At 37.1% G+C, this 57,671-nt stretch carries 47 protein-coding genes (2 of these 47 cut by a window edge); 23 read left to right on the forward strand and 24 right to left on the reverse strand.

Going from position 1 to position 57,671, the window contains the following annotated elements:
• The 5 genes in view from R7Q39_RS11080 to R7Q39_RS11100 are tightly spaced (at most 44 nt apart) and all read right to left on the reverse strand, a layout consistent with a single transcriptional unit that may run on beyond the window.
• Positions 1-1,385: the 5' portion of a DotA/TraY family protein gene (locus R7Q39_RS11080; RefSeq protein WP_318076206.1), read on the reverse strand. The gene continues 1,237 nt to the left of window position 1, outside the view; only the first 1,385 of its 2,622 coding nucleotides appear in the window; its start codon is at positions 1,383-1,385; its stop codon lies off the left edge, out of view.
• 23 nt (positions 1,386-1,408) lie between these two features.
• Positions 1,409-1,861, reverse strand: coding sequence for a hypothetical protein (locus R7Q39_RS11085; RefSeq protein WP_318076209.1), 453 nt, complete (start codon positions 1,859-1,861; stop codon positions 1,409-1,411).
• Between the two features lie 10 nt (positions 1,862-1,871).
• Positions 1,872-2,504 (reverse strand): hypothetical protein, encoded by a 633-nt coding sequence (locus R7Q39_RS11090; RefSeq protein ID WP_318076211.1) that lies wholly within the window; start codon positions 2,502-2,504, stop codon positions 1,872-1,874.
• Between the two features lie 44 nt (positions 2,505-2,548).
• Positions 2,549-3,652 carry a hypothetical protein gene (locus R7Q39_RS11095; RefSeq protein ID WP_318076213.1) on the reverse strand — a complete coding sequence of 368 codons (1,104 nt, stop codon included), beginning with the start codon at positions 3,650-3,652 and terminating at the stop codon, positions 2,549-2,551.
• On the reverse strand, positions 3,636-3,845 hold the full coding sequence (locus R7Q39_RS11100) for a hypothetical protein (RefSeq protein ID WP_045592669.1): 210 nt from the start codon (positions 3,843-3,845) through the stop codon (positions 3,636-3,638). The genes R7Q39_RS11095 and R7Q39_RS11100 overlap by 17 nt, the downstream gene beginning before the upstream one ends.
• Before the next feature lie 137 nt (positions 3,846-3,982).
• On the opposite strand from R7Q39_RS11100, the gene R7Q39_RS11105 reads away from it, so the two are divergent.
• From R7Q39_RS11105 to R7Q39_RS11125, 5 genes are all read left to right on the forward strand, one after another.
• Complete coding sequence (locus tag R7Q39_RS11105) at positions 3,983-4,465, forward strand: hypothetical protein (RefSeq protein WP_038129310.1); 483 nt, start codon at positions 3,983-3,985, stop codon at positions 4,463-4,465.
• Positions 4,462-4,953: a hypothetical protein gene (locus R7Q39_RS11110; protein WP_318076217.1), complete on the forward strand. Its 492-nt coding sequence runs from the start codon at positions 4,462-4,464 to the stop codon at positions 4,951-4,953. The genes R7Q39_RS11105 and R7Q39_RS11110 overlap by 4 nt, the downstream gene beginning before the upstream one ends.
• A 43-nt stretch (positions 4,954-4,996) precedes the next feature.
• Positions 4,997-6,649 carry a DNA topoisomerase gene (locus R7Q39_RS11115; RefSeq protein WP_318076218.1) on the forward strand — a complete coding sequence of 551 codons (1,653 nt, stop codon included), beginning with the start codon at positions 4,997-4,999 and terminating at the stop codon, positions 6,647-6,649.
• A 131-nt stretch (positions 6,650-6,780) separates the two neighbouring features.
• Positions 6,781-7,080 (forward strand): hypothetical protein, encoded by a 300-nt coding sequence (locus R7Q39_RS11120; protein WP_318076219.1) that lies wholly within the window; start codon positions 6,781-6,783, stop codon positions 7,078-7,080.
• Between the two features lie 89 nt (positions 7,081-7,169).
• A complete protein-coding gene (locus tag R7Q39_RS11125; protein ID WP_318076220.1) occupies positions 7,170-8,852 on the forward strand; it encodes a hypothetical protein in 1,683 nt (560 codons plus the stop codon).
• Positions 8,853-9,306: 454 nt separating this feature from the next.
• Here R7Q39_RS11125 and clpX read toward each other — a convergent pair whose 3' ends face one another.
• The 4 genes from clpX to R7Q39_RS11145 all read right to left on the reverse strand — a co-directional run bounded on the left by clpX (position 9,307) and on the right by R7Q39_RS11145 (position 14,266).
• A complete protein-coding gene (gene clpX / locus R7Q39_RS11130) occupies positions 9,307-10,527 on the reverse strand; it encodes an ATP-dependent Clp protease ATP-binding subunit ClpX (protein WP_318076221.1) in 1,221 nt (406 codons plus the stop codon).
• A 69-nt stretch (positions 10,528-10,596) separates the two neighbouring features.
• Positions 10,597-13,101 carry a DNA polymerase gene (locus R7Q39_RS11135; protein ID WP_318076222.1) on the reverse strand — a complete coding sequence of 835 codons (2,505 nt, stop codon included), beginning with the start codon at positions 13,099-13,101 and terminating at the stop codon, positions 10,597-10,599.
• An 88-nt stretch (positions 13,102-13,189) separates the two neighbouring features.
• Positions 13,190-13,651 carry a hypothetical protein gene (locus R7Q39_RS11140; RefSeq protein WP_318076223.1) on the reverse strand — a complete coding sequence of 154 codons (462 nt, stop codon included), beginning with the start codon at positions 13,649-13,651 and terminating at the stop codon, positions 13,190-13,192.
• A 120-nt stretch (positions 13,652-13,771) separates the two neighbouring features.
• Complete coding sequence (locus tag R7Q39_RS11145) at positions 13,772-14,266, reverse strand: hypothetical protein (protein WP_318076224.1); 495 nt, start codon at positions 14,264-14,266, stop codon at positions 13,772-13,774.
• Positions 14,267-14,294: 28 nt separating this feature from the next.
• Here R7Q39_RS11145 and R7Q39_RS11150 point away from each other — a divergent pair, with 28 nt between their 5' ends.
• From R7Q39_RS11150 to R7Q39_RS11165, 4 genes are read left to right on the forward strand one after another with little or no spacing between them, the layout of a single operon-like run.
• Entirely contained in the window at positions 14,295-14,954 is a 660-nt protein-coding gene (locus R7Q39_RS11150) for a hypothetical protein (protein WP_318076225.1), read from the forward strand.
• Between the two features lie 9 nt (positions 14,955-14,963).
• Positions 14,964-16,271 (forward strand): hypothetical protein, encoded by a 1,308-nt coding sequence (locus tag R7Q39_RS11155; RefSeq protein WP_318076226.1) that lies wholly within the window; start codon positions 14,964-14,966, stop codon positions 16,269-16,271.
• Entirely contained in the window at positions 16,243-17,373 is a 1,131-nt protein-coding gene (locus R7Q39_RS11160) for a hypothetical protein (protein WP_318076227.1), read from the forward strand. The genes R7Q39_RS11155 and R7Q39_RS11160 overlap by 29 nt, the downstream gene beginning before the upstream one ends.
• 4 nt (positions 17,374-17,377) lie before the next feature.
• A complete protein-coding gene (locus tag R7Q39_RS11165) occupies positions 17,378-18,769 on the forward strand; it encodes a hypothetical protein (RefSeq protein WP_318076228.1) in 1,392 nt (463 codons plus the stop codon).
• A 28-nt stretch (positions 18,770-18,797) separates the two neighbouring features.
• Here R7Q39_RS11165 and R7Q39_RS11170 read toward each other — a convergent pair whose 3' ends face one another.
• Genes R7Q39_RS11170 through R7Q39_RS11185 form a run of 4 tightly spaced genes read right to left on the reverse strand, consistent with a single transcriptional unit; the run spans position 18,798 to position 24,276 of the window.
• Positions 18,798-19,670 (reverse strand): hypothetical protein, encoded by an 873-nt coding sequence (locus R7Q39_RS11170; protein ID WP_318076229.1) that lies wholly within the window; start codon positions 19,668-19,670, stop codon positions 18,798-18,800.
• An 11-nt stretch (positions 19,671-19,681) separates the two neighbouring features.
• On the reverse strand, positions 19,682-21,673 hold the full coding sequence (locus R7Q39_RS11175; RefSeq protein WP_318076230.1) for an AAA family ATPase: 1,992 nt from the start codon (positions 21,671-21,673) through the stop codon (positions 19,682-19,684).
• An 11-nt stretch (positions 21,674-21,684) separates the two neighbouring features.
• Positions 21,685-22,089 (reverse strand): hypothetical protein, encoded by a 405-nt coding sequence (locus tag R7Q39_RS11180; RefSeq protein ID WP_318076231.1) that lies wholly within the window; start codon positions 22,087-22,089, stop codon positions 21,685-21,687.
• 57 nt (positions 22,090-22,146) lie between these two features.
• A complete protein-coding gene (locus tag R7Q39_RS11185) occupies positions 22,147-24,276 on the reverse strand; it encodes an ATP-dependent helicase (RefSeq protein WP_318076233.1) in 2,130 nt (709 codons plus the stop codon).
• Positions 24,277-24,449: 173 nt separating this feature from the next.
• On the opposite strand from R7Q39_RS11185, the gene R7Q39_RS11190 reads away from it, so the two are divergent.
• On the forward strand, positions 24,450-24,896 hold the full coding sequence (locus R7Q39_RS11190) for a lytic transglycosylase domain-containing protein (protein WP_318076234.1): 447 nt from the start codon (positions 24,450-24,452) through the stop codon (positions 24,894-24,896).
• Positions 24,893-27,658 (forward strand): DNA topoisomerase, encoded by a 2,766-nt coding sequence (locus R7Q39_RS11195; RefSeq protein ID WP_318076235.1) that lies wholly within the window; start codon positions 24,893-24,895, stop codon positions 27,656-27,658. Before R7Q39_RS11190 ends, R7Q39_RS11195 begins: the two co-directional genes overlap by 4 nt.
• Positions 27,659-27,685: 27 nt before the next feature.
• Here the strand turns inward: R7Q39_RS11195 and R7Q39_RS11200 are convergent, their stop codons facing one another.
• A complete protein-coding gene (locus R7Q39_RS11200) occupies positions 27,686-28,399 on the reverse strand; it encodes an EAL domain-containing protein (protein ID WP_094133748.1) in 714 nt (237 codons plus the stop codon).
• Positions 28,400-28,505: 106 nt separating this feature from the next.
• Here R7Q39_RS11200 and R7Q39_RS11205 point away from each other — a divergent pair, with 106 nt between their 5' ends.
• Both R7Q39_RS11205 and R7Q39_RS11210 read left to right on the forward strand, forming a co-directional pair.
• Positions 28,506-29,228 carry a hypothetical protein gene (locus R7Q39_RS11205; RefSeq protein ID WP_318076237.1) on the forward strand — a complete coding sequence of 241 codons (723 nt, stop codon included), beginning with the start codon at positions 28,506-28,508 and terminating at the stop codon, positions 29,226-29,228.
• Entirely contained in the window at positions 29,222-29,641 is a 420-nt protein-coding gene (locus R7Q39_RS11210) for a hypothetical protein (protein ID WP_038129295.1), read from the forward strand. Before R7Q39_RS11205 ends, R7Q39_RS11210 begins: the two co-directional genes overlap by 7 nt.
• A gap of 28 nt (positions 29,642-29,669) precedes the next feature.
• On the opposite strand, the gene R7Q39_RS11215 is transcribed toward R7Q39_RS11210, so the two are convergent.
• Positions 29,670-30,767, reverse strand: coding sequence for a hypothetical protein (locus R7Q39_RS11215; RefSeq protein ID WP_318076238.1), 1,098 nt, complete (start codon positions 30,765-30,767; stop codon positions 29,670-29,672).
• A 113-nt stretch (positions 30,768-30,880) separates the two neighbouring features.
• Positions 30,881-33,040 (reverse strand): DEAD/DEAH box helicase, encoded by a 2,160-nt coding sequence (locus tag R7Q39_RS11220; protein ID WP_318076239.1) that lies wholly within the window; start codon positions 33,038-33,040, stop codon positions 30,881-30,883.
• Positions 33,041-33,156: 116 nt separating this feature from the next.
• On the opposite strand from R7Q39_RS11220, the gene R7Q39_RS11225 reads away from it, so the two are divergent.
• Positions 33,157-33,513, forward strand: coding sequence for an iron-sulfur cluster assembly accessory protein (locus tag R7Q39_RS11225; RefSeq protein ID WP_318076240.1), 357 nt, complete (start codon positions 33,157-33,159; stop codon positions 33,511-33,513).
• A 39-nt stretch (positions 33,514-33,552) separates the two neighbouring features.
• On the opposite strand, the gene R7Q39_RS11230 is transcribed toward R7Q39_RS11225, so the two are convergent.
• Complete coding sequence (locus R7Q39_RS11230; RefSeq protein WP_318076242.1) at positions 33,553-34,578, reverse strand: hypothetical protein; 1,026 nt, start codon at positions 34,576-34,578, stop codon at positions 33,553-33,555.
• Positions 34,579-34,656: 78 nt separating this feature from the next.
• On the opposite strand from R7Q39_RS11230, the gene R7Q39_RS11235 reads away from it, so the two are divergent.
• The gene (locus R7Q39_RS11235; protein WP_318076243.1) at positions 34,657-35,343 is read left to right on the forward strand and encodes a hypothetical protein; all 687 of its coding nucleotides are present in this window, start codon (positions 34,657-34,659) and stop codon (positions 35,341-35,343) included.
• Between the two features lie 33 nt (positions 35,344-35,376).
• Here the strand turns inward: R7Q39_RS11235 and dnaE are convergent, their stop codons facing one another.
• Positions 35,377-39,030 (reverse strand): DNA polymerase III subunit alpha, encoded by a 3,654-nt coding sequence (gene dnaE / locus R7Q39_RS11240; RefSeq protein WP_318076244.1) that lies wholly within the window; start codon positions 39,028-39,030, stop codon positions 35,377-35,379.
• 149 nt (positions 39,031-39,179) lie between these two features.
• Between dnaE and R7Q39_RS11245 the strand changes: the two genes are divergently transcribed.
• The 3 genes from R7Q39_RS11245 (at position 39,180) to R7Q39_RS11255 (ending at position 42,194) form a co-directional block, all read left to right on the forward strand.
• Positions 39,180-40,604, forward strand: coding sequence for a replicative DNA helicase (locus R7Q39_RS11245; RefSeq protein ID WP_318076245.1), 1,425 nt, complete (start codon positions 39,180-39,182; stop codon positions 40,602-40,604).
• A gap of 53 nt (positions 40,605-40,657) precedes the next feature.
• The gene (gene dnaQ, locus R7Q39_RS11250; RefSeq protein WP_318076246.1) at positions 40,658-41,422 is read left to right on the forward strand and encodes a DNA polymerase III subunit epsilon; all 765 of its coding nucleotides are present in this window, start codon (positions 40,658-40,660) and stop codon (positions 41,420-41,422) included.
• Between the two features lie 307 nt (positions 41,423-41,729).
• Positions 41,730-42,194: a hypothetical protein gene (locus R7Q39_RS11255; protein ID WP_318076247.1), complete on the forward strand. Its 465-nt coding sequence runs from the start codon at positions 41,730-41,732 to the stop codon at positions 42,192-42,194.
• A gap of 86 nt (positions 42,195-42,280) precedes the next feature.
• On the opposite strand, the gene R7Q39_RS11260 is transcribed toward R7Q39_RS11255, so the two are convergent.
• Positions 42,281-43,831, reverse strand: a complete 1,551-nt coding sequence (locus R7Q39_RS11260; RefSeq protein WP_318076248.1) for a hypothetical protein — start codon at positions 43,829-43,831, stop codon at positions 42,281-42,283.
• Between the two features lie 133 nt (positions 43,832-43,964).
• On the opposite strand from R7Q39_RS11260, the gene rseP reads away from it, so the two are divergent.
• Together rseP and R7Q39_RS11270 are read left to right on the forward strand one after the other, a co-directional pair.
• Positions 43,965-45,347: an RIP metalloprotease RseP gene (gene rseP, locus R7Q39_RS11265; protein ID WP_318076249.1), complete on the forward strand. Its 1,383-nt coding sequence runs from the start codon at positions 43,965-43,967 to the stop codon at positions 45,345-45,347.
• A gap of 92 nt (positions 45,348-45,439) precedes the next feature.
• Positions 45,440-46,759, forward strand: coding sequence for a thioredoxin fold domain-containing protein (locus tag R7Q39_RS11270; RefSeq protein WP_052697527.1), 1,320 nt, complete (start codon positions 45,440-45,442; stop codon positions 46,757-46,759).
• 72 nt (positions 46,760-46,831) lie between these two features.
• Here the strand turns inward: R7Q39_RS11270 and R7Q39_RS11275 are convergent, their stop codons facing one another.
• The 4 genes from R7Q39_RS11275 to R7Q39_RS11290 all read right to left on the reverse strand — a co-directional run bounded on the left by R7Q39_RS11275 (position 46,832) and on the right by R7Q39_RS11290 (position 50,823).
• A complete protein-coding gene (locus tag R7Q39_RS11275; RefSeq protein WP_020331500.1) occupies positions 46,832-47,662 on the reverse strand; it encodes a tetratricopeptide repeat protein in 831 nt (276 codons plus the stop codon).
• 13 nt (positions 47,663-47,675) lie between these two features.
• Positions 47,676-48,188, reverse strand: a complete 513-nt coding sequence (locus R7Q39_RS11280; protein ID WP_038129288.1) for an ankyrin repeat domain-containing protein — start codon at positions 48,186-48,188, stop codon at positions 47,676-47,678.
• Between the two features lie 126 nt (positions 48,189-48,314).
• Positions 48,315-50,198: a single-stranded-DNA-specific exonuclease RecJ gene (locus R7Q39_RS11285; protein WP_318076250.1), complete on the reverse strand. Its 1,884-nt coding sequence runs from the start codon at positions 50,196-50,198 to the stop codon at positions 48,315-48,317.
• Positions 50,199-50,205: 7 nt separating this feature from the next.
• Positions 50,206-50,823 carry a hypothetical protein gene (locus R7Q39_RS11290; protein ID WP_038129285.1) on the reverse strand — a complete coding sequence of 206 codons (618 nt, stop codon included), beginning with the start codon at positions 50,821-50,823 and terminating at the stop codon, positions 50,206-50,208.
• Between the two features lie 77 nt (positions 50,824-50,900).
• Here R7Q39_RS11290 and R7Q39_RS11295 point away from each other — a divergent pair, with 77 nt between their 5' ends.
• Entirely contained in the window at positions 50,901-53,138 is a 2,238-nt protein-coding gene (locus R7Q39_RS11295; protein ID WP_187026574.1) for an AAA family ATPase, read from the forward strand.
• A 49-nt stretch (positions 53,139-53,187) separates the two neighbouring features.
• On the opposite strand, the gene R7Q39_RS11300 is transcribed toward R7Q39_RS11295, so the two are convergent.
• A complete protein-coding gene (locus R7Q39_RS11300; RefSeq protein ID WP_318076251.1) occupies positions 53,188-54,552 on the reverse strand; it encodes a hypothetical protein in 1,365 nt (454 codons plus the stop codon).
• A 155-nt stretch (positions 54,553-54,707) separates the two neighbouring features.
• Here R7Q39_RS11300 and R7Q39_RS11305 point away from each other — a divergent pair, with 155 nt between their 5' ends.
• Together R7Q39_RS11305 and tmk are read left to right on the forward strand one after the other, a co-directional pair.
• Entirely contained in the window at positions 54,708-57,119 is a 2,412-nt protein-coding gene (locus tag R7Q39_RS11305; RefSeq protein WP_318076252.1) for a RecQ family ATP-dependent DNA helicase, read from the forward strand.
• Positions 57,119-57,671, forward strand: partial view of a dTMP kinase gene (tmk, locus tag R7Q39_RS11310; protein ID WP_318076253.1) — the 5' portion only. Its footprint extends 62 nt past the window's final position; 553 of the gene's 615 nt are visible here — the first part of the coding sequence; the start codon lies at positions 57,119-57,121; the stop codon falls past the right edge of the window. Before R7Q39_RS11305 ends, tmk begins: the two co-directional genes overlap by 1 nt.

Here is a 57,671-nt window from a genome sequence, read left to right on the forward strand (position 1 = left end):
CCTACTTTTTGTTGCGTAGATCCAACCTCAATGAACCACAAGCCAGCAGCAGCCCAGCCACCCTTAGTGATACGATCAACTTGTTTTTTCTCATTACCTGTTAATTCTCTAAATAAGTAGCTTGGAATGTTATGAGTAACAGCTTCTTGGAATTGACTTCCTGCAATAGCAAAACGTTCCGCATTTGCCTCTATTTGACGCAATATTTGCTCATTAGCTCCCTCAATATTTGGAGACTTAACTTGTTGATATGCTCGTTCAGGGTTTCCTTTATCAAGGTCGCCAATATCTATTGCAATCGAAAATGCAGCATCAATAGCTTTAGGCAACGTGTCTTTTTGGAACATTCCAAATGCAGTTTCAAAATTTTTGATTTCCTCAAGATCCGAGCTAGTTAAAGATTGATTTTCATTGATTATGGCATCACTTTTATCAATAACTGAAATTGAACCACAACCATACTGGAAGTTAACTTTATTAACCTGAATATCAGATTTCAAAATTTGATTTAAACCACCGATATTTGCAATTCTGTATGAATAAGTTTCAGCATCTGTTTTAATCACATCGGCAAAAACTTGTTCTTGTTTGATTTCGTACACCTTTTTAGTTTTGCCATCCACAGTTTTTATCTGCTTAGTTCTACCAGTGTAGTAATCAACAGTAGCAATTTGAGCCTTGTTTGCATCAGATCCTGCTCGTTTATAGCCTGGAATAACGCGTTCTGCTTTTACGTTGTGATCAACACAGGTTAGACTTTGAGCAATATTCAGCAGCGGTTTATTCCCTGGAGATACAGGTGAGTACCCGTAAATTCCATCAGTCGTTAACTTCTCGGCTGTATTGTTCCAAAGGAATGTAGCTGAGTTGGAGCCAAAGATAACAAGCCATATAATACCTACTTGCGACATAGACATTACACCGCCACCAATACCAGGCACAGGCATTACAAGTCCGATACCAAGAACAGATCGAATAGGCATCCAAACAGGAGACCAGTTTCTATTAAGAACCTCACCACTATGAGTAGAGTTTAAGGCACCACCACCAAGGACGTAGACCATCACTACTGTACCAAAGGTAATCGCTAATAAATTAGTAAAACCTACAGCAGAAGCCAAGATTGAGATGTCACCACTATCATTTGTCCAAGGTTCAAATATAAAGCTGCCAAAAATTATTCTTAACCAAACATGAAAATAGTCAACGTTTGAATCTGTAGGATCCAATGACACTGGCATATTTAAAATGTTATTAAAAGCGCTGTTAACAGAATTTTCCCCATAAGAAACATCACTTGCATAGGCGCTTGCACTACCTAAGGCAAGGAAAAATATGAAGAACATTAGAACAACATTTTTAATTGGTATTTTATTAATGTTCATTTTGTTATTTTTCCATTTTATTGTTACTTAAATAATAACTTAATTGGAGCAAATTCTAAAGGTTTTCGTTTGATTACATTGAAATATTGAACGTATGATGTGGTTAAAACCTTGTGACGTTGAGACCAATTCCTTGCAACAATTCTAGCTCTCCATAATTGATATGAATTCGACCAGTAAAGTAGCGATAGACCTGCTACAAATCCAAGGCAAATTATGGTTGACAAAATTGAATTAAAAATCAGGGCTTGCCATAAGCAGAATAGAAATAACGCTATTACGCCGATATTGGTTAATCTCAGTGCTTTGTATCTATTGAAAAACTCTTCTTTAGATATAGAGCTAGAAACAGCAGGGGAAATTTTACCTTCCGCTTTTGCTGTTTCCTTAATGTCTTTAACATATTTTATTGTTACATTGTTTTTTAATTCTTTTGTTGCATCTGATGCAATCATTCCGAATAGTTTTTTTATCATTTATATATACCTAATTAAAACATAAAAATGGCATATTTAGCGTATTGCCTACAAAACAAGCAAAATCAAGGATATTCATTGCAATCATACCCGCGCCAATATGAATAGTTGACTTTTTAAGTGGACTTGAGTCCTGTCCTTGTTGCTTTGGTGCTCCCATGTCTTTCAGTATGTAAATACCTTTCAGAAATGAGTAAACGCCAAACAAGAAAATTATACCTATGAGCATTTCAATGGTTTGTGCGGGTAAGTATTCACCTAACCAGCTATTACTTAAATCGCCAACCTTTCCAAGCATGTCACTTTCATTAATTGATAAAACATCCATGCTGTAGCTAGGCGTACTATTCGATACTGTTCCAGAGAAAATGTGGTATGCAGCACTTGATGATAACAACAGCATACCTGCGAACATCTTACTTACAGCATGTGAAATAGGGTGCTGGTTTTTATTCTCCGCATTTCTTTTAACGTCATACAATCCCGCACCAATAAGGACTAAGCCAAGAAGTATAAAGGCACTTACTATCAAGGAATTGATAGGGAATACTTGCTTGTCTATGAAGTCATTATTGTCGTATCCATTTGCAAATGCTTGTAATGGTAGAGTTGCCGTAACAACGCCCCAAAAAAACCTTTTCATATTCTTTTCCTAAATTTTATTGTTATTTGTTATTTATTTTTAATTTATTTAGTTAAGTTTGAACTGTTTTCAACATCTAGCATTAAAGAAGATGCTTGCAGAGCTTCCATTCTTAACTGCTGTTTGTACTTTATAATATCCAAATGTATTTGGAACGCTTGCATTACAGCCATTCTTCTTTGCAACTCGCTTGGCATTACTGCATCTTTTTGATCGGCTGTTGCTCCAGCTACTTCAACAACCCATTCAGGATTTCCCCATCTTTCATCAGAGAAATCTTGTAAAAGAGATAGTTCCGATGGCGCTTTAAGCTCACTGCTTTCACCAGCAGAACCTCTAACAGAAGCAATATGTTGAAGTGAAGAGACAGAGAGTGACCTTATTGCAAGTTTTCTCATTTCTTTAACCATCATTTCGTCTTTTTCATACGAACCATCTGGTAAAGTTTGGGACATTTTGTGCTCTGGCAAGGGACCTGTTATCAAATCTATGATTGTATCAGCAGCGACTTGCTCACCAGGCTCATACGCATCTTGAGTTTCAGTACCAAGCAAGATCCCGCCGCGTAAACAAAGGCTTGTTGAAAGCTTGTCTGTTCCATCAATATTATCTGCATACTGTAGATTTCGACATAGCTCTAGTAGTTCTTTAGTTTTTTCAACTTTCTTTTCAATCACCTTTACCTGACTATCTGTAAAGTTGTTATTTTCGTGCGAATCCTTATCCAGTTTTGAAACTGTTGTATCAGTAGTAACACAGTCAACAGCATTTGATACCTTTTGGATTGCACAAGTGCGAGGCGCTTGCTTATCTGGCTCTGACATCTCTTTAACCATAAGGTTATGAAGTGATTCTTCGAGTTTTAATTCTTTCTGTAATGAGAATTGTGCAAGAAACGAATCCATTGACATAATGGCTTGCTGGAAATAGGAATCAGCAGCCATCATAGCTGTCATAAGTTGAGATTCTGATACCCATTGAGATGCTGATTGTATGTTGCCAACGATTTCTTCTGTTAGGTTTGCAAAGTCAACGTTAGGAATGGCGTAAGATGGAGCGCTAACTGTCAAACTTGAACCGAGAACTACAGCCAATACGGTTTTCTTTAATTTATTCATTTTATTCAAACCTTTATATTTTATTGCCAAGAACAAATCCGCTATTACTTAAGTCGCGGCTAACTTGTGTCCTATGAGTAAAACCATATTTACCGAAATCTCTTTCTATAAATTTGGTGCTTAGCTGTTTCATTTCCCTAACCTTTTTACTTTCTTTAAATAGGGTTCCGCAACTAATTAGCTCGTCTTTACTTACATATGGGGCAAAATTTTCGAATTTCATATTGTTTTCAATTCCTTAAAAAGAGGTTATTATTCATTATTAAATAGAAAGGAACTTTACACTTTTATTTAGGTTAATTTAATAATAATATATTATCAAAGTCAACTTTGAAATACTAACAGATTAAGAGATATAAAATGAAAAATAACTCGCAAGATATATTCTCGCCTGGTTTTCAAGATTTGTTTTGGGGAACGTTAGAGCCTGATTTTAGAGGCTTCATGAACGATCTGGAAAATAAAGAGGTTTGGACTCATAAATATGAGGAATTTCCAGACATGTTCAAACAACTTGCAGATCTTTTACCTCATTGTGATGAAGTTCGAGCTATGAAAGCGGACAATAAAACAATAAGGGATTTCATTGCAGTGTTATCAGCAATGCCTGCACGACAATCTTTATCAGCCCTTTCATGGTTAGATTCTCAATCATCCTCAGAAACTCGTATAGGATGGGGGGCTAAAATCTTCCTAGAGTGTGCTGACATCTATAAAAATAAACAAGAAGATCCTCTGAAGCTTGAAGCAAAAGCAGTATATAAAAGAGTCCAATCAATTTCTCAAACTAGATTACTTGTAGATCTTTTTGTGAACGAAGCAATATTCGGAGAAAAGAAATGAATAAGATAAAACTAACATTTTTAAGTTTAGCTATTGGCAGCGCCTACATGCTTCCTGTCAACGTGAGTGCTGCTGATGCCGTACCTAAAAGACCAAGTGTTTGCAAAACAGAATCCAAGGCAAAAATCAAAAAGTATATTGAGAAGCAAGAGCAGTCTTGTGAAACTGAGTATGGAATTGATACAAAAAACAAAGCAGAAGATAGTGACTACTGGTCAAATAGTGATGATGCTAACTGTGATTTAGGATTGAAATTCCCAAGCTTGCCAGGGTTTAACTTAGATATCAGCGCTCTGAATGCATGTGAGATTGCGCAGGCAGTAACCGAGAATGTAGTTGGAGAAGTTAACAAAACCACTCAGGACGCTGTTGAGAACATTACAGAGAACGTAACTGGTGATAAGGACGGTTTAGATCTTGATGTTGACCCTAATGATACCGTTGTAAATGAGATGGAACAACGCAATGTAGGTGGAATGGGTAACTGATAGTAAAGCCCCGAATGGGGCTTTTTAGTAGGAAACAATATCTATGAAAAACTTTTTAATGATCATTGAATCTGATTGGAAAGTTTATAAATTAACTCAACTTCTAAATGAGGTTGGATGCACAAACTTCAAAGTCATATCAACAAGAGGCAGGATTCGTGATTTCCCATCCAATAGGATGGGTGTAAATCTTGAAACATACGCCGCAGAAGAAGTGTATTTAGATGAGCATTTAATAAAAAAAATCCGATCTGAAAGCGGAAAATATGGAAAAACACTAATTTGTACAGATGATGACACAGAGGGAGAAAAGATAGCTTTCGATTTGGCTAAGGAAATAATAAACAGCTATCAAAGATCTATAATTAAAGATATGACTACTAATTCAGTTCTTAAAGCAATCGGTAATGGTCGAGATATAGATATGAAGATGGTTAATGAACACATATCTAAAAGAACAGTCAACAGAATTATAGGGTTCAATCTGTCAGTAACTGATATTAGAAATAGATCAGAAGTTGGCAGAGTCATTACTCCAGTGTTATCACACATAGAGAAAAACGCTCAAAAGTCTGGAATCATATATAAAAACCTTCAATCTGACGGAAAAAATGTAAAGCTAATCTTTGATTGCTTCAATATGGATAGAGATACAATAAAGGGTATTACTGAGCAACTTTCAAGCATTACCAAGATTGAATTGATCCAATCTGATGAGAATGAATTGCTTGATAGCAGCACACTTTGGAATGGTAAGCAGGCGATGATTAATATTGCCAGTTCATTGAATATGAAAGTGATAGAAGTTTTCAAACATTTACAGGATTTATACGCAGAAGGTTTAATATCATATTTTAGAACCGACTCATGTTCTGTTTCGGATGATGATGTTAGCACCCTTATCGAATTAGCAAGTGAGTTTGGGATTGTTCCTGATTCAAGAGAAAGCATTATATCTAGAGCTAAAAAAGGGAATAATAAATTATCAAAGATTGAGAGGGTTCAGCATAGTCATGGCGCTTTAATCCCCTTAAATCCACACTTCAATCCATATGCTCCATTATCTTCTCTATCTGATAGAGATAAAGTTTATAGTTTACTAGTGAGACACACTTTGAAAGCTGTAAAAAAACCAGCAATCATAAAAGAAGCACGTTTCAAGCCTGATTTAAGCAGTATTAACAATAAAGAGTTTTTTAACATAATCTCTCAGTACAGAGATATGGTTGATTATAAATTTATTTCAAGAACAATTAAGAGTCACGATAAGCCTGAATTTCCATACTACCCAGAAATTTTACCTAATGGTGTAAACTTAGGCATTGAGAAAAGGAGTAAAGATTGCGGTTATAGGTTAATTCAAAAAGATCTAATGGTTGCATTACTGTTAGTTAGGTATGGATTGTCACGACCAAGTACTTTTGCATATCACTCTGAGAAGATATCAAAAAGATATATAAATGATGAAAACACCTTAAATGTTCATGCGAAAAGCTCATTACTTAAAGCAAGCCAGGTTGCACCTGTACTTTGTGATTTAAAAACATACCATGAACTAGACAATATCTTTGCAAATAATGAAATGACGCTTAATGAAAGGATTGCTTTATCTCTAGAAATCATAACAAAGAAAGATACAGCAGAAGGTCAAACAACAGAAAAAGTCAAATCGAGCGAAATTTCTCCATTTAGATAAAGAAGTAAAAAAATGGTTTGATTATGTCAAACCATAATGATAATCTTCTCCACAAATAATAAGTGCAGCATGACATCGATCACGTTTTGCAAAAAAAATAATATAAAAAAATAAATAAATGGAAAAGAAAAATGGGTATTAAAAAGTATGTGAATCAAATTGGTGCAGGTATTGCGAGTACTAAACAATTAGCAATGCTTACTCCAGCAGTTCAAAAGATTGTTTCAGAATTTTCTCGTGACGAGATCAAGGAAGCTCTTGAAGATGACGCAAAGCTGCAAACTTTTGCGGAAACTGTTTACTCAAAACTGCCTATTGGTATTAAAATTAAGCTATCAAAAGAGTGGTTTATTGAAGAAATGGTTAAGCGCAAAGATCTTCTTATGTCTAAAAAGAGCAACAAAAAGAAATTGCGTAAAAAGAAAAAGTAAAATTTCTTAAATATTTTGCAAAAAATACTTGCCTCGCCTATCTTTATGTATATAATTCAGAATACAAATCGATGAGGCGAGGCAAGAAGATGAACTTATCTACCGAACAATACAAAAGCATTATCGCTAACTCCTTAGCAATAGCACAAAAACAAGGCCGCATCGGTCTTTCACTTTCTGAAATCGCTACTGAAACTAAACAGAAGCGACAATTCCTAAAGCTAGCCAGCTCTGACCTGAAAAAAGATTCAGTTATTGATCACAAATATGATGGTGGTTTGCCAGTACTTACTTTTACTGGTGATGAAGCATACCTAGAAGCTCACCCATTACCAGAAGGCTTTAGCTTTGCTGAAGGCGGTTTCCTTGCGGAAGCATCTAAATCATTGAAAGGTTCAATTGTTCAAGGTGGTTCAAAAGAACCTAAAGTTGAAGCTTCACCAGCAATCAACATTGAGAAGAACACTCAGGCTAACACTATTTCAAATGATGATAGTGATATCCTTGTTGATCTAGCAAAAATTATGATTAGTTACATTTCTAAAAACAGAAATGATGACAACAACTATTTTCATGCTGACCCTTTCTTCAAAGATGCAAACCTTACAGGCTATACAATGGATGACCTGCTGAATGTTTGTGGGGCGTTAGCAAAAGAGGGTTATTTGAAAGAAGATGACCTCTTGAGCGAGTTACAGGATGCAAACCTATACATTGTTGAAGATAACTTTGATAATGCTGAGAAAATGAGTGATGCTGAATTACAGTCACTTATCTCTAACTACGCACCAGAACCGTCCGTGGTTACAAATCCTGTAGCTGTTAACGCTGGAAGTGCATCAGCGCCAGTATCGTCACCTAAACCTCAAACTACTGCCAAATCGACAGAAAGAGAAACTTTGTCGATAGCAAAAGCTGAAACTAAGCAACCTGTGGAAATGAGTGATTACCTCAAACCGCTATACAAACTTGATATTGCTAAAGTATCAGATTTAAATAGAAAGGAGAAACGTCAAGTTTCAGGTGCTATCATACGACAAATGTTAGCTGAGAAAGGCGATAGTATGAATAAAGCCAACCTTTTTGATCTTACTAAGCCTGTACTTAATGTATCAATGCCTACTTTCTCTTCCTGGCTTGAAGAGCTTGTTAATGAAGGTGTTATTCAAACTACAAAAACGAAAGCTCGACTAATGTACCTGGTTGAAGGTGAAACTTCAGATATCGGTCTTCTACAAAAAGTTGAGGATCTGAAATTACCTAAAGAAGAGCGAAAATTTAGCACTGTACTTGATTGGGAGCTTGCAACTACTAAAGAGGTGGCTCAATCAGTATCGACTGCATCAATCACTCAAGAACAACCTGTTCAAACTCAAGAGCATAAAGTAGACCCGTCAGATGCATTTGGAGACGATTTTGTTTTTGAGGCTTTCCCTAGCTCTATGAGTGAAAGCTCTAACGAAAATGAACTTACGGATGTTCAGCCAAGCGGTATTGAGCAAAAGCAAGAGCCTGTGGTTGATTCATCTGCTGTAAACGTACAGCAAGCAACTTCGACTGAGAGTTCAGTCAACATGTCTCAGCAACTAGAAGCGCTTCTTGAAGAGGTTATGGGCAGTATTGATAAGCTGAACGGCAACAATCAAGCTCAGCAAATCGGCTTAGAGGTTTCTCAAAGTATTTCTCGACTAGTGAATTATACAGTTGAGCGTGAAGAGGAATGTAAGAAGTGGCGAGATGCAACTAAGCAGTTTCTTACTCAAATCAAATAAAGCGTAATCATACAGAAGGAGGCATAAGCCTCCTTTTTTAATACCTGTAATCTCAATACAAATCCTTTCTCTAAACACGAACTCATTGAAATTCAGGATGCTACAGCGCTAAAAACGATAATTCTGGTATTCTGATAGGATAATAAGAGTAAGATCATGGATTAATTTTGCTTTGGACACCTGTAACACCAAACGTCACATTAGAATATATGAAAATAATGTCGGTTATACTGTCAAAAGAGCTTTCTTCAATTTATGAATTGGCACTCTTGATGATTTGAGGTAAATGCTACAGCAGTAATTTAGTTTTTTAGTAGGTTAGTGGATTATTGGATTATTGGGTTAGTAGGTAGATAGGTTAGTAGGTTAGTGGGTTACTTATCATCCAGCTAAATATTGGTTAATTTAGTCAATAAAAAAGCCCCTTTCGGGGCTTCAATCATCAAATCTTGTCTTATGCTGCTTCTTTTAACTCAACTTCTTCTTTTGGAAGAGGTTGCAGCTCGAAAACAGTTTCTTCTGAAGATGGTGACGTAAACATAATGTCTTTTAGTCGCTCTTCAAGCATGTTACGAACGCCGCGAGCGCCGATCTTACGCTTTAATGCCATATCAACGAGCTGATCTAGAGTCTCATCGGAGATAACTAACTTATTACCATCCAGCTCAAACAGCTTCATGTATTGCTTTAGAATTGCATTCTTTGGTTCTGTACATACACGAAGAAGCTCTTCTTTAGTAAGTTCGTTCAATACAGCAATTGAAGGTAGGCGACCAACAAATTCAGGGATAAGTCCGAATGAAACTAAGTCTTCATGCTCCAAGTCTGCTAGTGCGTTTTTAGACTCTTCAGCTTTATCAGCATTCTCATCTCTAAAGATGCCAATATTTACAGAATCCGACTTTTTCTTTTCTTTTAAGATTTCTTCAATACCAGCAAATGAACCACCGCATATAAAGAGGATGTTAGATGTATCTACCTGAAGGAACTCTTGCTGTGGATTTTTACGTTTGCCCGTAGGTGGAACAGAAGCAACGGTGCCTTCAATGATCTTTAGTAACGCCTGTTGAACACCTTCACCAGACACATCCCTAGTAATATTTGTAGATTGTGCCTTTTTAGCGATTTTATCAATTTCGTCAATGTAGACAATGCCTTTCTGCGCCTTTTCTACATCGTAATCGCAATTCATAAGAAGGCGCTGAATAATTGTCTCTGTATCGTCACCTACATAGCCAGCCTCAGTCAGGGATGTTGCATCACAAATAGCGAAAGGAACACCAAGCATTTTAGCTAGTGTTTGAGCAAATAGTGTTTTACCAGTACCAGTTGGACCGACAAGTAAAACATTTGACTTGTCAAGCTCGACATCGTCATTTGCTTGAGTTGCATTGATTCGCTTGTAGTGATTATAAACAGCAACAGCAAGTGTCTTTTTAGCTTCATCTTGACCAATAATGTACTGTGACAAGTAGTCAAAGATTTCTACTGGTTTTGGAGTGCTCAACATCACACTTTGAGATTGATCGTTAGCCATGCTTTCTTTTAACAGATCATATGATGTTTTTGAGCATTCACTGCAAATAAATACATTTTTGGTTGCTCCGTTTACTAAGTCACCACGCTTTTCCGAGCAGAATGAACAATGATGTTGCGCCTTTGGTTTATCAGTCATGAACTAAACTCTTTGTTAATTTGTCTTTGTATGTGATGATTTATACCAATCACCACAACAAATGTCAATCTAAACAGTCAATTCATTGGTTTTTCTTTGCTTTTTGCTTGTTTCTGGAGATATTTCTTTAACAGAACCCCAGTTTAGACCCTGCTCAGCATCGACAACCAATGGAACAGAAAGGTTAACAATTTTTTCCATTTTGTTTTTAATTAATAAATAAAAACTTTCGACTTCATCAGGGTGAACATCAAAAACTAGTTCATCATGAACTTGTAGAACAAGTTTGCTCTTCATCTGTTGAGTATCAATTAAATCGGAAACTGAACACATAGCCATCTTGATCAGCTCCGCCGCACTTCCCTGCATTGGCGCGTTAACAGCCTGTCGCAAAGCTTTATCCCTCAGGCGCTCATCATTGGAATCAGCATTTTCAATAAGGATTCTTCTACCACCAATGGTATTAACGTAACCATTTTGAATTGCAAACTCTCTTACACCATTCAAATACTTCTCAACCTGAGGATATCTAGAGAAGTAGAGTTCCATATAACGTTGAGCCTCTTGAACAGTACTGTTCAAGTCTTTGGCTAAACCATACTTTGTCATTCCATATATGAGACCAAAGTTGATAGATTTAGCGGCACGTCTTTGATCGTCCGTAACTTGAGATTCTGGAACGCTAAATACCTCAGCCGCAGTTGCTCTGTGTATGTCCTTGCCATCTTTAAACGCTTGTAACAGTTTAAGGTCTTGCGACAAATGAGCTAAAATTCTCAGTTCGATTTGAGAATAGTCCAGAGATAAGATCCTTCCATCAAAAAACCGTGAAACAAATGCAGTTTTAACGTGCTTAGCGATCAAATCCTTAGATGGCAAGCCCTGTAAGTTAGGTTCTATGGTACTAAGCCTGCCAGTTGCAGTTACATCTTGAGTAAATGTACATTTGATTAATGGCTCGTCTTTACTAACCCTGGTTATTATTGGTGAAACCACATTGTTTTTAATGTAACTATACTTTCTGAAGTCAAGTATTTTTCCAATAACTGTATGTTTGTTTTGCAATTGCCTTAATGCTTCTTCGTTAGTGCTTCTGTTTTTTGGTGCAGGAAGTTTGAGTTTGTCATAAAGAACTTCAGCTAATTTAGCTGGTGAATTAACATCAAACTCAGTATTCGTAATGCTTTTTATTTCAGATTCTAATACAGCAACCTTCTTAGCCAAATTGTTTAGCATAGACTGTAATAAATCATAGTTTACGACAACACCTGTATCCTCCATGCTAGCTAAGGAGAAGGCTGATGGTATTTCTATATTACGGAGGTAGCCATCGTTATTCTCACGCCTCAGCAGTCTGTGAACTTGTCTACAAGCCCTCAATGAAGCATCAGTCTTATCTGCAATGGCAGCGTAAACCTCATGAATGTTTTCACTTTTATTGATTAATCGATCTGGCTTTAAGTTGATTTTAACTAAATCAGAGATTCTTTGACCAAAAGAGGTTTTACTTTGTCTAGAATCTAGGACGTAGTAACCTAAATCAAAGTCTGAAATAATTCTGTTTTTGAACCCATAATCAAGGTTTAGCGCTTTAATTATTTCTTTTGTATTATTCGTTGCAACCACAACATCTTCATTTTTTGAAATGAAATTAAGTAGCTCTTTTAGTTCTGGACTATTAAGTCTGAAAATATATGTTTCTGATTGGTCTGGTGATATAGAAATTACTTCATTGTTTGCGCACAGATTATCTGTATAAATGTAACAAGACTTCTTCTTTCTAATGTGATGAAGCGCAGCTTCTAAATTTTCCTCTCCAACAATTGCTCTAGAGTACAAAGAACCATCAATAGTAAAACCTGACTGTAGACGGTCTGCATCAGGAAGCCAGTAGTACATCTTGTTGTTTTTGTAGCTATCATAAAGCCTTTCTGGATCTATGGCTTTTCTAGAAATTGATGATTGCATAAATGATTGTGATGAATTTCCAGTTAATAATCCAACTCGGTTTTTAAGCTCATCTTTACTAACGGAAATTGAAAAGTTTGAATAAAGCAAATCATAAAATGATTCATTTTTAGATTTTTCATTTATAAACTTTGCAATCAGACTCGGATCACTCATGCATACAGGCTCAAAATCTTGATCCATATCTCCGCAAACAGCGAGAAACTCTGGGATAAGAGCTGGTGTGATGCCTAGAACGTTTCGAATTATTTGCTCATCAATAATTTGATTACTGTTAAGTGAAAATACTAAAGAACCTTCACCTAGAAACTGACAAAACGAGCGGTTATTGGTAGCAAATATGAAACTTTTATCTTTTGTAAGGTTCGCAGCAAGATCAACGGGTTTATCAGTAAAGGTTACGTTGTAACCTAAAGCTGATAAGATTGATTTAGCTTGTTGAACATCTGGACGGTTTTCTTTGCTTTTGTCAAAGAAGCATGATGTGAAGTCTGGCAAGTAATCTTTCAACAAGGTTCTTGCTGTCATTGTCAATACAGGTATGTCAAGCTTTTCACCAACGAAAAGCGAATTCCCATCAATAATTGCAGTGTTCTTAATGCTCATTTTATACTTTCTTAAAAATTAGTTTCCTCCATTATATCAAATCCCTTCTTACGGTGTAAGAGGGGATTTGGAGGTTTGATGAGCACCATTATCTTCCTAAGCAACAAGGCACTAACTTATCAAGGTTTTCCTTATCGCAATAAGGTATTCCAAAGCCAGGATCTTTGTTTAGTGCAAAGACATCTGGGTCGGAACTTGGAAAAGTAAAGTTATCTTGTAGGTTTGCTGTGTAGCAAACATTCAGAGAGCCTGGATCGTTCATATCAAGTGGTTTGTATGCAAAGTTGTTGTCAGCAATCCATCCATCAGGAACCTGCTTTAGATAAGAACCTTCAATTAAATCCTTAAATTTAAAGCCTGATCCTACTGAGTTGCCTTCTGACTTATAGACTTCCATTGCAGCAATTATTTGCGAACGTTCGTTACGCATTCTAGCGGCTTCAGCTTCAACAGTATTGCTGTTAAAGGCATCCCCCCCATAGTAGAGTGCTGCTCCACTTACAATCGTTATTAAAGAAATAGCGATTATAGCAATAATCATATTAAACACTTTAGTATTCCTCTTTATTATTATTTATTTGTTATTAATTTATTTATTATTTTGTTTAATATTACGTCTAGAGGGGTGAATAATCAAGATAAATGTGAGCTTGATCACTAAGCGGTTTGATTAATACTCCCAATCAATGTGTTTTTTTACAGCTATTGGTTTTTCGAAGTAGTTTAGAGCATCAAATCCAAGCGCCTCACCTTTATTGTTTATTCTAACAAATCCCATTCTTTTATATCTACTAACGGCTTCAGTAAGAAGTTTTCTTTTGTAAACGCGAAGGGAAGCAGGATGTTTTTTGGGTGCCACTCCGATTTCAAAAGTTAAGTACAAACTATTCATCCCTTCAAGAATGTTCACCACATACCATCTAATATCCAAAAAAATCTCGAATAATTGATCAGGAACACCCATGATCGGTTTCCCATTATGGATTGTTACAGGAAACATATCTGAAGCGGCAGGGGAGAGAACGTAGGTATGGTCTAATTTTCCTCTAAAACCCCTCCTAAAGTTTTGAAACTCATGACTTAACTTATCAAGAAGTACAAGCTCCTGATTTTCAGAGTATAGTTCGAAAATTTTGTTTTTATTTTCTGTGGTTTTATCAAACATCTTACTTTTCTTTTTGGTTTGTTGTAATATGAAAATAAAATACAATAATAAAGAGGACAATTCAATGGTCGATAAAAACCAAGAAGGTTCAGCAATAGAAGCCCAAAAAATATTTGAAATGATTTTAAAAAGAAAAGGCATTGCTGATTACGGCTATAACGATGAAAGTCTTAAAGATTTTGAACCAGCTATAAAACTATCTTTTTTCAACTCTAACGATGCGTTTTTACCAAGCTGGATGTTAAGATCGGACGAAATCTCAGTAATGATGTCTGGCAAAAGGCTCTGGGATGTTTTGTATAGAGGCAATGCGTCTGCAATGATGGGATACACAACCACCCCAATCAAGGATGGTATGGAAATTCCTGACTCGTATAAGAAGCATGATGTAGCAACATCTGATGATATACCTTTCGCTTTAAAAGTGTTGATGTGTCAATTAGCCCTCCAACAAAGATTGGTTTTAAAAGATAGAAAATTCAATGTTCAGAATGACGTTGGATTTTATCTAGCGGGAAACGGTACTGTTGAAGATGGTGAAACCATAGAATTTCCCGATGTTGACTATTCATTAGCGTATGAATGGAATAAAATATCCTTTGATTTCAATAAGCAATATAAAATAATTAATCCTGAATTGGAAAATAATAAAGAAATTGAAGAGTTTAGTGTAGAGCTAAGCGAATAAGGTTAAAAAATGGAACAAGATTTCGACGCGATATACACTGGAAGAGCACAAACAGTCAACGTGCCGTCAGTAAACCCTTCTGAAATAATAAAGAAAAAGCGTGAAGCTCAACAGAAGGATTCGGATTTCAAAAGCAAATCCGATGTTGTAAAACAAAGAAAATCACTGGAGATTAAGAAGAAATCTGCAAGGATTCGTGATTTTACGAATACTGTTTCGGAAATTTCTCCTTTGATTGATATTTCAGCCTCAAATTGCTCTTCGGATAATGATTTCAAAGAGTCACTATTAACGTATTACTGTTTGCAGCAGAAGATCAAGCAACATGTTTTTGATAACATGGGGATAACTGCGTACACACCTGAGATAAAGTCATCTGGATTTAATCTTGGACACAATATTTCTAAGCTGATTAGCTCTGGTGCCTTAAATAACTTTGAAGAAGAAAAAGTTAATCTAATTATTGATATGATTACTGAACTTAATAAGTCCAGTAATGCAGTTAGAGAACTATATGAACAGAATGTTATTACATCCGATACGCTCGTGAACATAAAATGCTCAATTTTTCCATATGCAATCAAGATAGAAAGCATTTTGGATCAGATGGGATTCTATGGTGATAAGAAACTTGTTCATGTTAAGTGGTTCCACAATATGTCTCTTACTTTAGCAAAAGACATTGCATTCAATTGGGATAAATATAGCGGCTTCCGTGAAAGAGAAGTCTTGTTTGAGAATATGCTCAAATATTGCTGTGAAATATCAATGGATACATGGCTGGAACAAATTCTGGAGTCTCTAGATTCTGATTTCGTACATATAACCGAAACCAACTTGATTGATCATCTTCCTAAATTCAGGGCTGCAACTAGAAAGTTTACAATGGGATATGAGTCCCATCACAAATACAATTTTGAATGGCTTGAAAATGAATTTTCATCGTATGTTTATGCCTTGATTTTTGACAAAAGAATTTCACACTTCAATAATAAACAGAACGGAATTTATATTGGAAAGCTTGTGAAACTGGTAGATGAAACACTTGAAAAGTCTTGGGTTTCATGGTCAGAAGAAATGATTGAAATGGTTCAAAATATGTCTCAACAAGACAGAAAGGAATGGTTTCAGGGAGAGGGTAGTAAGCCTATGAAAACAATTGGAATTAAAGAGGATTTAATTTCATTCATAGATGAGGATATCCATAATCATTTAGAGCTGTTTACTGATCAGTCCGACCTTGAGCAGCGCTCAAAAACTAGACTGGCAATTTTATGGGGTATGAGTAATGCGATTTGTAAGAAAAAAAGTAGCTAGTGTTGCTTTAGCTGTTGGGCTTGTATGTTCAGGGAATGCTTTAGCATTCCCAACAGTCGATTATCCTGAAATTCCTCCTAGCGTTTTAGAGAATATTCGCAAGGTTAAGCAGCATGGTGAGTTGATTGCTACTTATACCACTTGGATTGACCAGAATGTAAATACGTACTTAATGAGGATTGAATCCACATTAGGTATTAGCTTTATGAAAAACAATAAAACATTAAAGCTAAATGAAAGCCTCCATAATCTCAAAGTGCAAGAGCAAAGCCAGCCATTGACAAATGTTTGTGCGATCATCGCTAAAAGACCAACAGCTACAAGTAATACTGGGAACGCTCAGAAAACTGCTAATGAAGCAGATAATTACGCTTATAATTCAGTGGCATCTTACTCTTTGAATACCAAAGATAGAAGTGCTTCAGATCGTAAGGTGAAAATAATTTCATCTGATTCTGAGCGAAATATTAACACCCAGGCTGGAAGGGTAGCGGAGTTTAATAGTAAAATAGTAAATAACTATAAAGAATTAAAGCCTGGATTTTCTGATATAGAGCTTTCAGATTCTGATCGTATTGAATCATTGCAAGCACAAATAGAAGCACCAATGTCTACGCAAGGTGACTATATGATGAATCCAAATGCCTTTTTAAATTATTCACAAAAAGAAGAAGAGGCAATGAAGGATTTCGTTAACTTGGTTATTCCACCTTATGTTAATCCTAACGCGTATGCAAAAGCTGGTGATGATGATGAGTTAATAAAAGACCTTTCTCAACAAGTTAAGCGATCTGCATTGCACTCGGTTCTTTCTAATAATGTTGCAGAAAGAATACCAAACGATGAAGGTGTCTCTAAACTTGCGTTACTAAATGAAACTGATAAGTACTACTGGAAAGGTGAAGATTCATCTGGTGGTGTTGAGGATACATTTGTAACCAGATTGAATACTGAGGTTCTAACCATGACTTCAACACCAATCATGAGAGAGCAGGCTCTGATGATGGCTACAAGAATTCAATATGCTATAGATGAGTATAAGCAAAATCTAGAAAAAGAATACATGCTGGCAAATGAAATTATAGAAAAAACCAACGGGTAATAAAATGAGCAAGAATAAAGGTTCAGATATTGCGAAAATTCTCCACGAAAGAATAAACAAATTCATTTCAGGTGAATTTCGAGAAGAGTTAAGAGAAATAATTTATCAAGAAAATCAATCTGATAAGATGAAAAATCAGATGGAAAATCTTGATAAGGTATATGCCGAAATGGGCATTGAGAAAGAACCTGAAGAGGGTGCGTACACATATGATGATGTAGATAACGACTTATGTAAGCGCATAAAACCTTGGATGGAAGGGTTCGAAAGATGGTTCCCTGAAGATTACATCCAAGCTTTTGACATCTACTTTAATAATACTAACACTTGGGATGCAATCAACACTTATGGCAATAATATTAGTCATACACGTCATGTAAACCAACTAAGAACTGTTGGTAAAGAGTTTAGCCCATTAGAAGCTGAATTTTCAGCAGAAAATTTATTAAAAATTTTCCACGAATATGGTTTTGATATCGCAGAACTAGACCACAAAAACAACGTTATATTGAAAGATTTAATTGATTACAAACTAGAACATGGAATGTTATCGCTAGAAGATTTAAAAGAGGTTGCAGCTATGCCTGAGTATAAAGATAAAGTAGATCCAGAAGAAATCCAAAAATTAGAAGAGCAGCAAGAGGCATTGAAAGCTGATGATACTGATATAGGTTTAGAGTCTGAAGCCAATGATAAGGTTTCTAATAAGCCTGAAGATGAACCTGAATCAGATAATAAAGATGGTAAAATCAATCGCTCAACTAATGATAACCCATACTCGAAGGGGGCTAAAAGCCCAAGGCAGTCTGTTGAGCAAGGTGGCATGTCTACACCTGACAATGACAAAGCTGATGCCATCCCTTCAGGTTTTCAACAGCAAGCGGCACCTCAGCGACAGTCTGGTGGACAACCAATATACGATCCTTTATATGGTGTAACGAAAGGTGTTTCAGGGATTTTTAGAGGCGCTAAAGACATTACGATGAGTGCGTTTGGAGCTTATGCTGCAAGAGGTAAACAAGCCCCAAGCTTAGCTGAAATTGGTCATGAAATGACTTCTATTGCAGGCTCTCTATCTAGCCTTAGTGAGCAGGATCGTCTTAAAGCATATTCTAAGCTCGATGAGAAAACAGCAGCTTTCAATGAGATTGCTAATTATAAAAGCCAAAAAGCCAATAATTCTCATGTTAAGAAAGACCTTGATGAGGGCATGGAGCTATTCAAGCAAACTAAGCAACAGATTGATGACTTTAAGAAATCAAATGAAGGTAGTCTAAGCGATGAAGAAAAGTCTCGTTTAGAAAAAATGCAGGAAAAACTTGCTGAAATCCAGAAAGCGATTTCTGAAATGCTTGAAAAGTTCTGCCAGAAAGTTAGTAGTATGTTAACTCGATAAAAAAGGAGCCGAGAGGCTCCTTTTTAGATTAAGCAACTTCCAAACTTAATTGCTCAATTATTGACTTACTTTTATCGCTAATATCGGAAGAAGCTATATAGGAATCAATAACTTCAGATAGATTGGTTTCGGCAACTTCTGATTGTGATGCAATCATCAAGTTTTTGGCAAATTGATCTTTATTCTCTGCAATATTTGTTACTGGCACAAAGTTTTCTTCGAATACTACTTCCTGGTGTGGAACTTCAATTTTCGTTAAACCATCATCAGGAGTCCAAACTAGAAAGGATGGAGTAGAGTCTTTTGGCGTTTCTCGCACAATGGAATTGCAAACAGATTTTCTTTCGTTTGGGCTGGACACTGAATCCCATGTACCAAAAACTATCGCATCTGCGCTACAAAGCTCCATATCAATCTCATTGTACTTGTTGCTTAGCACAACTGACTTGCCAGAAATTGCAAACGCATCATCTACAGGAATGTTTGTGAATCCGTTCGGAAGTTGATCGTTGTAGTAAATCTTCAAGTTGTGAATATCTTCCTCATCTTCAACCTTAAAATCTTCTATTACAGTGTCGCTCCCAATGATATTGAACAAACCAATCTTTTTCAGCATGGAAATGGAGTTACACTCTGATCCGTTCTTCTGATAAACAATTGGATTGCATTCAGAGAATAAATCTAAGAACATTTCTAAAGCTTCATATTCGAAATTCTTCCTAAATACATTTCCAAATAGAACAATCTTCAACTCATTTTCATTTGCATAATTAATAGCATATGAAAGCTTTTCTTTTAACGTTTGGGTGAAGCTATCATCTAAGCGCCCCTTTGGAGCGCTTTTTTCTGCACATAAGTTGATGTTGCTTAGGAACATTAGACCTTTAAATACACACTGCATAAAATCCCCACTTAGTGCTTATGAATTGTTTGATTACAAAGAGGGCAAAAGCCTGTACTTTCCAAAAGAACTTGTTTTTGTCTTTTAGCGTTGTTCAGGTTAGCTTCTTCAGTTTTTAAGTTTTGACCGTGTGTTCTAATTTCACTTCGAACAGTGTTAATCTCAGAGATTAAAGACATAATATCATTAACGTTCTGAACTTTCGGAGTTAGATTGAACTCTTTAGGAAGTTTAGATAGCAAAGTGATAGTAGACTTACAATCTTCAATGCCGCTAATGATTTCCTGAAGCTCTGAAATTGGCTTCACATCAGGCTTAGGAAGCTCAACACCCTCAATCGACTTCAATGTTCGAATAGTGTGGTTAAGCGTTGTCATTTCATTGATTAAAGATTCAAGCTCAGTAGTTTCTACAACCTCAGGAACAGCAACTTTCATATCTTTCAAATTGCTGATCTCAGTCATTACAGACTGAATCTTTTCCATTTCGAATACAATCTGAGACAATTCGTTTGTGTCATAATATTCCACAGATTCTACTTTCATAGACTGAACTGCTGAAACCGCTTCAATAAAGCTTTGTTCGGCTTCCATCTGTTTGATGAGGTCAGTTAGTCCTTTCTCAGATTCTGAGTTTTTCTTGATAGTGCTAATGGCTTCATCTAGTTCTTCCAGGTCAGCGTGAGATTTTTCCATCTCTCTCAGGACTAGAAGTTTAGAGTCTAGCTTTGCTAGTGACTGTTTACTGCTTAGGTGATTCCTGCGATGCATGTCCACCAATTCATGATGGCGCGAAATCATCTTTTGAATTCTTTTGGAATTATCATCCAAGTTGAGCATTTCTGCTTTTTTATGCTCTGAAACACTCTTGTCGAGAATGAATGAGGCATCATGCTGATCACTAATGTGAATGTTCACATCATTGACTAAAGGCATGAACAAAACTTCATCCAACCATTCAGGAACTTTTTCACCGCTCGTAGAGCGATTAATCTCTTCCGCATTTTCATCAAACAATTGATAAAGGGTTTTCTTTTTACCCTTTAACGAATATTTAAAGCTAAGTGTATAGTCTTCTTCAAGACCCAGTTCAACTTGTAAAAAGTCCATATTATCGCGAACTTGATTGTCGCGACCTTTATTGAGCATTACCGCTTCAATAGCTTGAACAATAGCTGTTTTACCAACATCGTTATCACCAACGATGTAGTTTACAAATGGTGACAGCTCTAAGTGAGTGTTTTCATGCTGCTTGAAGTTGGTCAGGCGTAAATGCTTAATGCCAATGTTTTCGTGCAAAGCACTTTCTTCACTTCCATCAAGACCTTGAACTTTGATATTTTCGTGGTCGATATCTGAAAGCACTTCACTTACAATTTTTCCGCCCTTGCGCTTTAGATGATGAATTTTACCTTTACCCATGAAGCGTTCTGGTTCTTTATGAGTGATGTAGATTACCTGTACACCAAGCATGGTAGAAAGTGAGTAGAGCATCGAAGCGAACGATTCTGCGTATCTTGGGCTAACTGCCGCGTCAGCTTCATCTAAAACCAAGAATCGACGGTTTGTAGTTCGGCACAAGCAAATGAAGCGAAGACCAATAGCAATCAGGTTTTCGATACTACCACCTTTATCAAGGTAAACATCACGAAGCTTGCCTGAAACGGTTTGAACCTCAATTGATAGTGTAGGTCTGCCGCGCTTGTAGCTGTTATTTAATACAACTCGGTCACACTCATCATTGTGAGGCATAATTTCTTTGATTTGAGTTGTAAGAAGATTCTCATACAACTCTTTTGATGTGGCTTGTGTTTGTGAGTAAATGCCAGCCAGTGCTTGTGCTACTTCATCCTTATTTGCAAGGTATTCACTTGCCTCGTCTGAAGCAACCATTAGCTGAGACTTCTCAACGACAAGAGCCTGTTGATATCCTGACAGCTTGACTAAGCTGTTTGAAATATCAGTTCTGTAATTATCTAACTGCTGGACAGATACACTATTCATATTTACACCTATCACTGACCAATTTTTTGTTCAATGTTTCTGATGTTATCTCGAATATTGATTGCCTGTTGGTATGCCTGTGGAATCACTTGCTGATTATGAGCTTGGTTACTCGCAAGAAGCTCTTTCAGCTCTTTTAATGATTGAACGCCATACTTTTCTTTTGCGATTTGAGTAAGCTGTTTCATTCGCTTTTCTGATTCGCTTAGTCGAGTTTGCAGTTCAATTAACTTATTAGAAGAGGCTAATTCAATTTGTTGAATCTCACGAAATTGCTCAAGAAGTTGAGCATCACTTAATGAAGCGCCCTGTTCTTGGTTTACTAGACCGTTATGCTCTTGGTGATGCATATGCCCATTATCTTGTTGACCGATGTTTTGATCATGCTGGGTAAATTGTGATGTTTCAGTCATCATTTAATTCCTATATAAAAAATATTTGTTAAGTAAATAATACATAAAAAATATTAAAAGTCAACTCATGCTTGGAGCGTTATCTTGCGATTTTTTAAGGGCAATTCTATGGATTTTAGCGCCAGCGCCTTTCTCAATCTCTTTAATAAATCTACTTGTATTAGTTTCAATTGTTGAGTTGTCGAAAGTTTTTCTGTATTTCGCATAAGAGATAGTAAGTTTCTTTTTAGCTCTTGTGATTCCAACATAAGCAAGTCTTCGGGCTTCTTCAACATCCTCATAGCTCGGCTCGTCTGTCTTGCCAATCATGCTTTCTTCATCAAATCCGATCATATAAATATTATCAAACTCTAGACCTTTGCTTGCATGTAGAGTCATAAGCTTAATTTTTGAGTCTCTTTCACGATCTAACTCGGGGTTTTTATCAACCATAAAAATTAAATCATCAATAATGTCATCCATAGAGAAACCTTGGTCTAGATTTTTATGGATTCGGTCAATTATAAACTTAACATCTTGTATGTGAGCTTCTAGTTCTGCTGACTCAACCTTTTTCTTATTTTTTCCATCTTTAGGTTTTAAGTAAGCATCCCATACTTTAGCAAGCACATCGGTAATAAATTTTGGTGAATCTTTGTATTTGACAGCTTTTCTTAATTCTTCTGAAATTTCTAGAAGAGGTTGAATTTTTTGAGCATAAACCTTGTATCTAGCGCCACTTTTTGCTGATTTTGAAGTCAGTTTGTCCTGGCTTTTAATTTTTAAAAACTCATGAACGTTAACACCATCAGCAGCCATTGATTTCTTCGCTGCATCAAGTGATACGCCTAGTGTAGATGCGTTAATTAGTCTCATGCCAGCCATGCTATCGTATGGGTGGAATATGAATCGGATAAGGGCAATTGCATCCTTTACATGCTTCTTCTGATAAAAACTAACGTCACCAATGATTTCATATGGAATATCACTAGTAACTAAGAACTTTTCAAGTTCTCTTTTTGTATTCCTATTTCTATAAAGAACAGCAATTTCTTTTCCTTCAATTCCTGCAACCAAGTCTCTCTTAATTGCTCCTGCGATGGACTCTGCTTCATGCGTTTCATTGTAAAACTCTACAATTGAAGACATGTTAGACTTTCTTGCGGCTGCTACTGCTGGCTCTTCAACAACCTGTCTTTTGTTAATCATAATGCCTGAAGACAGTCTCTGATCCATAGCTGTAGCACAAGCATTGGCGAAATTAATAATGCTTGGGTAGGATCGGTAGTTATTATTGATATCAATAGTTACAGTGTCTTTGTAACGCTTTTTGAAACCTAAAATAATGCTAATATCAGCACCACGGAAAGCGTAGATACTTTGTTTTTCATCACCAACAGTACAGATATTGTTGTGGTGTTGAGCGATTGAATCCATGATGTTCTGTTGTACACGGTTTGTATCCTGATACTCATCTAGCATTAAGTACTTGAATTGTTCAGAAAGAGCCTTAGAAATATACTCATCTTCTTGAAGCATCTTATCTGCATGTAGCAAGATATCATCGAAGTCTACACCATTGTGATCGCGACATAGCTCATTGTATTTTTTCCATACGGTAGCAGTGATACGAGCTAATTCTTCATTTTCAGAACCTATCACATTAGTCGCAATATAATCTTTAAGATCTAGCGCATTGGCACGAGCAAGACTCATTTCCTTCTGCATATCTTTCCAAGTCCATTCATTATCTTTAATGAATTCCTTATCAAGATCTGGAAGCTCAGAAATTGCTTGCTTAAGTAGGCTAGCTGCATCAGCATCATCAAGGATAGTTAGTTCTTCCGCATTAATACCAACTCTCTTCAGATAACTGCTTTCAGGAAACTTCGTCAGAATTTCTTTAAAAATGATGCCGTGGAATGTGCCTGCACAGATGTACTCAGCATTGGCTCCAATTTCTGGCATTTCTTCAAGACGCTGTTTGATCTCTTTGGCTGCTTTTGAGGTGAAAGTAACAACCATAATGTTTTTAGGAGATATGCCTTTTACAAGCATGGTTGCACATCTGTGAATCAGAGTCTTAGTTTTTCCCGCTCCAGCACTAGCAATGATCATAACGGGACCCTCAGTGGTAACGGCAGCTAAATACTGCTGTTCATTGAGTTCCCTGTTGATTTTTTTGATGATTTTATCTAGATCATTATCCATTTTAAGTTCATTCATCTTATTAAAAAATTTAGTGATTTTTAAACATTATACAATATCTTAAGGAACTAGGAAACAGTAAGATTTTGCCTTGACTAATTTAAAAGCTAGATAAAAAATATCTTTTGGATTAAAATCCAGAATTAATATGAATTTAAAATAAAAAGACTAGTGAAATGTTTGAGTTACCACCAAACCTTCCGCCTGTAAAGCCAGTTAGTGAAAGTGTTATTGAGCAGTGTGTTTCATACTCATCACAATACTTCAGAATAAATTCAAATGTAATAAAGGCAATAATACTGGTCGAGGGTGGAAAATCAGGAACAATGTCCAGAAATAGTAATGGTACTTACGATATGGGTGTGATGCAGATCAATACCATTCACCTGCCTGACATCCAAAGGAAGTACCCAACTGTCACATGGCGAGATATTGCTTATGACCCATGTGTAAACATAGGAATTGGAGCCTGGATACTAAGCAAGCGATTAAAAGAAACTAATGATTATTGGGTTGGTGTTGGTAATTACCACAGTAAAACCCCTAAGTATAGAAATAGATACTTAAAGAAAATTTATAAAGCCTACAATGGTTTATTAAAAAGAAAAGGCAAATTAAAATGAAAATAATTATTTCTGAAAAATCCAGTGTTACCAAGGAGCTTGGTAAGGCTATGGGTTGGGTTCAGAGTGGTGCCATGATTAAGGGTAAGTTCGAAGGTGAAGATGTTATTGTAATATCTGCGGCTGGACACCTGATGGGACTTAAAGACCCTCAAGAAGTTCACCCTCATATGAGCTGGGATGATCCTGTATCACTTGTCCCACTACCAACTGACTACACCTTAGTACCTATCAAAGACAGACCTGGTTCAAAATCACACTTGCAGCCAAAAGCAAGACTTAAAGTCTTCAAAGATGTTTACGAGAAAAACAAAAGAAACGTCACTGAGATTATTATTGCAACCGACTCGGATAGAGAAGGTGAGGCAATCGGATGGGAAATAATCAGCCATCTGGGTTGGAAAGGTCGGATAAGAAGAGCTTGGTTTGCCGCTGGAGTTGATGAAAAATCACTTAAAGAGGCGATGGAAAACCTAAGAGACCCTGATGTTACAAAATCTTGGTGGAGAGCTTCCGAAGCTCGAAATTGTTCAGACTATGGTTACATTAACTTAACTATGGGTTATACATTCTATGCTGGTTACGGCAAGTTTGGTCGTGAACTTTCTCAGGGTAAAGGCTCAGAAGGTGTGATGTCAGTTGGTCGTGTTCAAACCCCTGCGCTTGGCATGATCGTTAAACGTGAACTTGAAATTAAAAACTTTATTGCTAGAGACCATTTCAAAGTATCTGCGAATTTTGATGCATTAGGCTCTGAGTTGTTCGCTGATTACCTGCCTTACGTTACAGAAGATGTAATTGCCAACAATCAGGATGGTATTTACTGGCAGCCATCAAAAGTCGTACCAAAAGAGGGTGAGGATGCACCACTGGACACACCTCTATTCGTTGATGAAGCGAAAGTTAACGCCTTTATGGGTAGACTTAAACAATTTGCATCACAAGCGATAATTACAGGTTATAAGGAAGGATCATCCAGCCAATCACCAGATAAAACTTATGCTCTATCTGGCGCTCAGAGCGCAATTGTTGGCGCGTGTGGTATTTCTGCACAAACAGCTCAGTCGATTCTTGAAGATTTGTATTTAAAAGGTTATTTGTCTTATGCTCGCACCTCTAAAGCTGAAATACCAATAAACTACCATCATCCTCAGCGTAGAAACGAAATGCTTCAGGCTACAATGCAAATTCCTGAGCTTTCAAAGCAAGCAAAAGAGGTTGCTGATATCCACAATGGCAAACATCCAAATTACAAGCCATTCACACCTAAAACTTACTCCAAAAAAGATATGGAGCACCACGGGATAGTTCCTACTACAAAAGTAATGACTAAAAGCGACTTTGATACGCTTAAGCCTGATGGTAAAGGTTACACAACCGAACATATGCAAAAAGCCTATGTAATTGTTTGTAAGAGATACATCCAAGCACTGTATCCACCTGCACAGTATGCAACTCAAGAGATTGAAGTCACTGTACCTTGCGAAGATCTACTTAAAAGGGATGTTTCAGTATTTAGGGCGCGAGGAAAACGCGTAATCGATCTTGGTTGGAAAGCAGCATTTGGTGGAAGCACTAAAGAGTCTGTACTTCCTAAGCTTGAAAAGGGTGATTCAACACCATTACTTGAGGCATTCAAAAAAGCGGCAACAACTAAGCCACCAGAAAGATACAAAGAAGAGGACTTTCCAGATGCTATGGCTAACCTTGCTAGGTATGAGTCAGACCCAGAGCTTAGAAGGGCATTAGCAAAAAGTGAAGGTATCGGTACTCCTGCTACACGCGCTTCAATTATTGAAATCATCAAAAAGAGAAAATATGTTGAAGTCAAAAAAGGCGTTTTCTATGCCACACAAAAAGGCATGGATTTAATTGAGGCCGTGCCTGAGTTCTTGCGCAACGCTTCATTTACTGCTAAGTGGGAAGACTATTTAATCAAGCTTTGTACACTTCGTGATGATAATAAAGCTGTTCAGATGAGAGATGCGTTCATCAAAAAACAAAGGGACGCTGTTGAGTTTCTGATAAACGACATGATTCAAAAATATCAGAACAACTTAGGTCAAAAAATAGCGAAAGCTCCTAAAGAAGTGTCACCAAACATGATTAAAGCTATTAAGACCATCTGTAAAGTGAAGGGGCTTAATCCACCAGCAAACGCAAGTTCTGATCCTGTTGTGGCTATGACATTTATTACAGAGCATCAAGATGTACTAAGAGTGCCTTCACAAGCACAGCTCAACTTAATAGAGAGAATTAAAGCTGAGATCCCAGAAGCTGTAATTCCTGAGAATTATGTTGAAGACAAAAAAGTGTGTAGTGAAATCATTGAAAAGTACAAAGATCAGTTATTCAGTAAACCTACTCCTGGCATGGTGAAGTACATGAATGACCTTGCTTCTAAATGCACTGTAGAATTCCAAATGCCAGAAAATGCTGAAACTAGCGCTGAAGTTTGTTCTGCAACCATTGAAACATTGAAAAAATTAACTTCTAAACCTGTTACTGAAGGTCAGTTGAAGTTTATCGACCAAATTGCAGAAGTCGCTTCAGAGAAGCAGCAGCCAACAGAAGATGATAGGAAGTATGCGTACTGCGCTTCTCAATATATTGAAAAATACAAAAATCTTCTTAATGCTAAAGGCACCAAATCTGGCTCAGGCTCAAAAGGAAGAGGTCGTGGTAAAGCTGGAACTGGCGGTGCTAAATCTGGTGCAGGAACTGCTAGAAAGGCTCCAAGAGGAAAGAAAACCTCAGCATAAAAAAATCAGGGTGAAAACCCTGATTTTTTATATTGAGTATCCTGAATCACTTGCGTTTTTCATGTTAGGGCTTGGCTCTGCTAAGTAGAACCCTTGAGCATAATCAATGCCTAATCCCTTTACAGCTTCGAGAATTTCCTGTGAGTCAACAAATTCAGCGGTTACAGTTATGTCATTCTGTTTAGCGTAAGAAATAATATTCTTAACTCTTTCAAGATCTTCCTTAGAATTCATCATTCCTTGAACAAGATTTCTGTCTATTTTTATATTGTTAAAAGGTAAGCTCTTTACCACTTTCTCATCCATGAACCCTGATGAAAAATCATCAGCGGAGATTTTTATGCCAGCATCTTGCAGTATCTCAAAATACTCTCTTAACTTAGGGATATCTGGAGAATGACCCGTTTCAGTTAACTCAATTGAAATTAATGATTTATTCTTACACGCTCTCAGCTCATTACACAATGCGGTAAAAAAGTCATCATTCATAAGGCTTGATGAAGAAACGTTCACAGCAATAGGTTTGGAAGTGGAGTTTTTATTTATTTTATTAATAGCAAACGACACGTTTGCAAGATCCAGTTGAGGTATCTCTCCATTTCTTTCCATTTCTTGAATATCGTGGAACGCAGTACTTCCATCTGTTTTTCGCAAGAGCATTTCGTAATGATGTACAGAGTTATCATTCGAAGACATTATTGGCTGAAAATAACGGACGTAGTTGGTGAAATATTTATTCATATATTTTTCTCTTTATATTGTTATCTTCAATTCTATTTATATATTTATATCTTTGCAATGAAAGACTGCGAATTGTATACTTTTAAATAAAAAGGAAACTAAAAAGATGAGTAATAACCCAGCTTTTAAATCAATTAAAAATATTGTTTCTGATATTTACTCCAAAACGACTTCAGACAACTTTTCGCAAGAAACGCTGAATGAATATAGGGGAAGTGTTTCAGAGACTGTTTCTAGGCTCTCAGACCTTCAGGGAGAGTTCGTAGATAAAGGCGATAACATGGGCGCTTATCTATGTGAATTGAAATCACTAGGGCTTTCTAGCAGCGTGGACTTAATCGCTTCCACAAGTAAGGTATCGACAGGTCAGATAAATATCGATCAGCAAGCGTCTCTGTTTATGAACAACATACAAAACGGATTATCGAAGCTGACTCTTATTTCAAAGATGGATACGCCTGAGGATGTTGAGCGAAAGCAATTTATGGCTGATGCACAATCGTTTTATGATCAAAAAACTCCTGAGCATCTCGATATCATCAACAATCAAATCGATAGCGTGGTTAAATCGGTAATGTCTGGAGACAAGGTGTATTCAGTTACTGAAGATTTAATGTCCTGCGTTGATAAGTATGGTAAAGAGTTCTGTGACGCTGTATACACGCCTCGTCAAAGAGAGGCATTAGTAGAGTACTCTGAGCCAAAACAAGATAAGGGCTTGGTTAAAGGGTTTGGTCTTGATGGCTACAGCCAGGATGACATTGCTCGTATAGAAAGAGAGTTCCAAAATCATGCAAAAGAAAAGAACTGGGGTAAATTAGAATGGTAAGAGACTTTCTTGATTCAGAGAAGAATGTGTTTATTAGATACCTTTTGTTACTGTGGGTGGTTGTGTCCGCAATAGCATCGGTAAGCGCAAGTATATCTATTTTATTGGCATCAAATGCGACTGATGCGATGATACTAAATGCGGTGCAAAGTGATGACTTTAATGTGTGGGGTATGGTTTCCACTGTCATTACAAGCGGTGGATACATCAAAAGTGCATCATTGACTATGCTGATTGTTTATGTGGTTGTCTCATACATTTCACTGTATTTCTCATCAAGCATATTGAACCTCTATGTGAAAGACCTTCCTATTAAAACACTGTTTAGAGCTAAATACTGGACTAGTTTCTATAGGGGAGGGGTTATGTACGATGAGTACATTCCCAAGGCAAAGGCGAAGAAAAAGCTATAAAAAAGCGGGGTATATCCCCGCTTTTTTATTAGATAATTTTCTTTTCTTCGTAGGTAACTTTAATACCTTGGATCTTGTTCATTAGATTGGCTTTAGCATCACTAGATTTAGCCTCAACCTCGTAATCGAGTTTGGCGCGTTTCAAGTCGAGAATGTTAGCTTCAGACTTATTAAACTCAATTGAGATTTCATGTGACCTTGGCAAGTCTGAAATATCAGCATATCCAATGTCCTTAGCTTTCTTTCTCAAGATTCGCTGAGCTACTTGAATACGTCTAATCTGAACGTCGATTAGCTTGAGTGGATCCATAGCCGCTTCTGCTCTAGCAATGGCATCTCTAGTCTCTTTAATTTGAGACTCTACCTGCTTAAGCTTCTGACTTAGAGGTGTTTTCTTGCGACCTTGCTTATTAGCGCGTTCTGGCTCGTCAACAGGGTTATTGATAGCGTGAACAATTTCTTCCTGCTTGCGAAGTAGTAGCAGTAAGTCTTTGTCAAGCTTACCTAAATTGTCTAGTTTTCGAGCGGGACCGCCCGACAACTTACGATTAGAAAGCTCTTCCTTAATAACTTCTTCAAAGTTACGCGGAGGAATGCCTGCTGCTTTTTCTTCTTTTCTGTATTCCTTCTGAGCCGCACCAAGCCGTTGTTTTGCTCGGTAAAAAACAAGCTCAATCGGAAGTGGTGACTTGCCTGGTTTACGCTTTAGGTCTTTTTGCGCCTCTTGAAACTCATCCCAATCATCAAGAGACATACCAACAGGCGGAAGATCCGCTAGGTCTTCGCTTAACCCTTCTTTTCTTTCAGTTAGTGACTTGATTTTAGCTTTAATTTCAAGTGCCTTAGCTGACTTCTTGTTAGAGATCGCTTTAAGCTCAGCTTTAAGTGCGCGAATCTGAGTCGATAAGTTATCAACTTCAACAGCAAGCTTAGTTCTTGCATTGAACAGATTTAGAATCGATTCAGACTCTTCCTTGGTCTCACAGTTATCCAAATCAAGCTCGAAATCGATTGCTGCTTTAGCCTCAAGGTAAGCAGTCCTAGAATCAGATAACTCTTTAGCAGCAATTTCTAAAGCGGTCTTTTTCGGTCTACCCTGCATTTTCGTCTGAGTTGATTCAGTCATATGTATTCTCCACACTTAAATCGACGCGAGCAATATTATATCAAATATATAATAAATAATAGCATTTTTTAACTGAAGTAGAATTTATCTCATAAATTAACAAAAAAGGCAGCTTACGCTGCCTTTTGTAGACCTGTCATTTTGATTAGCTGGTCAACATCATCAGGTGTTACTTTCACACCTTTAAACATGCCATCTAGATTACCAGACTGGACTTTACCAGCCTTCTCCAAATCACCAAATCCACGCTGTCTCATGTCTTCTTCAGCTATGTCGTAACCCTTTTCGAATCTAACCAGAAGCTCCAATCGGTTTCGGCTTTTCTCAGACATTTCGTTAGTGAATTTATCAACGCCCATCAAGAAGATACCCTTACCACCTTTACGTGATACGCGCCCTCTAAATTGGTGTAACGTTGATGCGCCGTACCTATCAGCATCTTTAACGTATAATCCCATCAAATCAGGTACAGTAAGACCGATCTCAATCACAGAGGTTGTAATGATGACATCACAAATGCCATCTTTCGCTATCTGAAGAGCTTTGCTCTTCTCTTCAGCCGATAAGCCACCATGAATCTTAACGACTCGACCTGGATAAATCTTATCCCACATTAGATAAGCTGATTCAACATTACGCTTGTTTTCTTCATGATCTTCAAGGTCTTCTCTTTCAATAATATCAATATCGATTTTATTCATTTTAAGAAGCTTGTCGAACTTGGTTTTTTCAGCTTTTCTTAATAGCACCTGAATGTAAGGAATTTCGCTCTTAACACCATCACGAGTACATTCCGAAAGCAATTCAAGTATCTTACCTTCGATAGGTTGACCTTTTAAATTGAGATCAAAAATCGAATAGTCTTTTTCCCTTACAGGATAGAGCACAGCAATTTGTTTTTTCTCTTTCTCAACAATTTTCCTCAGAGTATTCATTACTTGTTTTTGATGCTCTTTACCTACAATAGCTGTACGGATATTTTTCTCAACAGGACACTCTGTAAGGTAGGAAACTTTTTTATTACCGTAAATAACCAAAGCTGTTGTACGAGGAATAGAGGTAGCTGTAGCTTCTAGGAAGTTAGTGTGCTCACTCATAATGCATACTTTTTGTTGGCTACCTAGCTTCTGCTGCTCATCGACAATCAAGAAATCAACAACATACTCACCTTCATAAGCATCCAACCAGTGAAGGATTGCAGATGTACCAACAATTATTGGTTTTTGTTTTAACTCTTCTTCAGTTGGTCTAGGCTCATCATCACTAATAACTAGTTTGACACCATCAACATTGAATGTTTCTCTGATCTCATCAGCAATCTGAATAGCAAGTAAGGTATTAGGTGTAAGAATAACAACCGAAGAATCACTACGGTGCGCACAAACAGCAGGAATCGCGTAAGTTAGTGTTTTACCGAAACCAACGTCACCTGATAGCAATCGATCCATTGGGTAGTCTGAATTTAAGTCTTTACAAATATCCCAAACAGAACGCTTTTGGCTTGGAGTAAGGTTGTAAGGAAGCATTTTTAGACACCTAGTGATCTCATTAACTTCAAATGAAATCCTAGATCTTTCATTTCGTTCTGGCTGGCTACTAGATAGGGCTGTTTTTAACGCAGTTTTAGCATTAATAACCTTAATAATGCTCATCGCGGCTTCAGATTCTTCAACGCTACTTGGATTATGAATTGCGTTAAATACATCATATAGATTAGTGAATTTGTCGCTGAACATTTGAATGTCCTGGTCAGTCACATTGTATTCTTCACGAACAAAATCCACGAACATGTCAAAGTGATTTTGAAGCATGATTTTTATGTTTTGAGCAATTGTAAAAGGAGAAACAACCCCTTTTTCACCCTTGTAGATTGGAACAACCTTACCCAAATCATACCCTTCAACCAATTCAGGGTTTGAAATGTTTATGTACTTACCCTTTTGCTCAGCCTTTCCTTCTACATAAATAATATCGCCTTTATTCAATTCTGAAATGCGATTTGAATTATGGAAGAAAAAGATCGAAAGGTTAGTGTAACCATCAGAAACAAATAGTTTTGTGTATTTTTTTTGATTGTTTCGTTCTGGCATAGAAAGAAGTTTCAGCTTAAACAGGTGAGTGTCAGGCATACCTAACATGTGGGTTACTGATGGCGCAACCACGCTGAAATCTTTGTATTTTGTTGGGAGGTACAGTAAAAGTTCCTCCATTCGTTCTATACCAATTTTTTTTACATTGGTTAGAAATCTGGCGCTAATATCTTCAACTTTCATTGTTCATTTTTTTTCTTTTTTATGGTTTATTTATTTTACATTTTAAATTAAAATTGTCAAATAACACAGAGGCATATGACTTCTAAAATATAAATAAACAAATAATGGTGAAATAAATGAGTGAACAATATGATCTAAAAGTCACAAGTATAGCGAAAGAAAAAATTAAAGAACATTTAGATAGCGCGAAGGACGATTGTGAATTCCCTCTGGGATTCAGGCTTGCAGTTGCTGGTGGTGGTTGTAGCGGATTCCGATATGAAATGGCGTTAGAAGAAATGGAATCAGAAAGGGATATTGACTACAACTTTGAGATCGAGGGAATCCCTTTTTTAGTGGATATGATGTCGTGGAACTACATTGAAGGTGCAACTCTAGATTTTAACGATTCACTTCTTCAATCTGGATTTATGATAAAAGACAATCCTAACGCATCTTCAACGTGCGGTTGCGGTGAAAGTTTCTCGATTTAAAAAGCAACAAAATTAATGCCTCCTTACGGAGGCATTTTTTTATACAATACTATATGTTTTCTTGTTTTTTACTATGAGAGGGCTTAAAGAGCAAGCCTGATAGATTGCGGCTTTTGTGTACTTGTTTGATATCTTTTCTTCGATATCCATAAGCTCAAGCTCGCCAGAGCTTTGAAGAAGTGAGTAAATATCACTTTCAATTTCGCTGAAAGAAACAGTAGGTTTATCATTGAAAATAATATCTGTACTGCTTACTTTACAATCAACACATAGCTTTATAATTTTAACTAGAACGCTAGGCTCTAGGTCTTTAAAGCTTCTATCTCTATGCGAGATAGATTGATTTATGGCATCGCAAGCTCTCTTGATGTTAACTTCTGAACGAAATGCAGCAATCTTCTTAACTCTTGTTAGTACCTTATTTCTCGAATCGATAAAAGTTACATTTCTCTTACTGATCCAAGCGGCACCATCAATACAGTTAAGAATATCAATAATACTTTGAGTTTTTACTGAGATTTTTGCTTTTCCAAGTTTTTTCGATAGTTCGGTAGTGTTTACATATCCATTTTTTGAGCTTTCGTTACGGGACTGTTTCTCAATCTCAATAACCAATCCTCGCTTATTGCTGTCACAAATGATGAATTCGCTACCTACTTGTTGAATGCAAAGTGAGTCTTTATTTTTTCTTGAAAACATGGATATGCAAGAAACAAAAGACTTTTCATTCAAACCTTCAAGATCGAACCCTTTTTGAAGCATTGATTCTTTGAGTCTTTCAAAGCCAATAGGAGTTTGTTTAATAGTTTCTTTACATAGGTCATCAAAGATATGGGCAACAGAACCCGCTGCTGATTCGACTTTTAGTTTGTTCTTCTCTAGAATAATCCTAACCGCTTCTTTTGTAATACCAAACTCTTCACCAAGCTCTTTCATTTTTATACTTTCGCCGTCTAGGTGGTGATATTTTTTTACTATATATTTATCTCTTTCTTTAATATCACAATTGGTAAAAACGTCTTCAATCAATGAAGCTATCTTAATGTTTGTAATCTTGTTATTCATTGTTTATTCCTATATTATTATTAGGATTAAATTTAACAATGAAATCAATTCAAGTCAATAATTAAGTTGGTAAAAAACATGCCTAGAAGTAAGCCACCTAGAAAAAAAAGAAAAAAGATACTTAGTACAGGAGAGAGGTATTTGAACAATTCTTGGTTAGCTATGTATAACCAAATGAAATTCGTAGATCAAATGCTGACAGATAAGAATGGCAACATGAAAAAGAGCCATGTTCTATTCAATAAATTACTCCTTGAATACCTTGTTGACTGCCAAAAAGAAAGTTACTTACCTTCAAAAGATGCTCTTGAAGACAAATGCCAAGAGATTTTCTATTTTGCTTCTAATAAAGTGCAGTTTACAAATATAGAACCAAACCGTATGGAGCTTGACCACTTGCTGGATGCTATCGAAAGCGCGTCCTTAGAAGTGTTTAATAAAAAACAAGAAGATGGGAAATATATTGTCGATGGGTATTTAATTATTGATTGTCGAAATTTATCACAAGATGAAACCAATTATGTTATTAAAAAGTTTAATGCAAATTACGACAATGAACTAGATAGTCTTACATATCAATGTTTAGAGTATCCAATTAGGCAATTCTTCACTCCACAAAAAGAGAGAAAGGTAAGGGATTTCTGTGTAAAGAAAGGAAAACAAGACCTGATTCGATTGTTCAATAATGACTTTCAGTTAACCATGAAAACCGAAGAATCAATTTTAGAGCGAATTAGAGATAAATGGCTTTTATTTACATTATAAAAAAACCCCATATCTTAGATATGGGGTTCTCTTTTATGACATAACCATCATAGCCTGATCTAACAGCCTTGCAATATTCTTATGTCTTTCAGGTCGTGTACGAGCACCTTCTTCAAGCTCTTCTTTCGTAGCTTCAACGTTTCTCGCTGGTGTTTTATTGGTTTTCTTTTCATCACTCTTATAGTTGATGATAACACTGTCTTTACCAAAGATATTAGTAAGGGCAGCGGAAAGCTCATCATCATAACGATACTTTTTACTACCAATAGACAACTCCGAGGATTCACTCTCACTCTTTATGTATATCGCACGGAGACCACAACCACCTTCAGGTTGATGTTTCAAAAACTCATTAAGTTTTTGTAGCTTAGCCTGAATTTCTTGTTTAGGTAGTTTTGTACTATCAAGCTTAATAGATACGGAATCAATTCTTTTCTCTCTAAGAGAGTCAAGTGATTCAACCTCAAAGGCTATCAGCTTATGGCTTTCAGTTTTCTTATCCATAACCAGCTTACCTTTGATGTAAACAATATTATGGTCATAGATGTACTGTTGAGATTTATGGAATGAATTGTTGAACACAACACAATCCAACTGTCTTGAGCCATCATCAATAGTGAGAAGTGCTCTTTGACCTGTTTTACCCGTTCTAATATCAGTCGTATTGATTATACAAAGCGTACTGATCACCTTATCTCGCCAAATTGATTGAGAGTCATCTTCTGAATCTGCTGAGGACTCCATCGAGATTTCAGCTAGATCTGCAAGCTTTCCTGTGGAAAGCAATCTACAATCTTCCTTGTAGTCGTCTAGTAAGTGTCCAGAAACACTCAACCCTAATGTTTGAATCTCTCCGATAAGTCTTTCTCTATGACTCATTTCTTCTTTTTCAATTAAAATTCCTGAGTCTTGGATGGATTCATCAAGTAAAGATAATTGATGTTTTGCTGCTTCCGAATTGTTTTGTTTACCGTACTTAACAATAACATCCACATTTTCAAGCAACGTTCTTCTGTTGAAGCCAAACTCATCAAAAAGACCTGCTCTAATACATGAAGCGAAAGCGTTTTTGTTTAGTCCACATTTTTCTTTGAAATCGAATATGTCTTTGAAAGGCTCATGGCGTTTGCTGATTAAATCATTAATAGCAGCATCACCAAAACTCTTGATAGCGCTTAACCCGAAGTAGATATTGTCGTTACCTTCGCTTACAAAGGCTTTTTCAGACTTGTTCACGCTTGGTGGAATAATCTGAACACCCATGCGTTTAGCTTCTTCCGCAAAGTTAACTACTTTTTCCATGCTGTCAGAATCAGCAGATAAAACTGATGCCATGAACGCAGCAGGGTAGTGTGTTTTTAACCACGCTGTTTGATAAGAAACAAGAGCGTATGCAGCAGAGTGAGATTTGTTGAATCCGTAACCAGCAAACTTCTCTACTAGGTCGAAGATTTTCATAGATAAATCGCCATCTATACCATTATCAATCGCACCTTGTTTAAATACTTCACGCTGCTTAGCCATTTCTTCAGGTTTCTTTTTACCCATTGCACGACGAAGCATGTCAGCGCCACCAAGAGTGTATCCCGCCAGAACCTGAGCAATTTTCATTACCTGTTCTTGATAAAGGATGATTCCATACGTAGGCTCAAGAACTTCTTTCAGAGAAGGGTGTTGATAATTAACGTCAGGATAGCTGATTTCTTCACGTCCGTGCTTACGGTCAATAAAGTTATCAACCATGCCTGATTGTAAAGGACCTGGGCGGAAAAGCGCCACTAGAGCGATTAAATCCTCAAATCGGTCGGGTTTTAGGCGTTTTAGAAGCTCTTTCATGCCTCGTGATTCCACTTGGAATACAGCAGTTGTTTCACCCTTTTGATACATCTCGTAAACGGCAGGGTCATCTAGCGGAATTTGCTCAATGTTAATTGGAGGCAAGCCTTCAGCAGCGCGTTCCTTATTTACTGCCTTAATTGCATTATCAATAATAGTAAGTGTCTTAAGACCCAAAAAGTCGAACTTAACAAGACCTGCTGTCTCTACGTCATTTTTATCAAATTGACTTACATAACCAGTACCATCTGCTAAACAGTAAGTTGGTGTGAAATCAGTCAGTGTGGTAGGGCTGATTAATACACCACCAGCGTGTTTACCTGTTTGTCTTGATAGACCTTCAATTTGAAGAGCAAAATCAATAATCTTCTTGGCATCTAGATCGCTTCCGTATAAGGCATTCAAATCAAGACTAACCTCTAGTGCTTTACTTAATTTGATGCCTGGTTCATTTGGAATGGCTTTTGATAATCTATCTGCAACGCCGTATGGATAGCCCATTGTACGTGCTGCTGATTTTACTGCTGCTTTTGCAGCCAAGGTGCCAAATGTAATAATCTGAGATACTGCTTTATGACCGTATTTGTTTGCACAGTATTGAATAACCCTATCACGCTTATCCATACAAAAATCGACATCAAAGTCTGGCATGGATACACGTTCTGGGTTCAAGAATCTTTCGAATAGCAAATCATACGGCAAAGGGTCTAAGTCAGTGATTTTTAAGGCGTAAGCTACAAGTGAGCCTGCGCCCGAACCGCGACCTGGACCGACTGGAATGTCATTATCTTTACTCCATTGAATGAAGTCGCCAACAATCAAGAAGTAACCAGGAAATCCCATCTGAATGATTGTATTTAATTCAAAATCTAGTCTGTCCGTATATGTTTTGACGAATTCAGCATCATTAAGCTTTTCAGGATGATTTTGCTTAAGTCGCAACATCAGCCCTTCGTATGATAGGTTTTTTAGGTATTCTGATTCCGTTTCACCGTTTGGAGTAGGGAATACAGGTAGGTAGTTCTTGTATAATTCAATATCAACCGAGCAACGGTTCGCGATATGAACGGTATTCTCGATAGCCGAAGGAATATCACTGAACAACTCAGCCATTTCTTCAGACGATTTGAAGTATTGGTGCGGTGTGTACTTATCGCCGTACTTGTCTCTAACTTCTGATACAGTAATACCTAGAGAGTCAGCTACTCTAACCTCATGAGCAGGGAATTGATGATCATCAATGAATCTGACTTTGTTTGTGGCTACAACTGGAATGCCAGCTAGTGTAGCTAGTTTAACTGCGGTGGAGACGTACTGATTGTCTTGGAAGTTACCTGTTCTCTGAAGCTCAATGTAAAAACGGTCTCCAAAGTCTTCGCGAAGCTGAATTATGAATTTCTTCGCCATATCCATGTTGCCTGACAAGATGGAACGACCAATAATTCCTTCGTTGGCACCGCTGAGTACAATCAAATTATCACAGTTTTCTTTTACATATTCATAAGGGATTACTGGTAAATCATCATCAGAAGGTCTTCCTCTATCATAAGCATCACTTATGATTTTGATCAGATTTTTATATCCCTTAGTATTCATAGAAATTAAGGTCAGTTTGCCAAACGAGTTTCCGTAAGAAACAGTGATCTCTGAGCTGATGATAGGTTTGATGCCAGCAGCCATAGCTTTTTGGTAGAAGCTAACGGCAGCAAACATGTTGCTATCGTCCGAAATGGAAATCGCAGACATGTTGCATTCAACAGCTTTCTTCACTAATTGATCGACCTTGATAAGGGAATCGTAAAGTGAGAATTGGCTATGAACGCCAAGATGAACAAATTGCGTATCTTTCATTTATTGATTCTTTTTTAATGTCTATAATATTCCCCATATTATACATTGCTTTCCACACCCCATGCAATGCCATAATCTTGTTGAAGCAGCACTACAACTTTGCTAATATCCTGCAATCAACACAAACACAAATAAATACTGAATAAAAAATGAATGATTTAAACGATTTGTACTCGGATGAAATTGAGTATGCGATAATCGGTGCTTTGATTCTGGATGAAAACACAGATCACGAAGCTGATAAGCCAAAATCAAAGGCTTACTACAAAGCACTTGAAAGATTGAAACCATCATATTTTTATGAGCCGAGCAACAGAGCTGCTTTTAAACAAATTATTAATTTACATAAAAAAGGCTGTTCTCCAGATGATGCTATCATGCGAGCACAGTTGCTTGCTGAATGCACTGAAGAGTTTGATGAAGAGGGTATCGAAGAGTACTTCGAAGGATTCCAAGAGTTAAGTCAATCAAAGTTAAACGATTACGTTGAAACCATCATTGAGTTGTGGGGTAAGCGAAAAATAATCAAGGAATATGACAAATTACAAGAGCAAGTCTCTCTTGGTCAAATATCCCTTGATGAAATGCTTGTTCAGCAAAAGAAAGTTGCTGAACAAATTGAAGGAACAAGAACTAAAGAAGTTGCTTCACGAACCTATAAGGATATGAAACGCGGTCTTCTTGAAAAAATGAAGAAGAACGCTGAATCAGGCTCAACGGTAACGGGCTTATCGACGGGATACAAAGAGCTTGATGAGCTTACTTGTGGTCTTCAAGATTCTGACTTGATCATAATTGCAGGGCGACCTTCAATGGGTAAAACAACCCTTGCCTGTAATATTATGGACAACATCGCTTCGACAGGTAAGCGTACTCTAACGTTCAGTATCGAAATGCCTGGTGATCAGCTACTCCTAAGGAGCTGGGCATCAGTTGGTACAATTAACCAAACAGCATTGCGAACTGGTAGATTAAATGAGTTGGAGCAGGGTCGATTATCTGCTGCTATTGAAAAAGTAGATCTGTGGGATGCGCATGTTATCGATGACGGTAAGATGAACATTCAGCAAATAGTGAATGAGGCTAAAAAACTTCACGAAGAGTCGCCAATATCTGCAATCATGCTGGATTATTTACAGTTAATGAAATTACCTGAAAACAATAGCAAAGCTGATGCTATTGGTGAGGTAAGCCGAGAATTAAAGCATCTGGCAGGTGAATTAGGGGTTCCAATTATTGTTTTATCCCAGTTGTCACGAAACCTTGAAAACAGACAGGATAAAAGACCAATCAACTCTGACTTACGTGATTCAGGCGCTATCGAGCAGGATGCCGATTTAATCTTGTTCGTATACAGAGATGAAGTATACAACCCAGATTCAGAAGACAAGGGGTTTGCAGAGATTATCATTGGTAAACAGCGAAATGGACCACTTGGAACAGTAAAAGTCAAGTTTGAAGGTCAATATTCTCGCTTTATTGATATTCCAGAGACGGAAAAAAACGATCCTGTAGAAGACTACCTAAAAACAGCAGAACCTCTTGATCTAAACTCTGCAACGTCTCCATTGTAATTATTGCTATTAATTAATAAAATGTAATTAAATAAAGATAAAAGACAAAAACTATGGAAGAATTATCAAATAACAGAATGATTGTTCTCGATACCGAGACTACAGGTTTTCATCCAAGAGATGAGAATGACAACATTTTTAACCGAATTTTTGAAATCGGTTGTGTAGAAATCATTGACCGAAAAGTTACAGGTGTAACATTCCACGAATTCATGGATCCTCAGAGAGAAGTGGAAGAGGATGCGAAAGAAGTACACGGTTACTCTTGGGAAGAAATAAAAGCAGAGTTGAAAGAGAGAGGCTGTCCTGGTCAGAGATTTCACGATATTGCTCAGAAGTTTATCAATTTTGTAAACGGCTCACCATTAGTTATCCATAACGCCGAGTTCGATACAAAATTCTTGGATAGTGAGCTTAGAAATGCAGGTTTTCCAACGTTAGCTGAGTTAAACATTCCTGTATTCTGTACCTACAAATTTGCTTCCAATAAATACCCTGGTCGAAGAAATAATCTTGATGCACTCTGTGACCGACTAGGTGTAGATAAAAGTGGTCGTGACCTTCACGGAGCTTTGATAGATGCTGATTTGACCGCTCAGGTATATTTGATGATGACGCAATATCAAGGCAACATCCTCTCAAATGATAAACCTAAAGTTAAGCTAGCATCTAATTTAAACATCCAACGTCTCGATCCGTCTATAAACGAGAAGCTGAAAGTAGTGAATCCGAATGAAGCGGAAGTTTTGGAGCACAATAAGCTCAAAGAGAGAATTGATAAAAGCGCTGGTGGATCTTCCTTTGTTTTAGGTCTATAAAAAACGCAATCTTGGGAAGAGCCGTTTACGAAACGTGGAGCTAATGCTCCACGTTTTTACCTTACACCTAACTCCCAATCAAAATATCAATATCCACTTAAATAAGGTTATATAAATGCTTGAAATTTCAAACTACACTCACGCTTCTTTAGATAGCATATTCTGCGATAATACATTCACGATTACTATGTACTCGAAATAAAAAGATGGGGGAAAAGATGATGTTAGACATATCAAAACCATCAAGTTCTCTGAAGGTGACTTGTACATTGATGACAGTATCCTTATTTCTTCAATGGTTTCAGCAATGGAATCTATGAATGTTTACGGTCTTGAAATCAATCATGTAGATCTAAAAAAATCGACTTTATCTGACTTTATTAAGTATGACTTCGATGTTCAAGAAGAAAGCAAGATTTTTGATGGCTCTTGTTTTCGAGTAAAATTATATCCAGAAGAAAGTTGTAAAGCTAGAAAGAACCAGATGTCTTATGAGGCTGACGCACCTGAAAACTTCTTTTTAAGAATCAGCCGCACTTCAGATGGAGAATTTAAGTACAACAAAGAGAGAGAGCAGTGGAAAGCTAAAAATAAAGAACTTCGTGAACGATTTTCTAAGGATGCAATGAAAGAGTACAATATTGAAGGAAGCATACTCGCCTTCCTGACTAGACGAGTAAATATTGAACCCTCAAAACCGTCTTCGGTAAAATTAGCAATCTGCCTTTTAGATAAATATAGAGAAGCAGTTACAGAGACATGTAGCCATTAAAAAATCAAAAACTATAAGCCTATCTGTTTTACATAATAGGGATCTAATAATAGACCCCTATTTTTTCAGTTTTTATCTTATAAAGTCTATCTTGAAGGGGTGTTGTCAGGCGATTTTTCACGCTTCAAATCCCACTTCTTATTCCCAACCATGCATTGGTATCCCAAGAACACAGATGTCTTAACAAACTTCTTCATTAAAGGAACTTTGTTAACTGGAACCTGGTCGCCAAAGTCAATATCCAAGCCTTTCGTCAGCATCACACCAAAATCAGAAGAAAACTCATCGATAGTTTTATTTGTCTTTTTAATGTAGTTAAGACAAGAAAATAGAGCAAATTGACCAACAGTATTAAGGTCTGTCCTTTCTCCATTTCTATCAAGCTCTTTTTCATAAACAGAAATCACAAAGTCAAATAGATCACCCTCAGCATGAAGCTTGTAAAGGTTGTTCTTGTGTCTATCAACCAGCTTTTCATAAGTGTAAGCGTTTTTATCGAAAACCTCACCAATGTTTTTGGTGTCCTTTTTCTTAGGTGGAGCGTTAAATACCCACTGATTAGAACTCATAGACTTTTCAGCTTGCTCTTTTGCTGCGTTCACAATTTTATTAATTTGAAGCACAAAGCCTGGATCTGAATCAATGATGTTCTTCTTAAACTTTCTATAACCGTTTAGGATAAGATCATTAAGCTCATCTGGCGTATTTCCGTGTTGTAACCATTTTGAACCATGACTTCTGGTTGTTCTATAAATAAACTGAACAACGTTGTACCAGTCAACCTGCTTTCCACCAGCTAGAATTTCACTAGCAGTAACGCCTCGCGCAAAGGCGTGTCTTTTATCGCTGATATCAAGTTCTTTTATATGCTTGGCATGTCGCTCTACTAAAGATTCGTAATCATAATCTTTTGAGCTTCCGATCCTGTCATAATGATTTACTTTAGCGCCAGAGAAGTGTTCATTTTCCACATAGGTAGTACTAACTTTTCCAAAAGTCTTATCAACGAACTCACGCTCATCATCAGACATTTCTCTAGGGAAATTCTTAGCTATATTCTTCGCGTCATTAATTGTTAAAGATTTGCCAGTGCTATGCTTAAACATTGGAGCAATACCAGCATCAACGCTGATCGAAGGAAGCAGGTAGTTACGGGATAAGTTCTTACACATCTCATCGATTTTGATTGCTTGAGCAATCTCCCATAAAAACTCATTCCAATTGCTCGCATCAATTGGCTCATTAAGCTTAACTAAAATACGTGCTTTATAAGGCGTTTCTTTAGAATAGCTATGTGTTGAATACATGATATATTCAAAACCAGCAAAGGCTTTCTCAGCCTGCTCCATAGCACCTTCTTCATCAAGGTCAAAAACCGCCATTGTTATAGCTTGAACGTTTTGGTCAATCCTGTAATGTTCAGGTTTGTCTCCTTTTTTTTCTGAAATCCAATCAGATTCAGGCTTAAACTTTACAGGCATGAATGCTGTGCCATCTTTATGGTCTCTAACGTCATGCTTGGAAAAAAGAGAGACAATAGTACTCCAAGGTAAACTTTCCCTTCTTGTAACAATGTCGGTACTTGCCAAAGTTGGAAGAAATGTAATATCAAGTTTTTTTGTATATGAATCCCACATGGGTAACACCAATTTGATCTTTATTAACGTAATAATACCATGAGTTTATACCTGATAAAACATCCAGTTTGATTGACTTTCATAACTGAAGTCTGGATAATTCACGAAACTTAATTAATAAACGGAATAAAAAATGGAACATATACTATTGATTTCAAAATCTATTGTATTTTTCTCACTCTTAATTTTCGTAGTTGTAGGGTTCCATGAATATGGGCATTTTATTACTGCGAAGAAACTTGGAATTAAAGTCTTGAAATTCTCAATCGGTATGGGAAAAGAAGCCTACGGTTGGACAGGTAAAGACGGTGTTAGATACTCTATCTCTTGGCTTCCTATTGGTGGCTACGTTCAGATGCTGGATTCAACAGAGATGGATGCTGAGGATTTAAAACAATACAGTAAAGATGATTTAAATCGATCTTTTGACAAAGCTCCTAGATGGAAGAGATTTCTTGTGGTCGCTTTTGGACCTATATTCAACCTTATAATGGCTATTATTGGCTTTACAGTCATTTCATACGGCACATTGACCATGCCATCAACCATCGTAGACTATGTTTCAAATGACATTAAATATGAAGAAAACGGAACTTTGGTTATTGAAAAAGGTGACGTGATTACTTCAGTAAATGGAACAAAGGTTGAAACATGGACAGAACTTGACCATGCATTCATTGGATCCATAGGCTCTAATCGAGTAAATGTAGAGGTAAAAGGAAAAGGCGAGATCTACATTGATTTGGAAGATAAAGTTTTGGATTCAAAAGTTAAAGATCTTTCATATTTCATCGGAATTTTACCTCAGTACAAGAACCACACGAATGTTGTTGGAGCGGTTTTAAAGGATAGCCCCGCTGAAAAGGCAGGATTAAAGCAGGAAGATCAGGTTGTTTCAATTGATGGTGTTAGCGTTGGGAACTTCTTTGAATTATCAAAGATTGTTAATGTAAGACCCGCTAAGAGTGTCGAAATTGTTGTTAAACGAGAGGGTCAGCTACATACTCTAAATGCTGAACTAGGTGAAAAGGGCAATCCAATAGACGGTAAGACGGGTTTCTTAGGGGTTGCTCCTATGATGCAAAAGATTGACGAATCTCACTTAATTGTTAAAGATGTCGGTGTTAAAGATGCAATCATTACAGGTTTAGAGAGAACATATGATGGGGCTATCTTGATTATAAATACTCTATACAAGCTTGTGACTGGTCATGTAAGCCCTACCTCTTTGAGTGGCGCTATAGGTATTGCAGATACAGCCCAAAAAGCCGCATCATTTGGTTTAATGAGCTTTATCGGTTTTGTTTCCATGTTTAGCATTAATTTGATGGTATTAAATCTTTTACCAATAAAGCCCCTTGATGGCGGTCACTTGTTTAGCTACACAGTAGAAGCTATTACAGGCAAGCAGGTTCCAGAAATGGTAGATAAGGCATTTACCATTACAGGTCTAGTTCTTGTATCCACATTGATGGTTGTTGGATTAGGAGCTGATATAATGAGAATCATCTTTTAACAGAAAAGGCGCTCAATGAGCGCCTTTTTAATTGAAAAATAAAAACTAATAATTTATCATTTCGTAAAATATCAATAATAAAAGAACCTATTATGTCAACTGAAGAAAAAGAACTAAAAAAGAAAAAAGGTTTCGGCTTTTCCTCTGTAGCGTTAGGTGTTCTCATGTTAGGAGCATCTATAACGATCATTAATACGCCAGCATTGCTTGATCTAAAAATTTGGAAAGAGCAGCCTGTAGGTGAGGGTAAGGCGTATTCTACATTGAATAGTATGGAACTATCTGAAATTAACAAAAAATTAGATAGTGCGTTAGGCGGAAAGCTACCGCTAGTCGCGGCAGCAAAAACAAGTGTTCCAGGTCTCTATCTCGTTATGAGTGAGTTTGACCAGTTTTACTTCCATCCAGATTCTGGGAGGTTTATCCGTGGTGACATATACAATTCTGAAACCAAAAAGAATGAAACACAGATCGTTTCAGATATCCTAAAAAAAGAAGCTGAGCTTAAAGGTCACACTGTAACAATTAAAAGCGCTCCAGCTTCAGTATCAACAGATAAATCATCTAAACCTGAAAAGATGAATTTAGGTTCGAGCTTGAAGGATGAGCTTAACAAGCTAAAGAACTCAACGGACGTTAAAAAGGAGATTGCTTCAATAGCTCCTGCATCATCAATAGCGATTCATACAAATAGCTCTGAGCAAGAAAAGGCTGAAGCAAGAGATGAAACACCTCAGGAGGTGATTGATGAGCAGCTAAAAGGCTACGGGGGTGAAAGAGTTAGTGCTGATATGGCTAAATACAGCCTAAATGGTCGCGTTAACCCTGAGGACGTTACAAGTTATCGCACATACATCAAATACAAGGAAAAAGTGATTCCTAAGATTGGGTTTGATAAAGACGGTAAAGAACTCTCACCAGAAGTAACTAAGAAACAGATCCAGGCTATAGTGAAATTTGTCGAAAAAGCTGGTGATAGATGGTCAGTTGTTTACAAGGCTGAAAATGAAAAAGCCTCAATGGTGATATTTACTGATCCAACTTGTCCATTCTGTAGAAAGCTGCATAGCGAAGTGGAGGATTACACTAAAAATGGAATATCAGTGTATTACCTATTTTACCCAAGATATATGGGGTTAGGTCTTGAAGACGATAAGCTCAAGCACTCTGTTCGCCTGATGGATAGCATCTGGTACAACAAAGATAGAAACAAAGCTGCTGATGATGTGTATGCAGGATATCGAGCTGAAGGTGATGAGGTTATGGGTGATATTCAAAACCCAGTGTTTGAGCACTATCTTATCGGTGAAATGATTGGTGTTAGAGGCACTCCTAAAATCATCATGAGTAATGGTGAAACTATGGAAGGGTACTTGAACTGGAAATACATTGCCAAGAAAGCGCTTAAGTAGACTAAACAAAACTAAAAAAGCAGATCATAATGATCTGCTTTTTATTTAACTAAAAGTGAATGAATAAATATTTTAGAAATGAGTTTCTAAAAGCTCTTTTGCTCCAGCGCTACCAAGCTTGGAAGCTGTAACTAGTAATCTATGAGCTTTTTCTTTGTTCAATTCAACTTCATAGTCTGAAAGGTAAAACTTAGCTAGATCAACCATAGCATCAACTTTTCCGAGTTTCGCGTCAGTTGATACCTGCTCGAAGTTAATAAGAGTGTTTAGAGCCTTATCTACCTTGATTCTGGCAGCTTCAGCAGGTTCAAAACCATTTGCTTGGGACTGGCTCAACCAGAACATACCCAAATCACGATCTTTAGCAACGCCTTTACCAAGGATGTAGTGAGTACCAACAACATATTGAGCTACAGGGTCGCCTACATAAGCGCCATCAAGGAACATGCTCATTGCCAATTGCTCTCTTTCTTCTTGAGTCAGAGAATCATGAGGGTCGGCAAGACCTTTTGTTGTTTTATCAACGTCACTATACCCCATCAAGAAATAAGCGTACTCGATAAGAGCAGGAGCAAACTTCGCTTCTACAGCTTCGAGCAGAAGCTGGTGAGCCTTCAGATAGTCTGCCTTATAGACGATTCCGTACTTGTACATCTCGTACAGTACAAACTTACTCTTTGCATCTCCGTTATCAGCATCTTTCACTAAACGCTTCATTCCACCAGCACTAGTAATGCTGTCATTAATTTTGTCTATTTTACTATCACGATCCACACGGTATTGGAACTCGGTGACTTTATCGCTGATAACTGGTTGAGCATCGAATTTGACATTAGCATGTGATGCGAATGGAATGGTTCCAATAGCTAATGCAATACCTAAGATTAATTTATTTGCTTTCATATTGTTTTGCCTGTTAAAGAGAAAATTCATCTAGTTTATTTAGTCTTTTCAGGACATCTTTTGGCTTTTCTTCTTTAGAGTTTCGGCTCTCGATATTCGCCCCGTATTTACGAGCTAAATCGAAATCCTCTTTATTACCAAAAAGAGCGATACGATGAAGTAAGTTTCCGCATTCTTGTCCTTTTTTACTTCCAGTCATTATAACGGAGCGTTTATTAATGTCCATACCGCGATCAATAAGCCCTTTTAATAACTTTTCATTAATATGAGATTTAAAAGCTAATGCAGGAGGGTTCCCATTTTTATCACGCATATTAATCAGCTCTGGGTCATCACCTAAAAGCAAAGCAATATCAACAGCATTGTTTTTTATTGCAACGTTAAGTAGTGATTCACCATCATCATTGCAAACTGTTTTTTCCACGAATTCGCTATTCATATACATGCTAATGAATTTTTTTGTATTTCTATCTTTAGCGCATTTGAACAATGCTCTTTCACTGTGACTTAATTTAATTCTTTTCATGAAGAAGATTCTTTACTTGTTTCTTTTATATAAATTATATCAGGAATCTTGTTATTTATAAGAAAAAAATATAAAAAAGGGTGGTTGCGACTAAGTCACAACCACCCTATATCTGGCAACTTGTTATTAGATAACCATTTCTGAAGATTTTGAAATATTCGCTTCTCTTTGAAGGTTCAATTCATACTCTTCATCATACATATAATTAAACATCAACTGAACCCTTCTAAATCCTTGCCACTCATTAATATCCAATGTGTACACACTATCAATGACATGATTTACTTGTACTCTTGGAGGCTCACTAGGTGAGCAGCAATTCCATAAGAGTGCTTCATACCTGTGATCACTTCCTATAGGGGATACAACAAGTTTAAGATGATTTTGTTCTTTTCCTATAGGCTTAAATTCCCTAACAACAAATTGACCAGAGAATACAGGGGATTCAAATTTTTGTCCCCAAGGTTCAAATGAGTTAATAAGTTCTGCTGTCTCTAAGCTAATATAAGCAGGATCTACGTTATGTATATCCACAACAACAGAGTCCTCAATCATATATGGCTCAATAACTTCTTCACACGCTTTATCAAAAGCTTTTTTGAAAGCTTCAAACTGATTGTATGGAATGCTTATACCCGCAGCCATTGCGTGACCACCAAACTTAGCAATCATTCCAGGGTTTTCTGTATTAATATGATCCATAACATGTCTAACATGCACACCTGGAATGGAACGTGCTGACCCTTTGATTAGGCTGTTATCCATTTCTTCCTTTAGTTGCGCAATAGTTTTTGGATCGTGATTGTTCTCAAGAGCAAATTCATACTTTTCACGAGCAGCTTTTGCCTCATGGGTTTCTGTTAAGCAGATAACAGGTCTATTTACTTTTTCTTTTACTCGCGAGGCAGTGATTCCAACCACACCTTCATGCCAATCGGGTTGGAAGACTACCACACCCATATTAACTTCTTCGTTATCTAGAATACATTCAGTATCAAGCTCCATTTCTCTACCAATTTGTTTACGAGTTTCATTTAACTCAATCAGCTCACTCACTCGATCTGTAACACGACCTGGATTTCGGTCTAGAAGCATCTCAATACCTTTGGTCATATTCTCCAATCGACCAGCAGAGTTAAGAATTGGACCCATCATAAAGCCCCAATCAGAAGATTTTACTTTAAAAATGTCTTTGTTTTTTTGCTTAAATACTTCGTTTATTGCTTCTCTAGCCAAACCTCTTTTGGTTCTATCTAAACCCAGTTTAACAAGAATTCTATTATTTCTATCTAACGGCACAACGTCAGCAACAGTACCCAAGGAGACTAAATCGAATAACTGACCAAGGTTCGGTTCAGCCATGCCTTTTTGCTGGAATATTCCGTAATCACGCATTTTCTTTCTTAATGCGACCATTAGGTAAAAAGCCACACCACATCCCGCGAGGTTTTTAGATGGAAAAGGGCAGTCATTTCTGTTGATGTTAACAGCAGCTTCACACTTAGGCAGTTTACCACTACTGTCTTGCAAGTGGTGGTCAGTAATTATCAACTCCATGCCAAGATCGTAAACTCTATCTGCGCCATCAAATGAAGAGATCCCGCAGTCAACTGTAACAATAACATCTGGCTTTTTAGTTTCATAAGCCAGATCAACAATTGATGGTGTCAAGCCATATCCATGTTTTTGCCTATCAGGAACAATATAGGACACGTTTTCAAAGCCTAACAATTTCAAACCTTCAGCCATGATGCTGGTGGATGTAGCCCCATCACAGTCGAAGTCACCAACAATACAGATGTTTGTTCCTTCCATTAAGTGATCAATCAAGCTGTCAGTTGCTTTGTCCATATCCTTGATCAGAAATGGGTCTAATAGGTTTTTTATGTCTAAATCTAATTCTTCAAGTGATTTAATACCTCGATTCTGAAGAACCCTATTGATAACAGGGTTTTCATGTAGGAAGGCATCGCTTTGTGGCGTTCTTTCTTTGATTGATTTTTTAGTCATTATTAAATTACTCGAATTGTATATCTAAAATACCTAAAGAATGAGACCAAACACCAACACCATTCTTTTTCGCCGTTTCCTGAGCGTAAATCACGGTTTTCTCCATGCTACCAAGCTGAATCGTCTCTGGATCATATTCAAATACTGACAATCCTGACTCTATGATAGCTCTGTTGTAGTTCATGCGTATCTCTTCATTGTCTTCATTTACAAGATTGGAAAAAATAATGCATGAAGGCATACCGCTGGTTGTGACTGATGTGCAATATACATCAACCGATTTACCTTCAATGGCATTGCTAGCAATGGTATTGGCTTCAACCCAGTATTCTTTAAGTTTTGGATTTTTAGTAAATTTGTATTTCTCTGATTTTACACCAAAAGCCTCTACCTTTAAAGCTTTGTGCTCTCTTCGATAGTTATTACTTGTAGTGAACTTAGTGGCTCTTTTGAAAGTTTCATCATCAAATTTAATCCATAAATGCTCAGAGCTTTCAGCAAGCACCCCCGTTCCACTAGCAATAAATGGGTATTTATCACTGATATTATTGTTTAAGTTGATATCTGCATTTGCTGAAAATGCGGCATTTAAAGCTAAAAATGCCAAAAGTGTTTTTTTTATCATTATTTCACCTTACCGTTTTTTGCCAATTATAGTAAAATGTCATAAGCATAACAATAAATGAAAAAAGGTACGGGGTAATGTCATTTATCAAGGTAAAGGTTATTTCCTATAATAACATCAATAAAAATGACTCTTACATTTCTTTGAAAGTAAAACCTGTAGATGAAAAATCTAAAAGTTTTATTTCTGAAAATTTCGAGAGCAGCGGTAAAAGCTTCATTATACATACGAGCGGTAGGGCGTTTTACACACCTAGCGTAGATGATACCGTTGTTATTCGAGGCAAGGTTTCAGAAAACAATGATGGCTTTAAGTATTTTGAGTTTAATTCAATTTTCCCTGCTCACTTTCTTGAAAAGTCCAATCCAAACATTCAAGAAATTTTAGAATCTAAAATCTTTGAATCAATTGATTCAAAAGATGCGCAACAAATTGGAGTTAAGTATGGAAAAGGGATTATTTCTATTCTTGAAAAAGAGCCAGAAAAGCTTGTAAATGATGGATTTAAACTAGACATCCAAGCGGTAAAGAGAGATTGGTCAAAAGCAAAAATGATTGCCCATGATGTTGAGTTCATGAAGCAGTTAGGCTTTTCTTATGATGACATTGCCAAATTGTTTGATATTTTCAATGAGCACCCACACGGTGCTTTAAATGCGATTTCAAGAAATCCTTATAGGCTGATTGATTATTTCCCAATCTCTACAATTGATAGCTATATTAAGAATCTGTATTGGGAAGAAGATTCATATGCTCGCTTAAGTAGTATTGTGGACTTCTTTTATAATCAGTCAATTAGCGGTGGTTCTACGGGGATTTACCCTAAAAATCTATTGGATAGTGTAAAAGCTGAGGGAGTAAATCCACACCTTATCCTAAATCACATGAGAAGTGATATGAGGGTTGGTATTTACAATATGATTGGAGATGTTCTTCAAAGTAAATTACACGCAAGACTTGAAGAAGAGACAGCTCAACATCTTGCAGATTACCTTACATCCTATAAGATTGACGACTACTCAAATCTTGACCCTGATGAGGATTTTCTGACAGATGAGCAAAGAACCGCTGTAAAGAATTGTGTATCAACAAAATTAGCAATACTTACAGGGGGACCTGGTAGGGGTAAGACGACTGTAATTAAAGCAATCATGGGTTTGATTAGAAAAGCGTCCAATAATACTCAAAAAATTGTTTGTATGGCACCTACCAGTCAAGCTGCAAAAAGAATGTCCGAGTCTATTGGAGAGGATTGCTTCACTGTGCATGAGGCTATCGGATTCAATCAGGATAGCGGGTTCTATTCAAAGGTAAACAAGCAAGTTGATGCAGACGTTATTATTGTTGATGAAGTATCAATGCTTGATCTATACGGTCTGTCTCGATTGATTAAATCGTTAAAATCTACAACAAGATTGATTTTAGTAGGCGATAAAGACCAGCTACCTTCAGTTGAGATTGGAAATGTAATCGAAGATTTGATTTCAATAGAGCAGGTGAAAACAAGCTACTTAACAACTCCAATTCGCTTTGGAGAGCACTCAGAGATAAATGATAACGCCATGCTTATCAATCAAGGGGAAACGCCTGCGCTTAATCAGAACCGTCATGGTTCATGGCACGTAATCCCTACTGAGAATGACTTCCAAACACAAGACAAGGTAATTAAGTTATGTCAGGGCTTTATCCCTGGTGAACTTGGTATAGATCATTCTAGGATTCAGGTTCTGTCTGCGCAATATGAAACGCCTATCGGCGTAAATACGATGAATGAGAAGCTTAAGCCTATATTCAATCCTCCAGGGCGCAACTCGTTCAATGCTAAGCTTGGTGGTAAAGAGTTTAGGGTAGGGGATAGAATCGTTATCACGAAGCGAATCAAAGATAAAAACATTCCTAATGGAGCGGTTGGCGAAATTAAATACATTGACTTCAAAGGGAAAAAGGTAAGCATTGAATTCGATGGAGAAACTGTTGCATTACCTCTATCAATTGGTCGTCAAATGGAACTGTCTTACTCTAAGACAATTCACAAATCACAAGGTACTGAGTGTGACGCGATTATCATCCCTATTTCAAAAAGCAACAAAAGAATGCTGAATAGAAAACTTATCTATACCGCAGTAACAAGGGCTAAACAGCAGGTGTTTATTGTTGGTGATGTGAATGCATTCTTGGAATGTATTAAGGATGAAAACCAAGAAGAAAGAATCTCGTTCCTTTCTCATCGCATAAAAGAAAACATTGAAAAGAATCTCAAAATGTCCAAAGAGATCTCAGCCAAAAGTGAAGAACTTGGCGTTCCTTTCCAATAATAAGATAAATAAAAAAGCGCATCGTTGGATGCGCTTTTATTTGTTTCTATTAACCACCGTAGGCAAGTAATTTAACGCCTTGGAGTATGATTAGTACAACACTTGAAGTTAAGAATGCTGCGGTAGTCAGCTTAAACACAGTGTTTGATTTTTGCGTTTCAATCAGCATGGTTCTGTACATTTTAATTGCTTTTTTGTACTTCTTAATCTTAGCTGTTAATGAACCGATTTTCTTTGCTTTTTGCTCATTGGCTTTAGATAGCTCATCTACTTTAGCATCATATGTTGCTTTCATAGCAATTAGCTCAGCATTTCGCGCTTCAATCTCTTGGATTTTCTGCGCGGAGATGTCAGTTGCTGAGATTTCACCACTAACAATCTTGGCTTGCAGTTCCTCTAGCTGAGCTTTGAAAGACATGGATTTCTGCTCATATTGAGAAAGGCTTTCAGTCAGACTTTGATTGGTTATTTCAAGCTTACTATTATTGTCATTTAGACTTTGAACTTCTAATAGCATAGCCTGACTTTTCTCTCTTTCTTTAGACAGAGAAAGCTCAACTTCACGATGCTTACTAATTGCAACATATTCACCTAGAATACGTTCAATTTCAGCTTTATGGTCTTCTTTTAGAGAAAGAATCTGACCTTGTAGCTTGCCTACTTCTTCTTGGTGCTTATGATTTGCCAAAAGTAATTTATTATTAATTTCTTCAATCACGATAGAGTGTTGAGCCTCAAGAGCTGCTTTTTGCTCACTTAGCTTTTCTGCTGCCAACATCTCATTTGCTTTAAGAGCAGTTGCTTTCTGCTTTTCTAGATCTTGAATTTCCTGCTTGTGTGCTAGTTTGGTAGCATCAAGAAGTTCATTAAGTTTAGAGATTTCACTTTCAGCATTTTGACTTTGGAATTCTAAAGTTTGAACTTTGCTCTCAAGCTCACTAACGTTACGACGATGCTTTGCTTGAAGTTCGTTCTTTACATTAGTAAAAAAATTGTCTCGTTCTACATGATATTCTTCTTCACTGATTGGCTCTCGACCAATGAAGTTTTTAATATCATTAAACTGTTTAACAATCTGAGATTTATCTGTTAAGTGGATAGAGTATCGTTTTTTTAGCATTGTCGCTTGAATGGTTTCAGCCCACTCATTCCAGTCCATTGCCAGACCAAGCGCAGAACCTGTGCGCGTAATGAACTGATGCATTGTTTGATGTTGTAAGCGACCAGCCTTAGAGCTTGCTGGGATAGATGCTTCTGGGTTTAGCAGTTGATCTTCAGGCAACGAACATGCTTTAGAGACAATCTCAGAGACATGCCACCAGTCCATGATATTGATCTTATTCTGCAAGTCTGCAAGCTCAGATGCTACTATAGGGGTAACATTAGACCCGATTTCTTGTTTTAGAGCACTCATTTATTTAGCCTTATTTTTGGTTTTTATCTTTTTATTTAATTCAGAATTCTACAATATGGTTAAAGCTAACGCAACTTTTATGTATTGGAAAATCAGTGTTAATACATAAAATAAATTGTGGTATAATAAGCAAATAGAATAAATGAGAATAAAAAATGAACAAAGATCCAAGTCAAATTCTTAAAGAGTATTGGGGCTATGACGGGTTTAGACCAGGGCAAGCCGAAATTGTTGATAATGTAATCAGCGGTAAAGACTCATTAGCCATCATGACAACAGGTGGTGGTAAGTCAATTTGTTTCCAAGTTCCAGCATTGGCACTCGATGGGACGTGCGTGGTAATTAGCCCACTTATTTCATTGATGAAAGACCAAGTTGATAATTTGCTTAAAAGAAATATTCCTGCAACATACATCAACTCTTCTTTAGAGCCTCAAGAAATCTTCAACCGCGTTAGACTAACTGGTGAAAACGCATACAAACTTGTATACATGGCTCCAGAAAGGCTAGAGGACGAGAAAATGCTTGAAGCCTTGGCGAGAGCTAAGATTTCATTTATTGCAATCGATGAAGCTCACTGTGCTTCTTTGTGGGGGCATGACTTCCGTATTGCATATTCTCGAATAAATGATTCGTTACAGAAAATTGAGTCGGTTCAAAATCGTAGAATCCCTAGAGCAGCGTATACAGCTACAGCAACGGAAAGGGTGCGCGAAGATATCCTTCAAACTCTTGGGATGGAAGATCCATATATTCAAGTTGGTAAATTTGATAGACCAAACATTAGATTCCATGTAAAAGAACCGAACAGTAAGACTGAGGCACTAACAGAATTGTTAGACCATCATAAAGGTCAGGATACAATCATTTATGTCCCAACAGTAAAACTGGCTGAAACATTAGGTGCAAGCCTGAATTCAAGGGGGCTTAATGTTGGTGTGTATCACGGTAAATTATCACCAGAGCAGAAAAATAGCGTACAAGATGCTTTCATTGAAAGTCGCTTGAAAACTATTGTTGCTACGAATGCTTTCGGTATGGGGGTTGACAAACCAACTGTCAGAGCAGTCATACACTTTAACATGCCTCAAAACCTTGAAAACTATTATCAAGAAGCGGGTAGGGCTGGTCGTGACGGAAAAGATTCTGATGCTTACTTGTTATACAGCAAAAAGGATAGGGTTCTAAATGAGTTCTTTATTGCAACGTCATACCCAACAATAGCGAATGTAATTGCTGTACGAAATGCACTCTTCCAGTTAGTTGGTGATCGTGTTGATTACATGAAGTTTGAAACTATTTCAGATTTTGTAGCGGAAAAGATTAGCGCATACGAAGTTCAAAGCATCATGAACATCCTAGAAGACCAGGGTGTTATTAAGATGAAAGGCTCTGAAGGCGATTATTTGGGCGTAGAAGTGTCAATCGAGAACATTGAGGCTCCTTTAGACTTAGACTACCTGCAAGAGCGAAGAAAGACCACACAAGCAGCGCTAAACACTATGGAGCGATACTGCCAAACTAAACTGTGTAAGCGCACTGCGATTATGAAGTATTTTGGTGACTCTCATCAAGATAACTGTGGTACATGTTCTTCATGCCTTGAAAAGAGCTTGGAAGGGCAAAAAATCAGCAAGTACAGTGACGAAGATTTAAGAGCTGCCTTATCTTTGATTGAAGACACAAATGGTCAACTTACCACTCAAAGGTATGCTGATATTCTTGTAGGTCTCCAAAAAGAGTCATTAATTAGAAGAAACTACGACCAACTCAACCAGTTTGGTCTTCTAAAACAGATGACTACAATTAAGGTCAAAAGGCTAATGGAGGATATGATTGATGACCAGATCATCCACGTATCTAAAATGGAAGGCAACTACAAGATCACTCCAAAAGGAAAAGAGCTTTTAGAAGGTAAAAGCCAAGAAAGAGTGATCAGCGACTTTGGAACAGTGAAGAAGTCCAATGAAGCTGGCGCAATGAAAGTTAAGCAGATATATGACCCAGAGCTTTATAAAATCATTCTTGAAAAGCGTAGCTTGTTAGCAATGAAGAGGTCTTACCCTCCACACATGATCTTCAGCGATAGAGCGGCAAGAAAGCTTGCTACTATCAAGCCGCTGAACAAGGAATCAATGGCGCAATGTGATATCTCTGATCAAAGAATCAGAATGTATGGTGATGACATCATTGCGACAATCAGTGGATATATATCATTGAATAATATTGACGCTCCATTTTCCGACAATTCGAATGCTGGCAAAGAAGAGGCTGAAAAGAGTCCGAATTTGAACGTGGAACATGAAGGCAATGATGTTCATGTTGTGGAAACTTCCTCTGTTAATGGCTTAATGACATTGAGAGCAAAACTTGCTCAAACTTTCGATGAAAACGAAATGCTTATCTTTAGTGAGAATGTTGCGAAAGCAATTTCTGAAAAGATGCCAACATCAATTGATGATCTTACAAATTGCGGTATGACGTTGCGCAGAGCTAAAAAATATGGAAAATACATCCTTCAAGAGATTAATAAAGATAATAAAAAAGATTCGGAGCTTGAAATTTAATGTTTATTGTTATTGAAGGTGTTGATGGAGCAGGTAAAAGTGAACAAATATCAAGAGTTTGCTCTTACTTTGCTTCATTAGGTTTTGATGTTGAGATTACTAGAGAGCCAGGAGGCACTCCTGCTGCTGAAGCCATTCGAAGTGTGCTTTTAGACGATTCCTTTGAAGAGGTTATCCATAGTGAAACAGAGATGCTTTTATTTTTAGCCTCTAGAAATCAACATTATAAGAACAAAATTAAGGAAAATCTTCAAAAAGGCAAAATCGTAGTCTGTGATAGATTTGAGCCATCAACCTATGTATACCAATGTATGAATGACAATAGTCTGTTTAGCTCATACAACGCCCTTAAAAAGGCGATAGGTTTTAAGTGTGAACCAGACCTTACATTCGTTCTCGACATTCCATATGAAACGTATGAGGAAAGAATGATTAGTAGAGGGAAAAGGAATAGACTTGATCCTAACGGTAAAGAGGATTTCGATAAGATTCGAAATAGATACAAAGAATACTGTTGGCTCAACCCACACGCTATTTGTATCGATGGGGTAG

It is taken from the genome of Vibrio sp. 947 (genome assembly GCF_033339115.1).
Taxonomy (GTDB): domain Bacteria; phylum Pseudomonadota; class Gammaproteobacteria; order Enterobacterales; family Vibrionaceae; genus Vibrio; species Vibrio alginolyticus.

Bases quoted from the DNA above. Each gene is read 5' to 3' on its own strand.
- R7Q39_RS11085 (WP_318076209.1), bottom strand. From the start codon at position 1,861: ATGATAAAAAAACTATTCGGAATGATTGCATCAGATGCAACAAAAGAA.
- R7Q39_RS11090 (WP_318076211.1), bottom strand. From the start codon at position 2,504: ATGAAAAGGTTTTTTTGGGGCGTTGTTACGGCAACTCTACCATTACAA.
- R7Q39_RS11100 (WP_045592669.1), bottom strand. From the start codon at position 3,845: ATGAAATTCGAAAATTTTGCCCCATATGTAAGTAAAGACGAGCTAATT.
- R7Q39_RS11105 (WP_038129310.1), top strand. From the start codon at position 3,983: ATGAAAAATAACTCGCAAGATATATTCTCGCCTGGTTTTCAAGATTTG.
- R7Q39_RS11110 (WP_318076217.1), top strand. From the start codon at position 4,462: ATGAATAAGATAAAACTAACATTTTTAAGTTTAGCTATTGGCAGCGCC.
- R7Q39_RS11115 (WP_318076218.1), top strand. From the start codon at position 4,997: ATGAAAAACTTTTTAATGATCATTGAATCTGATTGGAAAGTTTATAAA.
- R7Q39_RS11120 (WP_318076219.1), top strand. From the start codon at position 6,781: ATGGGTATTAAAAAGTATGTGAATCAAATTGGTGCAGGTATTGCGAGT.
- R7Q39_RS11125 (WP_318076220.1), top strand. From the start codon at position 7,170: ATGAACTTATCTACCGAACAATACAAAAGCATTATCGCTAACTCCTTA.
- clpX (WP_318076221.1), bottom strand. From the start codon at position 10,527: ATGACTGATAAACCAAAGGCGCAACATCATTGTTCATTCTGCTCGGAA.
- R7Q39_RS11135 (WP_318076222.1), bottom strand. From the start codon at position 13,101: ATGAGCATTAAGAACACTGCAATTATTGATGGGAATTCGCTTTTCGTT.
- R7Q39_RS11145 (WP_318076224.1), bottom strand. From the start codon at position 14,266: ATGTTTGATAAAACCACAGAAAATAAAAACAAAATTTTCGAACTATAC.
- R7Q39_RS11150 (WP_318076225.1), top strand. From the start codon at position 14,295: ATGAAAATAAAATACAATAATAAAGAGGACAATTCAATGGTCGATAAA.
- R7Q39_RS11155 (WP_318076226.1), top strand. From the start codon at position 14,964: ATGGAACAAGATTTCGACGCGATATACACTGGAAGAGCACAAACAGTC.
- R7Q39_RS11160 (WP_318076227.1), top strand. From the start codon at position 16,243: ATGCGATTTGTAAGAAAAAAAGTAGCTAGTGTTGCTTTAGCTGTTGGG.
- R7Q39_RS11165 (WP_318076228.1), top strand. From the start codon at position 17,378: ATGAGCAAGAATAAAGGTTCAGATATTGCGAAAATTCTCCACGAAAGA.
- R7Q39_RS11170 (WP_318076229.1), bottom strand. From the start codon at position 19,670: ATGCAGTGTGTATTTAAAGGTCTAATGTTCCTAAGCAACATCAACTTA.
- R7Q39_RS11175 (WP_318076230.1), bottom strand. From the start codon at position 21,673: ATGAATAGTGTATCTGTCCAGCAGTTAGATAATTACAGAACTGATATT.
- R7Q39_RS11180 (WP_318076231.1), bottom strand. From the start codon at position 22,089: ATGATGACTGAAACATCACAATTTACCCAGCATGATCAAAACATCGGT.
- R7Q39_RS11185 (WP_318076233.1), bottom strand. From the start codon at position 24,276: ATGGATAATGATCTAGATAAAATCATCAAAAAAATCAACAGGGAACTC.
- R7Q39_RS11190 (WP_318076234.1), top strand. From the start codon at position 24,450: ATGTTTGAGTTACCACCAAACCTTCCGCCTGTAAAGCCAGTTAGTGAA.
- R7Q39_RS11195 (WP_318076235.1), top strand. From the start codon at position 24,893: ATGAAAATAATTATTTCTGAAAAATCCAGTGTTACCAAGGAGCTTGGT.
- R7Q39_RS11200 (WP_094133748.1), bottom strand. From the start codon at position 28,399: ATGAATAAATATTTCACCAACTACGTCCGTTATTTTCAGCCAATAATG.
- R7Q39_RS11205 (WP_318076237.1), top strand. From the start codon at position 28,506: ATGAGTAATAACCCAGCTTTTAAATCAATTAAAAATATTGTTTCTGAT.
- R7Q39_RS11210 (WP_038129295.1), top strand. From the start codon at position 29,222: ATGGTAAGAGACTTTCTTGATTCAGAGAAGAATGTGTTTATTAGATAC.
- R7Q39_RS11215 (WP_318076238.1), bottom strand. From the start codon at position 30,767: ATGACTGAATCAACTCAGACGAAAATGCAGGGTAGACCGAAAAAGACC.
- R7Q39_RS11220 (WP_318076239.1), bottom strand. From the start codon at position 33,040: ATGAAAGTTGAAGATATTAGCGCCAGATTTCTAACCAATGTAAAAAAA.
- R7Q39_RS11225 (WP_318076240.1), top strand. From the start codon at position 33,157: ATGAGTGAACAATATGATCTAAAAGTCACAAGTATAGCGAAAGAAAAA.
- R7Q39_RS11230 (WP_318076242.1), bottom strand. From the start codon at position 34,578: ATGAATAACAAGATTACAAACATTAAGATAGCTTCATTGATTGAAGAC.
- R7Q39_RS11235 (WP_318076243.1), top strand. From the start codon at position 34,657: ATGCCTAGAAGTAAGCCACCTAGAAAAAAAAGAAAAAAGATACTTAGT.
- dnaE (WP_318076244.1), bottom strand. From the start codon at position 39,030: ATGAAAGATACGCAATTTGTTCATCTTGGCGTTCATAGCCAATTCTCA.
- R7Q39_RS11245 (WP_318076245.1), top strand. From the start codon at position 39,180: ATGAATGATTTAAACGATTTGTACTCGGATGAAATTGAGTATGCGATA.
- dnaQ (WP_318076246.1), top strand. From the start codon at position 40,658: ATGGAAGAATTATCAAATAACAGAATGATTGTTCTCGATACCGAGACT.
- R7Q39_RS11255 (WP_318076247.1), top strand. From the start codon at position 41,730: ATGGAATCTATGAATGTTTACGGTCTTGAAATCAATCATGTAGATCTA.
- R7Q39_RS11260 (WP_318076248.1), bottom strand. From the start codon at position 43,831: ATGTGGGATTCATATACAAAAAAACTTGATATTACATTTCTTCCAACT.
- rseP (WP_318076249.1), top strand. From the start codon at position 43,965: ATGGAACATATACTATTGATTTCAAAATCTATTGTATTTTTCTCACTC.
- R7Q39_RS11270 (WP_052697527.1), top strand. From the start codon at position 45,440: ATGTCAACTGAAGAAAAAGAACTAAAAAAGAAAAAAGGTTTCGGCTTT.
- R7Q39_RS11275 (WP_020331500.1), bottom strand. From the start codon at position 47,662: ATGAAAGCAAATAAATTAATCTTAGGTATTGCATTAGCTATTGGAACC.
- R7Q39_RS11280 (WP_038129288.1), bottom strand. From the start codon at position 48,188: ATGAAAAGAATTAAATTAAGTCACAGTGAAAGAGCATTGTTCAAATGC.
- R7Q39_RS11285 (WP_318076250.1), bottom strand. From the start codon at position 50,198: ATGACTAAAAAATCAATCAAAGAAAGAACGCCACAAAGCGATGCCTTC.
- R7Q39_RS11290 (WP_038129285.1), bottom strand. From the start codon at position 50,823: ATGATAAAAAAAACACTTTTGGCATTTTTAGCTTTAAATGCCGCATTT.
- R7Q39_RS11295 (WP_187026574.1), top strand. From the start codon at position 50,901: ATGTCATTTATCAAGGTAAAGGTTATTTCCTATAATAACATCAATAAA.
- R7Q39_RS11300 (WP_318076251.1), bottom strand. From the start codon at position 54,552: ATGAGTGCTCTAAAACAAGAAATCGGGTCTAATGTTACCCCTATAGTA.
- R7Q39_RS11305 (WP_318076252.1), top strand. From the start codon at position 54,708: ATGAACAAAGATCCAAGTCAAATTCTTAAAGAGTATTGGGGCTATGAC.